50 protein-coding genes and 1 other RNA gene (2 of these 51 cut by a window edge) are annotated in these 57,519 nt (G+C 63.9%); 19 read left to right on the top strand and 32 right to left on the bottom strand.

Annotated features, from left to right (window positions below):
* The 3 genes from ACQY4G_RS08730 to ACQY4G_RS08720 all read right to left on the bottom strand — a co-directional run.
* Window positions 1-263: the 5' portion of a MarR family winged helix-turn-helix transcriptional regulator gene (locus ACQY4G_RS08730; RefSeq protein WP_067691540.1), read on the bottom strand. Its footprint begins 208 nt before the window's first position; the window shows 263 of its 471 coding nt (coding positions 1-263); the start codon lies at window positions 261-263; the stop codon falls past the left edge of the window.
* A 67-nt stretch (window positions 264-330) separates the two neighbouring features.
* Window positions 331-1,200, bottom strand: coding sequence for a crotonase/enoyl-CoA hydratase family protein (locus ACQY4G_RS08725; protein WP_421990299.1), 870 nt, complete (start codon window positions 1,198-1,200; stop codon window positions 331-333).
* A 196-nt stretch (window positions 1,201-1,396) separates the two neighbouring features.
* Window positions 1,397-1,669 carry a metal-sensitive transcriptional regulator gene (locus ACQY4G_RS08720; protein WP_067691547.1) on the bottom strand — a complete coding sequence of 91 codons (273 nt, stop codon included), beginning with the start codon at window positions 1,667-1,669 and terminating at the stop codon, window positions 1,397-1,399.
* A 74-nt stretch (window positions 1,670-1,743) separates the two neighbouring features.
* Between ACQY4G_RS08720 and ACQY4G_RS08715 the strand changes: the two genes are divergently transcribed.
* Both ACQY4G_RS08715 and ACQY4G_RS08710 read left to right on the top strand, forming a co-directional pair.
* Window positions 1,744-3,447, top strand: a complete 1,704-nt coding sequence (locus ACQY4G_RS08715) for a copper resistance system multicopper oxidase (protein WP_421990297.1) — start codon at window positions 1,744-1,746, stop codon at window positions 3,445-3,447.
* The gene (locus ACQY4G_RS08710) at window positions 3,447-4,436 is read left to right on the top strand and encodes a copper resistance protein B (RefSeq protein ID WP_421990295.1); all 990 of its coding nucleotides are present in this window, start codon (window positions 3,447-3,449) and stop codon (window positions 4,434-4,436) included. The genes ACQY4G_RS08715 and ACQY4G_RS08710 overlap by 1 nt, the downstream gene beginning before the upstream one ends.
* 4 nt (window positions 4,437-4,440) lie before the next feature.
* On the opposite strand, the gene ACQY4G_RS08705 is transcribed toward ACQY4G_RS08710, so the two are convergent.
* Window positions 4,441-5,226 carry an SDR family NAD(P)-dependent oxidoreductase gene (locus ACQY4G_RS08705; RefSeq protein ID WP_421990293.1) on the bottom strand — a complete coding sequence of 262 codons (786 nt, stop codon included), beginning with the start codon at window positions 5,224-5,226 and terminating at the stop codon, window positions 4,441-4,443.
* A 105-nt stretch (window positions 5,227-5,331) separates the two neighbouring features.
* Window positions 5,332-6,504: an acetyl-CoA C-acetyltransferase gene (locus tag ACQY4G_RS08700; RefSeq protein ID WP_421990291.1), complete on the bottom strand. Its 1,173-nt coding sequence runs from the start codon at window positions 6,502-6,504 to the stop codon at window positions 5,332-5,334.
* Between the two features lie 347 nt (window positions 6,505-6,851).
* Here ACQY4G_RS08700 and ACQY4G_RS08695 point away from each other — a divergent pair, with 347 nt between their 5' ends.
* Complete coding sequence (locus ACQY4G_RS08695; protein ID WP_421990289.1) at window positions 6,852-9,962, top strand: TonB-dependent receptor domain-containing protein; 3,111 nt, start codon at window positions 6,852-6,854, stop codon at window positions 9,960-9,962.
* A 175-nt stretch (window positions 9,963-10,137) separates the two neighbouring features.
* Here ACQY4G_RS08695 and ACQY4G_RS08690 read toward each other — a convergent pair whose 3' ends face one another.
* The 4 genes from ACQY4G_RS08690 to ACQY4G_RS08675 form a co-directional block, all read right to left on the bottom strand.
* Window positions 10,138-10,713, bottom strand: coding sequence for a hypothetical protein (locus ACQY4G_RS08690; RefSeq protein WP_421990287.1), 576 nt, complete (start codon window positions 10,711-10,713; stop codon window positions 10,138-10,140).
* Window positions 10,714-10,763: 50 nt separating this feature from the next.
* Window positions 10,764-13,340, bottom strand: a complete 2,577-nt coding sequence (gene clpB / locus ACQY4G_RS08685; RefSeq protein ID WP_421990285.1) for an ATP-dependent chaperone ClpB — start codon at window positions 13,338-13,340, stop codon at window positions 10,764-10,766.
* 169 nt (window positions 13,341-13,509) lie between these two features.
* Window positions 13,510-15,075, bottom strand: a complete 1,566-nt coding sequence (locus ACQY4G_RS08680; protein ID WP_421990283.1) for a leucyl aminopeptidase family protein — start codon at window positions 15,073-15,075, stop codon at window positions 13,510-13,512.
* A 116-nt stretch (window positions 15,076-15,191) separates the two neighbouring features.
* Window positions 15,192-16,640: an ATP-binding protein gene (locus ACQY4G_RS08675; RefSeq protein ID WP_421990281.1), complete on the bottom strand. Its 1,449-nt coding sequence runs from the start codon at window positions 16,638-16,640 to the stop codon at window positions 15,192-15,194.
* 120 nt (window positions 16,641-16,760) lie between these two features.
* On the opposite strand from ACQY4G_RS08675, the gene ACQY4G_RS08670 reads away from it, so the two are divergent.
* From ACQY4G_RS08670 to ACQY4G_RS08655, 4 genes are all read left to right on the top strand, one after another.
* A complete protein-coding gene (locus ACQY4G_RS08670) occupies window positions 16,761-18,977 on the top strand; it encodes a penicillin acylase family protein (protein ID WP_421990279.1) in 2,217 nt (738 codons plus the stop codon).
* Between the two features lie 13 nt (window positions 18,978-18,990).
* Window positions 18,991-21,858, top strand: coding sequence for a M16 family metallopeptidase (locus ACQY4G_RS08665; protein WP_421990277.1), 2,868 nt, complete (start codon window positions 18,991-18,993; stop codon window positions 21,856-21,858).
* A 39-nt stretch (window positions 21,859-21,897) separates the two neighbouring features.
* The gene (locus ACQY4G_RS08660; protein ID WP_067691598.1) at window positions 21,898-22,206 is read left to right on the top strand and encodes a hypothetical protein; all 309 of its coding nucleotides are present in this window, start codon (window positions 21,898-21,900) and stop codon (window positions 22,204-22,206) included.
* A 156-nt stretch (window positions 22,207-22,362) separates the two neighbouring features.
* On the top strand, window positions 22,363-23,688 hold the full coding sequence (locus ACQY4G_RS08655) for an ABC1 kinase family protein (protein ID WP_421990275.1): 1,326 nt from the start codon (window positions 22,363-22,365) through the stop codon (window positions 23,686-23,688).
* An 84-nt stretch (window positions 23,689-23,772) separates the two neighbouring features.
* Here ACQY4G_RS08655 and ACQY4G_RS08650 read toward each other — a convergent pair whose 3' ends face one another.
* The 8 genes from ACQY4G_RS08650 to rpsU form a co-directional block, all read right to left on the bottom strand.
* Complete coding sequence (locus tag ACQY4G_RS08650; protein ID WP_421990273.1) at window positions 23,773-25,935, bottom strand: S46 family peptidase; 2,163 nt, start codon at window positions 25,933-25,935, stop codon at window positions 23,773-23,775.
* A 150-nt stretch (window positions 25,936-26,085) separates the two neighbouring features.
* Window positions 26,086-27,582: an Asp-tRNA(Asn)/Glu-tRNA(Gln) amidotransferase subunit GatB gene (gene gatB / locus ACQY4G_RS08645; protein ID WP_421990271.1), complete on the bottom strand. Its 1,497-nt coding sequence runs from the start codon at window positions 27,580-27,582 to the stop codon at window positions 26,086-26,088.
* Window positions 27,579-27,767 (bottom strand): hypothetical protein, encoded by a 189-nt coding sequence (locus ACQY4G_RS08640; protein ID WP_421990269.1) that lies wholly within the window; start codon window positions 27,765-27,767, stop codon window positions 27,579-27,581. The genes gatB and ACQY4G_RS08640 overlap by 4 nt, the downstream gene beginning before the upstream one ends.
* Window positions 27,767-29,248, bottom strand: a complete 1,482-nt coding sequence (gene gatA / locus ACQY4G_RS08635; RefSeq protein WP_421990267.1) for an Asp-tRNA(Asn)/Glu-tRNA(Gln) amidotransferase subunit GatA — start codon at window positions 29,246-29,248, stop codon at window positions 27,767-27,769. Before gatA ends, ACQY4G_RS08640 begins: the two co-directional genes overlap by 1 nt.
* 105 nt (window positions 29,249-29,353) lie before the next feature.
* Window positions 29,354-29,656 carry an Asp-tRNA(Asn)/Glu-tRNA(Gln) amidotransferase subunit GatC gene (gene gatC, locus ACQY4G_RS08630; protein ID WP_291172952.1) on the bottom strand — a complete coding sequence of 101 codons (303 nt, stop codon included), beginning with the start codon at window positions 29,654-29,656 and terminating at the stop codon, window positions 29,354-29,356.
* Between the two features lie 57 nt (window positions 29,657-29,713).
* Complete coding sequence (locus tag ACQY4G_RS08625) at window positions 29,714-31,435, bottom strand: DUF4153 domain-containing protein (protein WP_421990265.1); 1,722 nt, start codon at window positions 31,433-31,435, stop codon at window positions 29,714-29,716.
* Between the two features lie 19 nt (window positions 31,436-31,454).
* Entirely contained in the window at window positions 31,455-32,012 is a 558-nt protein-coding gene (locus ACQY4G_RS08620; protein WP_421990263.1) for an FKBP-type peptidyl-prolyl cis-trans isomerase, read from the bottom strand.
* A gap of 168 nt (window positions 32,013-32,180) precedes the next feature.
* Entirely contained in the window at window positions 32,181-32,387 is a 207-nt protein-coding gene (rpsU, locus tag ACQY4G_RS08615; protein WP_066772550.1) for a 30S ribosomal protein S21, read from the bottom strand.
* A gap of 215 nt (window positions 32,388-32,602) precedes the next feature.
* On the opposite strand from rpsU, the gene crcB reads away from it, so the two are divergent.
* From crcB to ACQY4G_RS08590, 5 genes are read left to right on the top strand one after another with little or no spacing between them, the layout of a single operon-like run.
* A complete protein-coding gene (gene crcB / locus ACQY4G_RS08610) occupies window positions 32,603-33,013 on the top strand; it encodes a fluoride efflux transporter CrcB (protein WP_421990261.1) in 411 nt (136 codons plus the stop codon).
* A complete protein-coding gene (locus ACQY4G_RS08605; RefSeq protein ID WP_421990259.1) occupies window positions 33,010-34,134 on the top strand; it encodes an RluA family pseudouridine synthase in 1,125 nt (374 codons plus the stop codon). The genes crcB and ACQY4G_RS08605 overlap by 4 nt, the downstream gene beginning before the upstream one ends.
* On the top strand, window positions 34,131-34,790 hold the full coding sequence (locus tag ACQY4G_RS08600) for an HAD-IA family hydrolase (RefSeq protein ID WP_067696802.1): 660 nt from the start codon (window positions 34,131-34,133) through the stop codon (window positions 34,788-34,790). Before ACQY4G_RS08605 ends, ACQY4G_RS08600 begins: the two co-directional genes overlap by 4 nt.
* The gene (locus tag ACQY4G_RS08595) at window positions 34,777-35,016 is read left to right on the top strand and encodes a hypothetical protein (RefSeq protein ID WP_421990257.1); all 240 of its coding nucleotides are present in this window, start codon (window positions 34,777-34,779) and stop codon (window positions 35,014-35,016) included. Before ACQY4G_RS08600 ends, ACQY4G_RS08595 begins: the two co-directional genes overlap by 14 nt.
* Window positions 35,013-35,708 carry an ATP12 family chaperone protein gene (locus tag ACQY4G_RS08590; protein WP_421990255.1) on the top strand — a complete coding sequence of 232 codons (696 nt, stop codon included), beginning with the start codon at window positions 35,013-35,015 and terminating at the stop codon, window positions 35,706-35,708. Before ACQY4G_RS08595 ends, ACQY4G_RS08590 begins: the two co-directional genes overlap by 4 nt.
* Before the next feature lie 6 nt (window positions 35,709-35,714).
* Here ACQY4G_RS08590 and ACQY4G_RS08585 read toward each other — a convergent pair whose 3' ends face one another.
* From ACQY4G_RS08585 to ACQY4G_RS08570, 4 genes are read right to left on the bottom strand one after another with little or no spacing between them, the layout of a single operon-like run.
* Complete coding sequence (locus tag ACQY4G_RS08585) at window positions 35,715-36,299, bottom strand: ABC-type transport auxiliary lipoprotein family protein (RefSeq protein WP_421990253.1); 585 nt, start codon at window positions 36,297-36,299, stop codon at window positions 35,715-35,717.
* 11 nt (window positions 36,300-36,310) lie between these two features.
* The gene (locus tag ACQY4G_RS08580; RefSeq protein ID WP_421990251.1) at window positions 36,311-37,261 is read right to left on the bottom strand and encodes an MlaD family protein; all 951 of its coding nucleotides are present in this window, start codon (window positions 37,259-37,261) and stop codon (window positions 36,311-36,313) included.
* Window positions 37,262-37,271: 10 nt separating this feature from the next.
* The gene (locus ACQY4G_RS08575) at window positions 37,272-38,174 is read right to left on the bottom strand and encodes an ABC transporter ATP-binding protein (protein WP_421990249.1); all 903 of its coding nucleotides are present in this window, start codon (window positions 38,172-38,174) and stop codon (window positions 37,272-37,274) included.
* Complete coding sequence (locus tag ACQY4G_RS08570; protein ID WP_421990247.1) at window positions 38,174-39,286, bottom strand: ABC transporter permease; 1,113 nt, start codon at window positions 39,284-39,286, stop codon at window positions 38,174-38,176. Before ACQY4G_RS08570 ends, ACQY4G_RS08575 begins: the two co-directional genes overlap by 1 nt.
* Window positions 39,287-39,502: 216 nt before the next feature.
* On the opposite strand from ACQY4G_RS08570, the gene ACQY4G_RS08565 reads away from it, so the two are divergent.
* The 3 genes from ACQY4G_RS08565 to ACQY4G_RS08555 all read left to right on the top strand — a co-directional run bounded on the left by ACQY4G_RS08565 (window position 39,503) and on the right by ACQY4G_RS08555 (window position 44,170).
* Window positions 39,503-42,349 (top strand): valine--tRNA ligase, encoded by a 2,847-nt coding sequence (locus ACQY4G_RS08565; RefSeq protein ID WP_421990245.1) that lies wholly within the window; start codon window positions 39,503-39,505, stop codon window positions 42,347-42,349.
* 135 nt (window positions 42,350-42,484) lie between these two features.
* Window positions 42,485-43,207, top strand: a complete 723-nt coding sequence (locus ACQY4G_RS08560; protein ID WP_421990243.1) for a zinc-dependent peptidase — start codon at window positions 42,485-42,487, stop codon at window positions 43,205-43,207.
* Window positions 43,208-43,435: 228 nt separating this feature from the next.
* The gene (locus ACQY4G_RS08555; protein ID WP_421993592.1) at window positions 43,436-44,170 is read left to right on the top strand and encodes a 7-carboxy-7-deazaguanine synthase QueE; all 735 of its coding nucleotides are present in this window, start codon (window positions 43,436-43,438) and stop codon (window positions 44,168-44,170) included.
* 248 nt (window positions 44,171-44,418) lie between these two features.
* Here the strand turns inward: ACQY4G_RS08555 and ACQY4G_RS08550 are convergent, their stop codons facing one another.
* From ACQY4G_RS08550 to ACQY4G_RS08530, 5 genes are all read right to left on the bottom strand, one after another.
* On the bottom strand, window positions 44,419-46,008 hold the full coding sequence (locus tag ACQY4G_RS08550) for an ATP-binding protein (RefSeq protein WP_291172908.1): 1,590 nt from the start codon (window positions 46,006-46,008) through the stop codon (window positions 44,419-44,421).
* A 437-nt stretch (window positions 46,009-46,445) separates the two neighbouring features.
* Window positions 46,446-47,198 carry a TIGR02186 family protein gene (locus ACQY4G_RS08545; protein ID WP_421990241.1) on the bottom strand — a complete coding sequence of 251 codons (753 nt, stop codon included), beginning with the start codon at window positions 47,196-47,198 and terminating at the stop codon, window positions 46,446-46,448.
* Window positions 47,195-48,100, bottom strand: a complete 906-nt coding sequence (locus ACQY4G_RS08540) for a sulfite exporter TauE/SafE family protein (RefSeq protein WP_291172906.1) — start codon at window positions 48,098-48,100, stop codon at window positions 47,195-47,197. The genes ACQY4G_RS08545 and ACQY4G_RS08540 overlap by 4 nt, the downstream gene beginning before the upstream one ends.
* A 46-nt stretch (window positions 48,101-48,146) precedes the next feature.
* On the bottom strand, window positions 48,147-49,283 hold the full coding sequence (locus ACQY4G_RS08535; RefSeq protein WP_421990239.1) for a hypothetical protein: 1,137 nt from the start codon (window positions 49,281-49,283) through the stop codon (window positions 48,147-48,149).
* Window positions 49,280-50,683, bottom strand: coding sequence for a glycosyl transferase family protein (locus ACQY4G_RS08530; protein WP_421990237.1), 1,404 nt, complete (start codon window positions 50,681-50,683; stop codon window positions 49,280-49,282). Before ACQY4G_RS08530 ends, ACQY4G_RS08535 begins: the two co-directional genes overlap by 4 nt.
* Before the next feature lie 83 nt (window positions 50,684-50,766).
* Here ACQY4G_RS08530 and nhaA point away from each other — a divergent pair, with 83 nt between their 5' ends.
* Window positions 50,767-51,978, top strand: a complete 1,212-nt coding sequence (nhaA, locus tag ACQY4G_RS08525) for a Na+/H+ antiporter NhaA (protein WP_067696869.1) — start codon at window positions 50,767-50,769, stop codon at window positions 51,976-51,978.
* Window positions 51,979-51,984: 6 nt separating this feature from the next.
* On the opposite strand, the gene ACQY4G_RS08520 is transcribed toward nhaA, so the two are convergent.
* Complete coding sequence (locus tag ACQY4G_RS08520; protein ID WP_291175397.1) at window positions 51,985-52,422, bottom strand: VOC family protein; 438 nt, start codon at window positions 52,420-52,422, stop codon at window positions 51,985-51,987.
* Window positions 52,423-52,513: 91 nt separating this feature from the next.
* Between ACQY4G_RS08520 and ACQY4G_RS08515 the strand changes: the two genes are divergently transcribed.
* Entirely contained in the window at window positions 52,514-53,266 is a 753-nt protein-coding gene (locus tag ACQY4G_RS08515) for an SIMPL domain-containing protein (RefSeq protein ID WP_421990235.1), read from the top strand.
* A gap of 58 nt (window positions 53,267-53,324) precedes the next feature.
* Here the strand turns inward: ACQY4G_RS08515 and ACQY4G_RS08510 are convergent, their stop codons facing one another.
* Window positions 53,325-54,071 carry a TorF family putative porin gene (locus tag ACQY4G_RS08510; RefSeq protein WP_291175331.1) on the bottom strand — a complete coding sequence of 249 codons (747 nt, stop codon included), beginning with the start codon at window positions 54,069-54,071 and terminating at the stop codon, window positions 53,325-53,327.
* A 272-nt stretch (window positions 54,072-54,343) separates the two neighbouring features.
* Between ACQY4G_RS08510 and ACQY4G_RS08505 the strand changes: the two genes are divergently transcribed.
* On the top strand, window positions 54,344-55,144 hold the full coding sequence (locus ACQY4G_RS08505; protein ID WP_421990233.1) for a metallophosphoesterase family protein: 801 nt from the start codon (window positions 54,344-54,346) through the stop codon (window positions 55,142-55,144).
* Window positions 55,145-55,169: 25 nt separating this feature from the next.
* On the opposite strand, the gene rnpB is transcribed toward ACQY4G_RS08505, so the two are convergent.
* An RNA gene (gene rnpB / locus ACQY4G_RS08500) (RNase P RNA component class A) lies at window positions 55,170-55,564 on the bottom strand.
* Window positions 55,565-55,716: 152 nt separating this feature from the next.
* Between rnpB and ACQY4G_RS08495 the strand changes: the two genes are divergently transcribed.
* Entirely contained in the window at window positions 55,717-56,151 is a 435-nt protein-coding gene (locus ACQY4G_RS08495) for a hypothetical protein (RefSeq protein ID WP_291175326.1), read from the top strand.
* A gap of 18 nt (window positions 56,152-56,169) precedes the next feature.
* Here the strand turns inward: ACQY4G_RS08495 and ACQY4G_RS08490 are convergent, their stop codons facing one another.
* The 3 genes in view from ACQY4G_RS08490 to ACQY4G_RS08480 are tightly spaced (at most 5 nt apart) and all read right to left on the bottom strand, a layout consistent with a single transcriptional unit that may run on beyond the window.
* Window positions 56,170-56,733, bottom strand: coding sequence for a hypothetical protein (locus tag ACQY4G_RS08490; RefSeq protein ID WP_421990231.1), 564 nt, complete (start codon window positions 56,731-56,733; stop codon window positions 56,170-56,172).
* Window positions 56,730-57,302: a JAB domain-containing protein gene (locus ACQY4G_RS08485; RefSeq protein WP_421990229.1), complete on the bottom strand. Its 573-nt coding sequence runs from the start codon at window positions 57,300-57,302 to the stop codon at window positions 56,730-56,732. Before ACQY4G_RS08485 ends, ACQY4G_RS08490 begins: the two co-directional genes overlap by 4 nt.
* A gap of 5 nt (window positions 57,303-57,307) precedes the next feature.
* Window positions 57,308-57,519, bottom strand: partial view of a hypothetical protein gene (locus tag ACQY4G_RS08480; RefSeq protein WP_067696764.1) — the 3' portion only. Its footprint extends 226 nt past the window's final position; 212 of the gene's 438 nt are visible here — the last part of the coding sequence; the start codon falls outside the window, past its right edge; it ends in the stop codon at window positions 57,308-57,310.

Below are 57,519 nucleotides of genomic sequence, written 5' to 3'. Positions count from 1 at the left end.
GAGCGTAGCACCAGCCCGCGATCCTCCAGCCGCTTGCACGCGCGATTGACCGGGACCTTGTCCATCAGGGTCTGCTGGGTCAGTTCGCGCTGGGTCAGCGCGCCGTGATCGCCCAGCACAGCCATGATCCGCCACTCCGTGGTCTTGAGCGCAAAGCGCTTGCGATATTGCTCGGCGATCCGTGTCGAGACCGCATTCGAGGCGATCGAGAGCTGGTAGGGCAGGAACTCGGCAAGGCGCTGGGCAGGCTGGCGTTTCGACATGCACTTACATTTAGATGACGCATGCAGCTTGGCAAGGCCGTTGCGAATGTAACCTTATTGCGCCGGCTCAGCCATACTCTGGTTCGTCCCACCAGGGATAGAAATCGGGCATGTTCGCACTGACGTTATCTGGATAGGCGGGCGGCCGCTTTTCCAGGAAGCTGGCGATTCCCTCTTTCGCATCCTCGCTGCGGCTGAGACGATAAATCGCGCGGGAATCGATACGGTGCGCATCCATCGGATGGCCCCCTGCGCCCAGCCGCCACAGCATCGCTCGGGTCATCGCGACCGAGACGGCGGAGGTGTTGTCCGCAATCTCGCGCGCGACGCCGATTGCCGCTTCCATCAGCTCGCCCTGCGGATGAACCGAACGGACGAGGCCGCGGTCGAGCGCTTCGCCGGCGCCGAAGATCCGCCCGGTCATGCACCATTCGAGCGCCGTCTGCATGCCGACGAGGCGGGGGAGGAACCAGCTCGAGGCGGCCTCGGGCGTGATCCCGCGCCGCGCAAAGACGAAGCCGAAGCGCGCATTGTCGCTCGCAAGGCGAATGTCGAAGGGTAGCTGCATCGTCGCGCCGACGCCCACCGCCACTCCGTTGCAAGCCCCGATGAGCGGCTTCTTCGAGTTGAACAGGCGCAAGGTCAATCGCCCACCCCCGTCGCGCACTCGCTCGTCGGACAGGTCGTCGACCGGCGTAGGGTCGGAGAAGACATGCCCGCCGCCTTCGGGCGTGAGGTCGGCACCGGCGCAGAACGCCCTGTCGCCATGCCCCGTGACGATCACCGCGCGCACCCCGTCGTCGGCATCGGTCGTATCGAGCGCATCGATGAGTTCGTCCATCATCGTGCGGGTAAAGGCGTTCATTTTTTCCGGACGGTGCAGCGTGATGGTGGCAATACCGTCGGCGATGTCGAGCTCGATCTGCGTGTAGGACATGTGTTGGATATCTCCCCTCTCGTTTCATCGGGATGGAACACATGCAACACGGTCCTGGCAAGAATTCTCCGGCCCATCTCAGGAAAATCGATCTGCGCGGGATCGAGGTTTCCACCCTTGCGCTCACATCGCGATCACTACCGCATGCGTCCGTCGCCGGGAAAACGTCGCGCAAGCTGCGAGTGAGGCGAACGCCCTAGCGTCGGTTGCGCTCGAACAAGTCCACGAGTTCGCCGAACTTCTGCCGCTGATCCTCGGGGTCGCCACTCGCGATCGCCTCGGCAACGCAGCAGGCCGCATGGTCCTTCAACACCTGGCTCTCGACCTTGGTAAGCGCCGACTTGATCGCCTGGATCTGCGTAAGAATGTCGATGCAATAGCGATCGTCCTCGATCATCTGCGCGACGCCGCGCACCTGACCGGCTATCCGGTTGAGTCGATTGAGTTTCGCAGATTTTCCGTCCGCCACTGAGTGCTTTCCTTTGAAATACCCCCAAGGGGTATATATAGGGCCGACCCGGACAGCAACACAAACCCACGGATATGTCGTTCATGCTGGATCGTCGCCGCTTCATCACCAGTACCGCCGGCCTTGCCGCTGCGACAAGCCTGCCGATGCCTTTATGGGCAAAAGGCGGTGCCCTTACCCACGCGACAAACGGCTTCGGCGAACTGTCTGGTCACGACATCCGCCTGTCCATCGACAATCATCATTTCACCACCGGCTCGCGCGGCGGCCATGCGATCGCGGTCAACGGGACGGTACCAGGCCCGCTCATCCGCTTGCGCGAGGGCCAGGATGTGCGCCTGCATGTCACCAACAATCTTGCAGAGGACAGCTCGATCCACTGGCACGGGCTGCTGGTTCCGTTCCAGTTCGACGGCGTTCCGGGCGTCAGCTTTCCCGGCATCAAGCCGGGCGAGACATTCACCTACGAATTCCCGATCCGTCAGGCGGGCACCTATTGGTGGCATTCGCATTCCGGGCTGCAGGAACAGGCCGGACACTATGGCCCGATCATCATCGAAAGCGCCGAGCCCGATCCGCGCTATGACCGCGATTACGTGGTCTTGCTGAGCGAGTTCACGCCGCTCCATCCGCATGAGATCATGCGTAAGCTCAAAGTCGGCGAGCATTACTTCAATCGCCAGATGCTGACCGCAACCAAGGGCGACATGTCGGGGGAAATGCGCCGGACCTGGGGCAAGATGCGGATGAATCCGCGCGATATCTCCGACGTAACCGGGGCGACCTACACCTTCCTGATCAATGGTCACGGGCCGGCAGACGATCTCCGGCTGGCCTTCCAGCCGGGTGAGCGCGTGCGCCTGCGGGTCATCAACGGCTCGGCGATGACATTCTTCAACGTCCGCATTCCCGGCGTCCCGATGACGGTTATCCAAGCCGACGGGATGGATGTTGCCGAGGTCGAGGTCGACGAGTTCCAGATCGGTGTCGCCGAGACTTACGACGTCATCGTTGCCCCCCCTGCGGGCAGCCATGCCATCGTGGCGGAAGCGATGGATCGCAGCGGCATGGGCGTCGCCAGCCTGACCAGCCATGCGGGCCATATCGCGACGCCCCCGCCATTGCGCGAGCCGGTAACGCTTTCGATGACCGACATGGGGATGATGGATCACGCTGCCATGGGCCACGATATGGGCGATATGGAGATGGATCACTCGATGCGGGACACCTCGCTCCTGCCCGCCGACGTGAAGGTCGGCCCCGGTCTCGACATGGTCGCGCCCAGCCCATCCGACCGGATGGATTTCCCCGGCCTCGGGCTCGACAAGGTGTCGCATCGCGTCCTGCATTATACCGACCTCAAGGCAAAGCGGATGAACCCGCATCGCACGGTCGAGCGCGAGCTGGAAATCCATCTGACCGGGAACATGGAACGCTACATGTGGGGCTTCGACGGCAAGAAATTCACTGCCGTGACCGACGACCCGATCCGCTTCGGTTATGACGAACGCGTGCGGGTGAAACTCGTCAACCAGACGATGATGGCGCACCCGATTCACCTGCACGGACATTTCTTCGAACTGGTCAACGGCGCCGATCACATGCACCAGCCGCTCAAGCATACGCTGGTCGTGCAATCCGGCGGAACGGCGACCTTCGACCTGACCGCCAACGAACCGGGCGACTGGGCCTTCCACTGCCACCTGCTCTACCACATGCATGCGGGCATGATGCAGGTGGTCACCGTGCGGCCCTTCCCCGCCGGGGAGAATGCGTGATGCGCGTTGCAGCCTTCCTGATGGCCGCTCTCGCCACCCCGCTGTCCGCGCAGCAGCACTCCCACCAATCCGCCCATCCCACGCCTGATCCCGCTCCGGTCGATTACTGCGCGATGGACCATGCGGCCAAGGACCATTCGCAGATGGGTCACGAGGCTCCGGCAAATTCTTCCCAGGAATCCATGGACCATTCCGCTCATGGCGCGGCCGACGACAAGTCGGCCCCCGGTGCGGCGCCCGAATCGGCGCTACCCCCCCGGGCGCTCGAAGGGCCTCGCCATGCCGCCGATCTCGTCTGGGGCGAAGACGCGATGGCGCCCGCGCGCCGCCAGCTCGCCGAAGAAAACGGTGGCATGCGGACCGGCATGGTACTGGTCGAGCGGCTCGAGGCGCGACTCGGCACCGAGAGCGGCAGCGAAGACGCTTATCTGTGGGACGCGCAGGCCTGGTATGGCGGCGACCTCGACCGGCTGGTGATCAAGACCGAGGGCGAAGGCGAATTCGGCGGCTCAGTTGAAGATGCTGAAGTTCAAGCGCTTTACAGCCGGGCGATCGGCCCCTTCTTCGACCTGCAGGCGGGTATGCGGCTGGACGTGGAACCCGATACGCGGAGCCACGCTGTCATCGGCGTGCAGGGCCTCGCGCCCTACATGTTTCATGTCGACGGTGCGCTGTTCCTCTCCGACCGCGGCGATCTCACCGCGCGTATCGAGGGCGAATACGACCAGAAGATCACCCAGCGTCTGATCCTCCAACCGCGAATCGAGGCCGAGTTTTCCGCTCAGGATATTGCCGAGCGGGAAATCGGCGCCGGTATCACCAAGATCGAGCCCGGGATTCGACTGCGCTATGAGATCGTGCGTGAATTCGCGCCTTACGTGGGGCTCGAATACGAAGCCAAGCTTGGCGAGACGGCGGACATAGCAAAGGCCGCCGGGAAGGATCCCGACGGCCTCAAGGTTCTCTTCGGCCTGAGGGCCTGGTTCTGACCGCTTAGCGCGGCGCCATACGGATGGCGCCGTCGAGGCGCACATCCTCACCGTTGAAATAGCCGCACTCGATCATGGTCATGGCGAGCTTGGCGTATTCCTCCGGATTGCCGAGGCGCTTGGGGAACGGAACCGACGCGGCGAGCGCTTCCTTCACCTGCGGCGGAGCAGCGTTCATAAGCGGCGTTTCGAAGATACCCGGTAGGATGGTGTTCACGCGGATGCCCTCGTTCATGAGGTCGCGCGCGATGGGCAAGGTCATGCCGATCACGCCGCCCTTCGATGCGGAATAGGCCGCCTGGCCGATCTGACCGTCTTCGCCGGCAACCGATGCGGTGTTGACGATCGCGCCGCGATCGCCGTCGTCGCTCAACGGGTCGAGCGTCATCATTCCGGCAGCCGATTTGGCGATGCAGCGGAACGTGCCGACGAGGTTGACCTGGATCACGAAATCGAAGGCCGACAGCGGGAAGTGGCTGATCTCGCCGCTCTGCTTGTCGCGCTTGGCGGTCTTGATTGCATTGCCGATACCGGCGCAGTTGATGAGGATGCGCTCCTGCCCGTGCGCTTCGCGGGCCTTGGCGAAACCGGCATCGACGTCGTCGTCGCTGGTCACATTGACCTTGCAGAAGATGCCGCCGATGTCCTTGGCGACCGCTTCGCCCTTCTCCTCGTTCATGTCGAAAATGGCGACCTTGGCACCCTTGGCCGCAAGCGCGCGGGCAGTGGCTTCGCCGAGGCCCGAGGCGCCGCCGGTGACGACTGCGGGGGTATTGCTGCTGACTTCCATGAATAATCCTCTCATTTCGTCATCCCAGCAAAAGCCGGGATCTGGTTCGGATAGGTTCGACTTCGCTGCACGAGATCCCAGCTTTTGCCGGGATGACGCAAAGCGTCAAAGCGCCTCGACGATGGTGACGTTGGCGACGCCGCCGCCTTCGCACATCGTCTGGAGGCCGTATTTCTTGCCGCGCGCCTTGAGCGCGTGAACGAGCGTTGCCATGAGCTTGGTGCCCGATGCACCGAGCGGGTGGCCCAGGGCAATCGCGCCGCCATTGACGTTGAGCTTCGACGCATCCGCGCCCGTGTGCTTGAGCCACGCAAGCGGTACCGGCGCGAAGGCCTCGTTCACTTCGAACAGGTCGATATCGTCGATCTTCATGCCGGCCCGTTCGAGCGCGCGATCGGTGGCGAACAGCGGTTCCTCGAGCATGATGACCGGGTCGCCGGCCGTGACGGTGAGGTTGTGAATGCGCGCCATCGGCGTCAGGCCGTATTCCTTGAGCGCTTTCTCGCTGACGACCAGCACCGCGCTCGACCCGTCGCAGATCTGGCTGCTGGTGGCGGCGGTGATGGTACCTTCGGGGCTGAGCAGCTTAACGCCCGCAATGCTTTCGAGCGTCGCATCGAAGCGGACGCCTTCGTCCACCGTATGCATCTCGGTGCCTTCGGGCGTCTCGATTTCGACCGGTACGATCTCGGCTTCGAACGCGCCCGACTTGGTTGCCTCGATCGCCTTCTCGTGGCTCGAAAGAGCGAAACGGTCGAGATCGTCCTTGGTGAAGCCGTGCTTCTTGACGATCATCTCGGCGCCCATGAACTGGCTCCACTGGATGCCGGGATACTTCTCCTCGAGCCCGGGCGATTTGTAGTTCCCCAGCCCCTCTTTCATATGGAACATCGCGGTCGAGCCCATCGGAACGCGGCTCATGCTTTCGACCCCGCTGGCGATGACGACGTCCTGCGTCCCGCTCATCACCGCCTGCGCGGCGAACTGGATCGCCTGCTGGCTCGAGCCGCACTGCCGGTCGATGGTGACCGCGGGCACGCCCTCGCCGAGATGTTTCGACGCAAGCACCGCATTGCGGCCGACCTGCATCGCCTGCTCGCCGCCCTGGCTGACGCAGCCCATCACCACATCGTCGATGGCCTTCGCCTCGAGACCCGAGCGCTCCATGATCGCATCGAGCGATTTGGCGGCGAGATCGACCGGGTGAACCCCGGCCAGGCGGCCACCGCGGCGTCCTCCGGCGGTCCGAACGGCTTCGACGATATAGGCTGTCGTCATTCTTACATCTTCCCAAAGACAGTTTCGATTTGCGACCGGACTATGAGAGGAACGGGATCGAATCAAGCGCACAATTAACCGAAGGCACTGCCTGGGAGGCAGTTCCGACGCGCCGATTTTCAAACGAACAAACGCGTCCTCCTTCCAGCTCAATCTTCCATGTTGGAAGAGCTCAAACGCACCGGTATTCCCAGCGCCAGGGGCAGATTGTTGCATTTGCGCTACGCTCGGGGGCACAATTCACACAAAATTGCCTCTGCCCCTGCTTCAATGCTTGCGTCTTGCCGTGCCGCTTGCTTTCTGGGAGCCAGCTAAATTGGTTTAGCAACACCCAGGGGACTACTTAAATGACCTATGTGAAATCAGCCGCCATGGCCGGTCGCGCCCGCCTGTTCGCAGGCGCCGGGATTGCAGCCTTGGCAATGTCAGCAGTGGGCGCTCCGCTCGCTGCGCAAGAGCAGGACGAAGACGTCGCCGTCGATACCGAGGCGACCGCCACTCAAGACACCGGCAACGTCATCATGGTTACCGGGTCGCGAATTCAGCGTCCGGAACTCGAAGGTGCCGCTCCACTGATCGCCGCTGTCGGCGAAGACGAACTCGAAGAACGTGCGTTCACCAACATTTCCGATGCACTGAACGAGGTGCCCGGTTTCGGTACACCGGTATCTAGCGCTGGCGCCCAGTCCGGATTTTCGGTCGGTCAGAACTTCGTCAACCTCTTCGGCATCGGCTCCCAGCGTACGCTGACTCTTGTCAATGGCCGCCGCTTCGTGTCGTCGAACACCGCCTCGAACTTCAGCGGTGCGAACGCCGGTCTGCAGGTCGACCTTAACGTTCTTCCTATCAGCCTCGTCGAGCGCATTGACGTTCTCGCAGTTGAAGGCGCTGCAACCTATGGTTCGGACGCTGTCGCCGGTACGGTCAACGTCATCCTCAAAGACGACTTTGAAGGTCTGGAAGTTACCGGCCAGTACGGCATCTTCGAAGAAGGCGACGGCGAATCGTTGAATGGTAGCGTTACGGTCGGCGGCAACATTGGCGACGGTCGCGGCAACATCGCGGTCAACTTCGAGTATGATCGCCAGAATGGTGTCCGTACGCTCGACCGTGCGCTTGGTCGTGAACGTCTGTTCCGCGACAACGAGAACCTCCTCATCGAAGATGACACGATCTTTGTGATTTCGCCCAACGGTCTTCCGACCCGCGGTCCGGGCCTGTTCAATGGTGGTTATGTAACCTCGCTGTTCGGTCTTCCGCCGGGCGGCTTTACGAATGCGGCTGGCGATTTCGTCGCTTTCGACCGAAGCGGTAACCTCGTTCCCTACGATCTCGGCGACCTTTCGGGTGGCAACCTAGTTCGCGGTTCGGGCGGTGACGGCCTCGACCTTGCCCGTGCGGGTCAGATCCTGTCGGACGTCGAGCGGTACACGCTGTTCGCGCTCGGTCACTACGACATTACCGATAACATCCGCTTCTTCTTCGAAGCGAATTATGCTCACACCGAAGCGGTCGAACTGACCAACCAGCCGGTTTACCAGTCCGCGCTGTTCAGCGGCGACAGCCTGGGTCTCGGCTTCCTGCTTTCGAATCCGTTCCTGTCTGATCAGAACCGGGCGATCCTTTCGCGTCCCGGCAATCTGGACAGTGACGGCGACGGCGTAGCCGACCTCAACTTCGACACGGACGGTGACGGCGTCGACGACGATACGCAGTTCTTCTTGCAGCGCGCCGGTTTCGACCTGCTCGGCGGCTCGAACCCGAACTTCCAGCAGCTTGAACTGTTCCGCATCGTCGGTGGTTTGCAGGGCGACTTCCAGGTCTTGGAAGATCGTGACTGGTTCTGGAACGTGTCGTACGCGTTCGGTCGTTCGCAGGCTGTGTCGAGCTCGACCGCTCTGGTTCAGCGCAACTTCCTGAACGCTGTTGACGCGGTTCGCGATCCGACCACCGGCGAAATCGTCTGCCGTGTGACCATCGATCCGCCGCCGCCGCTTGGCACCGGCTTCGGCACGCCGGAAGCGACAAAGTCTGTCACGGACTGTGTGCCGCTCAACCTCTTTGGTGAAGGCGTTGCCTCGCCCGAAGCGATCGACTTCGTAACTGCGGAAACGCTGGCCGAATCGCGTAACACCCAGAACATCTTCAACGCCAACCTCGGTGGCGGTCTGTTCGACATCTGGGGCGGCAACGAGATCGCCTTCAACATCGGTTACGAATACCGTAAGGAAGAGCAGACCTTCAATCCGGACGGCTTCCTCCAGGAAGGTCTGGGGCGTTCGGTGGCAATTTCGCCGGTAGCCGGTTCGTTCAACACGAACGAGTTCTTCGGCGAGCTTCTGGTCCCGCTGATCACTCCGGCGAATGACTTCTTCATCCATAGCTTCGAGATCGACGGTTCGTTCCGTTACATCGACAACAGCCAGGCTGGCAGTGCGGAAGTCTTCTCAATCGGTGGTCAGCTTGCTCCGATCCCGTCGGTGACCTTCCGCGGCAGCTACACCGAATCGGTGCGCGCCCCGGCGATTACCGAGCTGTTTCTGCCGGCAGTCGATATCTTCTCGTTCGCGGACGACCCCTGCGATCCGGACTTCATCGATGCTGGTGCACAGCCGGCCACCCGCCGTGCGAACTGTGATGCCGACGGTCGGCCTGCCGGTTTCGACAGCCAGATCGACGACGCGTCGCAGCTTATTCAGGAATCGGGCAACCCGAACCTCCTGAACGAGGAATCGAAGGCGTGGACCGCGGGTGTCGTTCTCGAGCCTGCTTTCGTCCCGGGTCTCGCGATCACGGTCGACTGGGTGGACATCGAGCTGACCAACGCAATCGTGACGCTCGACCTCACCGACGTTCTTCGTTCGTGCTACGATAACCCGAACTTCCCGAACGTTCCGACTTGTAACCAATTCCAGCGTGATCCCACGACCTTCCAGATCACCGGCGCGCAGGTTGGCCAGTCGAACGCGGGTCTGTTCGAGTTCGCAGGCCTTTCGGCCTCAGCTCGCTACGGGTTCGATCTGATGGACGTGTTCGGCGGTGACAGCGACATCGGTCGCCTCGACCTGCTGGCTCGTTACTTCTACCTCGACAAGTCGCAGTTCACCGTTGTCGGTGTTCTTGACGACGACAAGGGCGAAATCGGTGACTTTGAACACGAGTTCAACGGAACCGTCCGTTATTCGAATGGGTCGTTCGGCATTTCGCTGACGGGCAACTATCTGTCGGGTGCGTCTTTCGACCTCGAGGAAGATCAAACCGCTCCGTTCGCGACGGTCGGAGACTACATCGTGTTTGACTCCACGATTTCGTACGACATCGACGACAACTTCCGCCTGGCTCTGACGGTAAACAACCTCTTCGAAGAAGAGCCGCCGTTCCCGAGCCGCAGCACGACCCAGTACACCGATGGTATGCTTGGCCGGGAATTCCTGCTGCGAGTAACCACCCGTTACTGATCGGACAGTTGGTACCGAAACTGGAAAGGGGGGCCTTCGGGCCCCCCTTTTTTCTTTCACAAGTCCGAATGTATCCGTTCGGCCGGTAAGCTAAATCATTCGGAACGCGCGGCAGCGGAAAACCGGCCGACCAATGCGGGAAATTTCAGTCCGGAGTAGGGATTCGCCAAGCGCCCTAGCGGATGCGAGTGACGCCTAGGAAACCGCGGCGATTGCCGAATTTCAGACGGTAGCCACCGGACCAGTGCTTGCGCACCGTCGCCTCCCATCCAGAGCGGATCGTGCCGCGCCAGGAACTGTTCGAGGTTTCGCGCCACAGCTGTCCGTTTGCTAACAAGACCACCTGCCGCCGTGCGCCGTCCTCGAAAACTTCGACCACAGTCGAGGTTATCGATTCGTCGTCATCGACGTCTGCCGGGCGCACAGGGGCGCTCACAACTTCCGTAGAAACTGATCCGGCATCTGGCGAAGGCGGATTCTCAGCAGCTAGTTCGGCATCGCGCTCGCGAATCTGGATATCAGAAAGGCCGAAGTCCTCAACCGTCCGTACCCGCTCTTGTTCCTCGCGCTTTGCGATAACGACCTTCTGCCGCGCATAGGTCTCATCGAAACAGGATAGCCGCGCGGGATCGTCGGTCAGCGCTGCACAGGTGGCATAGGGATCGTTGTCGGCAGTATCCTGGGCGACGACGTGTGAGGCAGGGAAAACAGCGACGACGGCTGTGCATCCGAGAATGGCGAGTTTTTTCATGTTTGCAAAGATGCCCCCGCCGCCCCGGTTTCGCAACAGTATGGATAAATCTACTTCACCACCATCGCCAATTCCCCGTCGCCCTCGTCGATCTTCACGGTCGATCCGTCTGGAACGTCGCCTGACAGTATCATGTCGGCGAGCGGGTCCTGCACGTAGCGCTGGACCGCGCGTTTCAGCGGCCGTGCGCCGTAGACGGGATCGTAGCCGACACGGCCGAGCCACTTCTTGGCGCCCTCGGTGAGGTCGAGCACGATCTTGCGGTCCTTGAGCAGCTTCTGCACCCGCGCGACCTGGATTTCGACGATCGGCGCCATGTGCTCCTGCGCCAGGCGGTGGAACAGGATGATCTCGTCCAGCCGGTTGAGAAATTCGGGGCGGAAATGCCCGCGCACCACATCCATCACCTGCGGCTCGACATCCTCGACCTTCTGGCCGTCCTCCATATTGGCAAGGTACTGACTGCCGAGATTTGACGTGAGGATGATCAGCGTATTGCTGAAATCCACCACCCGTCCCTGCCCATCGGTCAGACGGCCGTCGTCGAGCACCTGCAAGAGCACGTTGAACACATCGCTGTGCGCCTTCTCGACCTCGTCGAACAACACGACCTGATAGGGCCGCCGGCGTACCGCCTCGGTCAGCACACCACCTTCCTCGTAACCGACATAGCCCGGAGGCGCGCCGATCAGGCGGGCGACCGCATGCTTTTCCATGAACTCGCTCATGTCGATGCGGACCATTGCGCTGTCGTCGTCGAACAGGAACGCCGCCAGCGCCTTGGTCAGCTCGGTCTTGCCGACGCCGGTGGGTCCGAGGAACAGGAAGGACCCAAGCGGACGGTTCGGGTCCTGCAGCCCAGCACGCGCACGGCGCACGGCCTTGGAAACCGCATCGATCGCCTGCGATTGGCCGATCACCCGCTTGGACAAGATAGTCTCCATCTCGAGCAGCTTCTCGCGCTCGCCTTCCATCATCTTGTCGACCGGAATACCCGTCCAGCGACTGACGACCCCGGCGATATCGTCCTCGGTCACCTCCTCTTTCAGCAGCGCATTGTCGGTGTGGCCGCTGGCTTCTTCGAGCTTGGTTTCGAGTTCCGGGATCTTGCCATATTGCAGCTCACCCGCCTTGGCGAGGTCGCCAGCGCGCTGGGCCTGCTCGAGTTCAATCCGGGCCTGGTCGAGTTCTTCCTTGATCCGCCCCTCGGCATGGATCTTGTCGCGCTCGTTCTGCCAACGCGTGGTGAGCTCCGAAGACTGCTGCTCGAGTTCCGACAATTCCCTGCGCAGGTTCTCGAGCCGGTCCTTCGACGCGTCGTCGCTTTCCTTCTGCAACGCTTGCTCCTCGATCCGCAACTGGATGATGCGGCGGTCGAGCGCTTCGATCTCCTCCGGCTTCGATTCCACTTCCATGCGAATGCGCGAGGCAGCCTCGTCCATCAGGTCGATGGCCTTGTCGGGCAGGAAGCGGTTCTGAATGTAGCGGTTACTGAGCTGCGCGGCGGCGACGATCGCACCGTCGGTAATGCGCACGCCATGGTGCAGCTCGTACTTGTCCTTGATCCCGCGCAGGATGCTGACCGTATCCTCGACGCTCGGCTCGTCGATGTAAACGGGCTGGAAGCGCCGCTGGAGCGCCGGGTCCTTCTCGACATACTTCTGGTATTCGTCGAGCGTGGTCGCGCCGATGCAGTGCAGTTCGCCGCGCGACAGGGCAGGCTTGAGTAAATTGCCCGCATCCATGCTGCCCTCGCTCGCCCCCGCACCGATCAGCGTGTGCATCTCGTCGATGAAGAGGATGATCTGCCCGTCGGCGCCCTTCACCTCGTCAAGCACAGCTTTCAGGCGTTCTTCGAATTCGCCGCGATATTTCGCACCCGCGATCAGCGCGCCCATATCGAGCGCCATCAGCGTGCGGCCCTTGAGGCTGTCCGGTACGTCGCCATTGGCAATGCGCAGCGCGAGGCCTTCGGCGATCGCGGTCTTGCCGGTGCCGGGTTCGCCGATGAGGGCGGGATTGTTCTTTGTACGGCGGGCGAGAATTTGCACCGTGCGGCGGATTTCCTCATCGCGCCCAATCACCGGATCGAGCTTGCCGTCGCGCGCTGCCTGCGTGAGGTCGCGCGCATATCTCTTCATCGCGTCGTAGCTCTCTTCCGCGCCGGCGCTATCGGCCGGGCGACCGCCCGTCACTTCCTGGATCGCGGCCTCGAGCGATTTCGCATCGATGCCCGCAGCCTTCAGAGCCTTGCCTGCATCGTTATCGGCCAATGCGAGCGCCTGCAGCAGGCGCTGAACAGGAACGAAGCTGTCGCCGGCCTTTTCGGCCAGCTGCTCCGCCTGGTCGAGCGCGCGTACGGCGTCATTGTCGAGGCCGGGCGTCTGCTGCGCGCCGCCGCCAGAAACGACCGGCACCTTGGCCAGCGCATTGTCGACCTCGGTGATCGCCACGCCAGGATTGCCGCCCGCGCGCTGGATCAGCTGTGCGGCCATGCCCTCCTCGTCGTCGAGCAACGCCTTCAGCAGATGCGCCGGCGAAATCCTCTGGTGATTCATGCGGATGGCAACGGTCTGCGCCGCCTGCAGGAAACCCTTGGCGCGATCGGTGAACTTTTCGAGATTCATGCAAACACCCCAGTCAAGAATTGCCGCACGGATATAGTGTGGCCATTATGCAACACAAGTCCTCCCCGCAGAAACTCCGGCGGGTGTATTACCAACATAGGTAGGTCGCGCGGCACGGACCGCAAGGGTCATGCACCACGCCTGTCGTGATTACCGAGTTTTGCGCCGTTTATAGGGGACGCCAGCTGCGCGCCAGTTCGTCGAGCAGCATCACGCCGTATCCGCTCGACCCGGCGGGCACCAATGGCGAGCTGGTCGAAGCCTCGTCGACTGAAGCCATGTCGATATGAATCCAGGGCAGGTCTTCGGGCACGAAGTATTCGATGAAATGCGCCCCGGAACTGGCCCCCGGCGTCACGCCGCCATTGACCACATCGGCAATGTCCGATCCGCGAACGGCCTTGCGATAGCTTTCGTGCAGCGGCAGCTGCCACAGGGGTTCATCGACCCGCTCGCCCGCGGCTATGGCTGCTTCGGCAAAGGCTTTGTCCCGGGCGAAGACGCCCGCATATTCCGGACCCAGCGCTCTGCCGACCGAACCCGTCAGCGTTGCGATGTTGACCAAAGCATAGGGATCGGCCTCGCTCACCACATATTCGATGGCATCGGACAGGACGAGCCGACCTTCGGCATCGGTGCTGACGATCTCGATGGTCTTGCCCGACATGGTCCGAACCACGTCTCCGGGGCGCTGGGCATTGTCGCTCGGCATGTTCTCGGCTAGCGCCGCCACGGCAACCGCATGGACAGGCGCACGCGACTTGGCGAGGCTGTAGATCGCGCCGGTCACGGCCGCCGCGCCCGACATGTCGCGTTTCATCGCACCCATACCGCTGCTCGGCTTGATCGAAATGCCGCCCGTGTCGAAGGTGATGCCCTTGCCAGCGAGAGCTATCGGAGCGCCGGAAGCGCCACGATAGGTGATCATCATGAGGCGCGGCGGGCGGCGGCTGCCCTGCCCCACCCCGGCGATAGCCCCCATGTTCATCCGTCGCATGTCCGCTTGATCGAGCACTCGAATCGAGACATTCGGCACGCCGTCGAACAATGCCTGCGCCCGGGCAACGAAGCTTTCCGGATAGATGACGCTGGCCGGTTCGTTGATCACGTCACGGGCAAATCGCACGCCTTCCGCCAGGGCGGACTGGCGACCGGTCCACGAGGCGTCCGCTTCGGGAGCCTGCGGCCCGACGAAAGTGATGGCCTGCGAAGGCCTAGCCGTCCGGTCGCTCTTGTAGCGATCGAAGCGATACTGCCCGAGGGTGGCGCCGAGTCCGGCCATCGCCATGGCCTCGCCGCCCGGCAGACCCACAACCGCGATCGGCGCATCCTCTTCGGCCAGCTCCTGCACGATCCGACCACCGACGACACGCCAATCGATCGGCTCACCATCCTCGTCCGCAGCCCCAAACAGCACTATGCGCGGCGACCCGGCTGCGGAGGGCAGGTCGAGCAGTTCGCCCGCCTTTCCTTCGAATTCGGACGCGGCAATCCTCGCGGCCGCATCGACGGGTGGTGTCTCCAGGCCATCGGGAAGGCTGGTATCGGTCATCACCACTGCCAGCGCGGCGTCGGCCGGAACCGTGCGGGCAAACGCAATCGGGCGTTCGGCACTGTTCCCGATGGCTGACGGGACGACGCCCGACCCGGGAACGTCCTGCGCCGCAAGCATCGCAGGGCTGGAAACAGCGGCGGCGAGCGCCAGGGCCAGGGCGGTGAAGGTTTCTCGTCTCATGGGCAGTCCCCCGAACAATACGGTTGGCAGAAAATTTGCGAGGATCGCTCTGACCTAAAGCGCCGCCGCGGGGAAGTTCGACCTCGGCCACCGACGCACTGGTATCGACGAGCGGATTATCCAGCCTGCACGCCTTCGAGCCCCGGCACCATCACCGTGCGATCGCCGCCGAAATCCTCGCGCACGACAACGAGGCCCTGTCGTTCCAGATGGTCGAGTAGGCGGCGGATGCGCCCGGGCGAACTGGTGCCGTAGGCCCGCGCCAGTTCGGCCTCGTCGACCTGCGTTTCACCTGCATGGGCGGCCTTGGCGATGACGAGAAAAGGACCGAGCAGGTCTTCTTCGACCGCTTTGGCCAATTCCATGATCCGCGCCTGCAGCGCCTCGTCGAGTTCGCCCAGCCCCGCCCCGGCGATCGCGAAACGGCGCCGGAAAGCGCGCATGTCGGGCATCGGCCCGATCAGTCGTTCGCGACGACAGCGGGTGAGGAAGGTCTGGTATTGCGCGCTGGCCGACTGGAAGGCGATGCCTTCCTCGCCGGCCAGTTCGCCGATGATTTCCCCGATCCGCGTGGCGACGGCGGAGGTGTCGACCGGCTCTGCGGGCGGGCTCACCTGCCGTTCCTCCGCCCCGGCAATGCTGTCCGCCATTTCCTCGACCCGAGGCGCGGGCGGGGGTGCTGGCGGCGGCGGTGCCTTGGCGACCTCGCTGGCGAGATCGGCAGTGAGCAGCGCGGCCATGTCCTTGGGCGCGGTATCGGGCAGCGCCATCAGCCCCTCGCTCCGGCCCGTGTGGCCGGTCTTCACCGAGCCGATCTTGACCGCCATCGGCACGCGCGTGATCGCCGGACCGAGCGCGAGAAAATGACCCCGTTCGAGCTCGCGGATGCGCTCGGCCTGGCGCCGCTCCATCCCGAGCAGGTCGGCGGCGCGGACCATGTCGATATCGAGGAAAGTCCGCCCCATGAGGAAGTTCGAGGCCTCGGCCGCCACGTTCTTGGCGAGTTTCGCCAGCCGCTGCGTGGCGACGATCCCCGCCAGCCCGCGCTTGCGCCCGCGGCACATGAGGTTGGTCATCGCCGACAGGGTCATGCGCCGCGTGTCTTCGGCCATCTCGCCGGCGGCGGCGGGCGCGAACATCTGCGCCTCGTCGACCACCACCAGCGCAGGATACCAGTGTTCGCGCGGGGCATCGAACAGCGCGGTGAGGAACTGCGCGGCGCAGCGGATCTGCTGTTCAACCTCGAGCCCGTCGAGATCGAGCACGACCGAAGCGCGATGTTCGCGGATGCGGCGAGCGAGCGCCTCGATCTCACCCGGCGAATAGGCCGCCCCATCGATCACCACGTGGCCGAATTCCTCGGCCAGCGAGGGGAAATCGCCTTCGGGATCGATCACCACCTGCTGGACCATGTCGGCGCTCTCTTCGAGCAAGCGGCGGATCAGGTGCGACTTGCCGCTCCCCGAATTACCCTGGACGAGCAGACGGGTGGCGAGGAGTTCCTCGATGTCGAACTCGACCGGCTTGCCGGAGGATTCGTGGCCGATGGTGATCTGCGCTGTCACTGACCGGCAGTTAGCGAGCCGAATCCGCACGGGGGAACATGCGCGGGCATGGTTTTGCCCAATCGCGTTGCGTCGGACCGCCAGCCTCGCTAGGCCGGTTGCAAGAGAGGACGGATTTTAATGACAAAATGGCTGGGGCGCATCGGTTTTGCGCTGCTCGTAATCGTATTGGTTATACTAGTCGGGCTGGCCACTTGGGAGCCCTTCTTCGCCAAGCGCGACGACGTCGCGCAGTCGAGCGACAGCTACACTGCCGAGATCATTCGCGACGAGTTCGGCGTGCCCCATATCTATGGCGAGCGCGACCGCGATGTCGCTTACGGTGTCGCCATCGCGCATGCCGAAGACGATTTCAGCACGCTGCAGGATGTCATCGCCATGGCGCGCGGGCGCTACGGCGCGATCGCCGGTCAGGACGGTGCGGCGATCGACTACGTTTACCACCTGCTTGATGCGCGCGGCACTGCGGATCGCCACTATCCCGACCTGCCCGACGACACGCGCGCGCTGTTCGAAGCCTATGCGACAGGGCTCAACGATTATGCGGCGCGGCATCCAGGCGAGCTCAAGCTCGCCAATCTGTTCCCGGTCGACGGCGAGGATGTCGCCGCAGGTTTCGCGCTGCGGCAGCCGTTCTTTTTCGGGCTCAACGGCGTCATCGAGCCATTGGTGAGCGGTGCCGAGCTGCGGCGCGAGTTCGGTCGGGACATTCCCGGCTACCCGCGCGAAGGCACGGCGGACACTGCCTTGCGCCCCGTCGGCGAGGACAAGGAAGACAGCCTTTCCCTGTCCCCCTTCGGCCCCGATGGCGCGCACAACGGCTCCAACGCCTTCGCCGTGACGCCCGAACGCTCCGGCGGTCCGACCACGCTGATCTCAAACAGCCATCAGCCGCTACGCGGGGGCGTCGCCTGGTACGAATTCAGTGTGGAGAGCGAGGAAGGCTGGCACTTCACCGGAGCGAATTTCCCCGGGTCGCCTTTCCCCTTCCTCGGCCACAACCGGACGCTCGGCTGGACCAACACCGTCAACACGCCCGACATGGTCGACATCTACCGGCTCGAACTGGACGAGAGCGGCCAGCGCTACCGCTTCGACGGCGAATGGCGCGATCTCGAAACCCGCACGGTCACCCTGCCCGTCCGTATCGGTCCGGTGGTCCTGCCGATCCGCCGCGACATCCACCGCAGCGTCCATGGACCGGTCATCAAGAACGGCAAGGGCACCTTCGCCTTCCGCTATGGGGGGATCGACAATCTCGGCCAGCTCGATGCCTATTACCGGCTCAACAAGGCGAGCGATCTCGCCGAGTGGGAAGCGATCCTGGCACGTATGGACATTCCCTCGACCAATTTCATCTATGCCGATGCCGAAGGGAATATCGCCTATGTCTACAACGCCGCGATCCCCGACCGGCCGGAAGGACCGAACTGGCGCGGTGTGCTCGACGGGTCGGATCCGTCGCTGCTGTGGGACGGCCCGGTCGAGTACGAGGAACTGCCGCGCTATGTGAACCCGGCCAGCGGCTGGCTCTACAATGCCAACAACACGCCGTTCACCGCTGCCGGTGATGGCAGCGATCTGGCGCCCGAGGATTTCGCGCCCGAGCTGGGCGTGGAGCTCAAGCAGACCAACCGTTCGCGCATGGCATGGAAGCTTCTCAGCGAAGCCGGACAGCTCGATCGCGCGGCGCTCAAGAAGATCAAATATGACACGACCTACACGCGGGCAGGATATATTGCCGATTTGTGGGACGAGTTCGCCGGTCTCGATCTTTCGGGCAGGCCCGATCTCGCCCCTGCCCGCGACCTGCTGCTCGACTGGGATTTCACTGCCGACAGCGTCGGCCCTGCGGACAGCCTCGCCCTGCTGACCATCCGCGAATTCATGTCCTGCCGCTACCAGAACAAGGCCTGTCCCGAAGTGCTGGACGAGCTGGAAAGCGCCGTCGAGCATCTGAATACGCATTTCGGCCGAATCGATCCGCCTATGAGCGAACTGCTACGCCTGCGCCAGGGCGACATCGATCTCCCGCTGGACGGCGGTTCGGACACGCTGCGCGCTTCGACCCTGTGGAACGTCGACGAGGACGGCCGCCTGTCGCTCAAGCATGGCGACAGCTTCATCCAGTGGGTCGAATGGATGCCGGGCGAGCGGGTGTCCTCGCGCTCGATCCAGCCCTTCGGATCGGCCACCACCCGGCCCGATTCCCCGCATTACGCCGATCAGGCTGCGCTGTTCGTCCAGCACCGCTTGAAGCCGGTGTATTTCTGGCGCGAGGACGTGCTTGCCAATGCAAAGCGCCGCTATACGGTCACCAACCGGCCCGCGCGCTAACACGGAGTTTTCGATGCGTCGCATTTTGATGAGCGGCATTGCCGCGGTTGCCCTGGCGGGATTCGCCTCCGCAAACCCTGCAATCCTTGCCGCGCAGGAGGTGGCCGAACCCGCGCCGCTCGCCGAATTGGTCGAGAAGGTCGATATTCCCTACGAGCAGTTCACGCTCGACAACGGGCTTACAGTCCTCGTCCATACCGATCGCAAGGCGCCGATCGTCGGGGTGACCACATATTACCGCGTCGGCTCGAAGCACGAACCGCGCGGACGTACGGGTTTCGCGCACCTGTTCGAACATCTGATGTTCGGCGGCAGCGAGAACGTCGAAAACTTTGATATCCCGCTCGAAGCGGCCGGTTCGACGACCACGAATGGTTCGACCAGCTTCGACCGCACCAACTATGTCCAGACCGTCCCCACCGGCGCGCTCGATCTCGCACTGATGATGGAAAGCGACCGCATGGGCTATCTGCTAGGCGCAATCAGCCAGGAGAAGCTCGATAAGCAGCGCGGCGTGGTGCAAAATGAAAAGCGCCAGGGCGACAACCAGCCCTACGGCCTGACCTTCTACGCCATTCTCGAGGGGCTTTTTCCCGTCGGCCACCCCTATCGGCATTCGACCATCGGTTCGATGGCCGATCTCGATGCCGCCAGCCTGACCGATGTGCGCAACTGGTTTATCGACAATTACGCGCCCAACAACGTCATCCTGTCGCTGACCGGTGACATCGACGCCGAAACCGCCCGCCCCATGGTCGAGCGCTGGTTCGGTGCGATCCCCTCCGGTCCCGAAGTGCCTGAGGTCGAGGCCGAGCCGACCACGCTCGCGGCCGAGAAGTCGCGCGTTATGGTCGATCAGGTGCCGCAGGCGCGGATCTATCGCGTGTGGACCGGCCCGGCGCTGACGCATCCGGACGCCGAGCCGCTGCGGCTGGGCATGAGCGTGCTCGGCGGGCTTGCCAGTTCGCGGCTCGACAATGTCCTCGTCCGCGACGAACAACTGGCAACCGGCGTCGCCGCCTACAGCTACCAGTCCGAACAGGTCGCGATCCTCGCCGCGCAGATGGATGTGAAGCCCGGTGTCGACCAGGCGGTTGCCGAAGCGCGGCTCGACGAAGTGATCGCCGAGATGATCGCCAACGGCCCCGATGCCGACGAGCTGGCACGCGCCGCGACCAGCCTGGTCTCGAGCGAGATCGATGCGCTCGAGCGCGTGGGCGGTTTCGGCGGCAAGGGTTCGACGCTCGCCGAGGGGCTGCTCTACACGGGCGATCCGGCAGTCTACAAAACCCAGCTCGCGGCCATCGCCGCCACCACGCCAGCACGCGTGACCGAAGCCATGCAGCGCTGGATGACGCGCCCGGTCTATCGCCTGGCTATCGTGCCCGGCGAGCGCACGGAGAGCGGCGCGACCATGGGCGGCTGGGGCGACGAGGCGACCACGCCCGTCCCCGAGCCAGATGCCAAGGAACCGGTCGAAATCACCCGCACCGGCCCGCCGCGCGAACTGCCCACGCCCGAGCCGGTCGGCCCGCTGACCTTCCCCGCAATCGAGCGCGCCGAGCTGGACAATGGCATCGAAGTCGTGCTCGCCCGGCGCACGGCCGTGCCCAAGGCGGTCATCAGCATGCAGTTCGACGCCGGCTATGCCGCCGATGGCGCGGCGCGGGCCGGCACCCAGTCGCTGATGATGGACCTGCTCGAAGAAGGCACCGAGACGCGCAGTGCGGTCGCAATCGCCGAAGAACAGGAACGCCTCGGAGCATCGATTTCGACCGGCAGCTCGCTCGACACCAGCTCGGTCACGATGAATGCGCTCACCGCCAACCTTGCGCCTTCGCTGGCACTGATGGCCGATATCGTGCGCAATCCGGCCTTTGCCGACAGCGAAGTCCAGCGCGTGCGCGACCAGCGGCTTGCGGCGATCGCCCAGCAGCTTTCCTCGCCCGGCGGGCTTGCCAGCCGGACGCTGCGCCCGCTCGTCTTCGGCGATAACCATCCTTACGGCTCGGTCGGCGGGCTGGGCACGGTGCCGGTGGTCGAGGCGATCGGCCCCGACACGCTCGCGCGCGAACACGATCGCTGGATCAGGCCCGAAAACGCCGCGATCTACGTGGTCGGCGATGTCACCATGGACGAGCTCAAGCCGCTGCTCGAAGCCAGCTTCGGCGACTGGCAGGGCACCGGCGAGCCCGCACCCGCCAAGACGCTCGACACGGCCACACCACCCGCCGAAACGCGGCTGGTGGTGATTGATCGCCCCAATTCGCCGCAATCGGTGATCTACGCCGGGCGCATCCTGCCGCTGACCGGCCCGACTCCGGGTCTCGAAGCGCTCGACCTTGCCAACGAGGTGCTCGGCAACGGCTTCCTCAGCCGGCTGAACATGATCATCCGCGAGGAAAAGGGCTGGAGCTATGGCGCGCGCAGCGGGATCGATGCCCCCGACGGCCCGCGCCTGTTCACCGTGAGCACCGCGGTCCAGTCCGACCGCACGGCGGATTCGGTCGAGCTGATCCTGCAGACCGCACGCGACTTCGCCGATGGCACGCGCAGCGTCGATGCCACCGAGTTCAACCGCGTGACCGACGGCAATATCCGCGGCCTGCCCAACCGGTTCGAAACCAACCGCCAGGTGCTGGGCGCGATTGCCGAGAATGACGACCTCGGTCGGCCCGACGATTACTACGTCACCCTGCCCGAAACCTATCGCGCGATCGATGCGGCCGCGATCGATGTGGCGGCGCGCGATTACCTCGGCCCCGAGAACCTCACGATCGTCGTGGTGGGCGACCGCAGGGAAATCGACGCACAACTCGAACGGCTCGACTTGCCGACCACCTACCTCGATGTTGACACCGGTGTCAGTAACGCCGATTGAAACACCAACTCAAACCCTCAAGCGAAGAGAGGAATTCCCATGTCCGTAGCAGGTACTTATGACACCGTCGTCAAGAGCCCGATGGGCGACCAGAAGGGCACGCTGACCGTCGTGCCGAGCGACGATGGCAACAGCTTCACGGGCTCGATGGCCGGCGGCATGGGCTCGATGGACATCACCGACGGCACCATCGAAGGCGGCGACACGCTCAAGTGGAAGATGGACATGACCGTGCCCATGCCGATGACGCTCAACTGCACCGCCACCGTCAATGGCGACCAGATGACCGGCACCGTCAACGCCGGCGCTTTCGGCGACATGCCGCTGACCGGCGAGCGCCAGGGCTGATCGGCCAACCCGATTTCGCGAAGGGCGTCGGAGCTATTACGGCTCCGGCGCCCTTCGTTTATCCGCGCCATACGGCGGCAAGCCATTTCCCATGGTGGCCGGAATGGCGCTCCGGACGGAACCGAGACGCCGTTCCGGGCTTGTCCAGGTAACTCCATGGACGAAACCGATCCCCCCAAAGCCCGTCACCGCCCGGTGCCCAGCACGCGTACGGCACGGCTGGGTGCGTTCGGGCGGCTGGCAGGCGGCGTCGCAGGAGGTATCCTCGGCGAGGGCGCACGGCGGCTGGTTCGCGGCGAGCGACCGCGGATGCGCGACCTGCTGCTGACCCCCGGAAACGTGGGCCGTGTGACCGAACGTCTCTCGCACCTGCGCGGCGCGGCGATGAAGATGGGCCAGATGATCTCGATGGATGCGGGCGAGCTGCTGCCGCCCGAGCTCTCGGCCATCCTCGCGCAACTGCGCTCGCAGGCGCATCGCATGCCGCCGCAGCAATTGCGCAAGGTGCTCGACGCCGAATGGGGCCCCGACTGGCGGACGCGCTTCCAGCGCTTCAACGCCACGCCGATCGCTGCCGCATCGATCGGGCAGGTCCACCGCGCCACCCTGCCCGACGGGCGCGAACTGGCGATCAAGGTGCAATATCCGGGCGTGCGCGAAAGCATCGATTCCGATGTCGACAATGTCGCCACGCTGCTGCGCGTATCGGGCGCGCTGCCGCGCGAGCTCGACCTCGCGCCGCTGCTCGAGGAAGCCAAGCGGCAGTTGCACGAAGAGGCCGATTACGAGCGCGAGGCGGCGCAGATGACGCGCTATGCCGACCTGCTTGAGGGCGAGGCCGATTACCTGGTGCCGCGCCCGCATGCCGACCTGACCACAGCGCGCGTGCTGGCGATGGATTTCGTCGAGGGCCCCCCGATCGAGGCACTGGCCGACGCACCGCAGGACCAGCGCGATACGGCCATGCGCGACCTGATGGTGCTGGTGCTGCGCGAGATGTTCGAATTCGGCGTGATGCAGACCGATCCCAACTTCGCCAATTACCGCTTCCAGCCTGAGGAGCGCAGGCTGGTGCTGCTCGATTTCGGCGCCACGCGCGATGTCGATCCGGCCACGGCCGAAGGCTATCGCAGCCTGCTGGCGACCGGGCTTGCCGAGGATCACGACGCGGTGCGCGAGGCGGCGGTGGAATCGGGTTTCCTCGGCGCTGCGGCGGTCGAGCGGCATCGCGCACTGGTCGAGAGGATGATCGATATCGTCGTGACCGAGATGAACCGCCCCGGCCCGTTCGATTTCGGCGATCGCGGCTTCGTCGAGATTCTGCGCCAACAGGGCCTGGAAATGGCCGCCGACCGGACCACCTGGCATATCCCGCCGATCGATACCCTGTTCGTCCAGCGCAAGATCAGCGGCACCGCTTTGCTTGCCGCGCGGTTGAAAGCCCGCGTCGACGTGCGCGCGCTGATCCGGCCCTATCTCTGACGCGAAATCGGTCCGAGCCGATGCCGAACGAAAGAGGCCGCCGGATCGCTCCGGCGGCCCCTCGTCATTCGTGCGGAGCAGGGCTTAACGCACAACGTCCATTTCTTCGATCAGGCCATGCGCGCCATCGACCTTGTCCATCACCCACAGCATGTAGCGCGTGTCGACATGGATCGTGCGCGTGGTGCGCGGATCGAAATCCCAGTCCGAATTGACGCTTTCGAAGGTTCCATCGAACAGGAGGCCGACCAGTTCGGCGCGGCCGTTCAACGTGGCCGAGCCGCTGTTGCCGCCGGTGCTGTCGAGATCCGACAGGAAGTTGACCGGCACAGAACCGATGCTGTCGAGCGCGTAGCCCCCATAATCCTTCTCGCGGATTTCTTTGAGCTGCGCCTCGGGCGCGTTGAACGGGTCCTCGCCAGTATCCTTTTCGAGGATGCCCTCCAGCGTGGTGAAAGGCAGATAGGCCATACCGTCCTTGGGCGAGCCGCCGAGGACCGTGCCGTAGGTCACGCGCAGCGTGCTGTTGGCGTCGGGATAGGTCGCCAGGCCCTGCTCGCGCTGCCACCGGGTGATCGCGTCCATATATGCGGGGCGCAGCGCCAGCGCGCGGCCTTCGCGTTCCTCGCTCTCCTTCTCCAGCTTGCGCTCGTAATCGTAGAGCGCGATGGCGAGCTGCATGAACGGATCGTCGCTCGCCTCGAGTTCGGCAGCGCTCGCGTCCATCAGCGCCAGCCGCGTTTCGCTCTCGTCGAGCGTGGTGCCGGTATAATAAGCATCGACGATGGCATCGATCTGCTTGGCATCGTCGACGCCGGTCAGGCCCAGCGCCTGGTCGAACGCCGCCACGCGCTCCGCCTCGGGCTGTGCGAGATAGCCGTTCAGGAACAGCAGCCATTCGGCCTTGTCTACCGATGCATCATAGCGGCGGTCGAGCGCCTGCAGGCCCTGACGGAAAAACGCCATGTCGCGTTCCTGATACCCGCTCTCGCGCTGCGCGTTGGGCTTCTCCTTCTCCTTGGCGAGACGGTAGAGGCGCTGCGCGGCACCCAGCAGCTGGGGGCGGGTAGCGTTGTTGTACCAGAAGTTGGTCCGCGCCGCGGTGGCGCTTTCCTCCGACAGCGCGTCGAGCGCGGCGATTGCTTCGGCATAGCCGGCGCGCGAGGCATCGGCGGCGATCCAGGCGTTGAGCGCGGCTTCGCGGTCACGGCGACGATCGACCAGGCCGACACGGCGCGCGCCATCGATCTGGCCGCGCAAGTTCTTCTCGAAATTGTTGAGCCCGGCGAGGCGCGATTCGTACTTCACGCGCGCGTCCGAGCCTTCGGGCGCGGTCGCCTCGATCGTGTCGATCCAGTCGTTGATCAGCGTGACGAAGGTCGGGTAGCTCCACTCGAAGGTGTTCCTGACCTCGCCCAGGCGGGTGTAGCGATTGGTCGAGCCGGGATAGCCCGCCGCCATGACGAAGTCGCCGTCGTCGAGCCCTGCCGCGCTCACCTTGAGGTGATGCTCGGGCCGATAGGGGACGTTGTCCTCCGAATATTCGGCCGAGGAGCCGTCGGGTGCGACATAGGCGCGGTAGAAGGCGAAATCGCCCGTGTGGCGCGGCCACATCCAGTTATCGATATCGCCGCCGTATTTCCCGATGGCGTCGGCGGGCGCATAGACGAGCCGCACGTCCTTGACCTCAAGGCGCTTGATGAGCGTGTATTCCTTGCCGTCGTAGAAGCTCGCGACGAGGCAACGGAAACCGGCATCCTGTTCGCATTCGGCGGTGATGTCCTTCACCCGCTGGTCGACCGTGTCGTAGCGTTCGGTGGGCGAGAGCGCATCGATCCCGTCGCGCACACGCGCAGTCACGTCGGTGATCTCGGTCGTCACATAGACGCGCGATCCGGGTGCGGCGGGCAGTTCGTCGCCCTTCGTTTCGGCGAGGAAACCGTTGACGAGGTAGTTGTTCTCGGCGGTCGAATTGAACTGCACCGAACCGCGTGCGCAGTGGTGGTTGGTGACCACCAGGCCTTCATCCGACACGAAACTGCCCGAGCAACCCTGGAGTTGCACGATCGCCCCCATCGGGAAGCCGGTGAGGTCCGACAGCGCTTCGGGCGAGACTTCCAGCCCGGTCTTGCGCAGGTCCTCGGCGATTTCGGAAAGCTGGCCGGGGGTGAACATCCCCTCCTTGGCGGCGAGCGGTGCGGATGCGGCGCAGGCCATGAGCGCTGCGACAACGGCGGTTTTCTTCATTGGAATTCAGACCCCTTCCATCTGCGCAAAACGCGCAAGAATGGCCGCGAAGCTACCCCGCGCACACGCACGCGGCAAGCATCTGCTCGGCCAGCGACATGACGGGTCGACTAGGGAAGCTGAGGTGGTCCCTATCGGGCGGCAATGGCGTCAGCCCAGCTTGTCCTTCAGGATCTGGTTGACCACCGCCGGATTGGCCTTGCCCTGCATCGCCTTCATCGTTTGACCGACGAAGAAGCCGAACAGCTTGTCCTTGCCGCCCTTATACTGCTCGACCTTGTCCTCGTTATTGGCGAGGATTTCGTCGATCGCAGCCTCGATCGCGCCGGTGTCGCTGACCTGCTTCAATCCTTCGCTATCGGCAATCTCCTCGGGGTCGCGACCGGTCTTGAGCACGATCTCGAAAATTTCCTTGGCCTGCCCGCCGGAAATTTCGCCCTTGGCCTGCATGTCGAGGATGCTGGCCTGCGCTTCTGCCGTGGCGTGGGCGGGATTGGCTTCCTCGCCCAGCGACTTGATCACGCCCGGCGCAACCGACAGCGCCCAGTTGGCGACCTGCGTCGCGACAGCCTTTTCGGGCTTGCCGATGCCGTTGGCGGTGGCCGCCAGCAGCGTTTCGAAACGAGCGAAGGTCTCGACCTCGGCGGTCAGCTCGCGGGCATTGTAGGGCGTGAGGCCCAGCTCTTCCTCGTACCGCTTGCGCTTGGCGTCGGGCAGTTCGGGCAGCGAGGCTCGGCATTCCTCGAGGAAGTCGTCCTCCAGCTCCAGCGGCAGCAAGTCGGGATCGGGGAAATAGCGGTAGTCGTGCGCGTCTTCCTTCGATCGCATGGTGCGCGTGGTTCCGGTGTTCGGGTCGAACAGGCGCGTTTCCTGATCGACCGTGCCGCCATTCTCCAGCACATCGACTTGCCGGTTGGCTTCATATTCGATGACCTGCATCACGAAGCGCACCGAATTGACGTTCTTGGTCTCGGTCCGCGTGCCGAATTCCTCGCCCGGCTTGCGCACACTGACATTGACGTCGGCGCGCATCGAGCCTTCTTCCATGTTCCCGTCGCACGAGCCGACATAGCGCAGGATCGAGCGCAGCTTGCGAACATAGGCCCCGGCTTCTGCGGGCGAGCGCATGTCCGGCTTCGACACGATTTCCATCAGCGCCACGCCGCTGCGATTGAGGTCGACATAAGACATGGTCGGATGCTGGTCGTGCATCAGCTTGCCCGCGTCCTGCTCGACATGGATCCGCTCGATGCCGATCACCTTGTCTTGCGGGATCCCGGCTTTCTCGTCGGCCTCGATATGCAACGATCCCTCTCCCACCAGCGGGTGGTAGAGCTGCGAAATCTGGTAGCCCTGCGGCAAATCGGCATAGAAGTAGTTCTTGCGGTCGAACCGGCTCCACGCGTTGATCTCGGCCTCGATCGCCATGCCGGTGCGCACCGCCTGGCGGATGCATTCGCGATTGGGCACGGGCAGCATGCCGGGCATCGCCGCATCGACGAGGCTCACCTGCGTGTTCGGCTCCGCGCCGAATGCGGTCGAGGCGCCCGAGAACAGCTTGGCGTTGGAAGTGACCTGCGCGTGCACTTCGAGGCCGATCACGACCTCCCATTCGCCCGTTGCGCCCTGGATGCGGTAGGTACTCATTCGCTTGTGTCGTCCTGCTTGATGGTCACTTCCCGGTTCGCCTTGTCCTTGGCCTCCGGGTCATATGGTGGCAGCTGACCATCGGGCCCGAAGCGGGCCTCGCCATGATCGACATTGCGCGCCACGAACAGGGCGAAGAGCCCGGTCAGCAGCATCGCGCCGACGATGATCAGCATCATAGCCATTACCACCACTTCTCCGGCTGTGCTTCGAACCCGGCGCGTTGCTGAATCGCGAGGCCTGCATTGAGCACGCCCTGCTCGTCGAAGGGCTTGCCGACGATCTGGAGGCCCAGCGGCAGGCCGTCGCCGTTGAGCATGGCGGGCACGCTCATGGCAGGCAGGCCGGCGAGCGATGCGGGAACGGCGAAAACGTCGTTCAGATACATCGTCAGCGGGTCCTTATCGAGACTGCCCAGCGGGAAGCTTGCCGTCGGCGTCGTCGGCGCGAGGATCGCGTCGCACTGGCCGAAGGCGGTCTCGAAATCCTGGCTCACGAGCGTGCGGATCTTCTGCGCCTGCGTGTAGTAGGCGTCGTAGAAACCGGCGCTCAGCACATATGTGCCGATCAGGATGCGGCGCTTGACCTCGTCGCCGAAACCGGCGGCGCGGGTGGCGGCATACATGTCCTGCAGGCCCGCCCCGTCGGGCAGGTCGCGCAGGCCGTAACGCACGCCGTCATAGCGCGCGAGATTGCTCGATGCTTCGGCGGGCGCGACGATGTAATAGGCGGGCAACGCGTATTTGGTGTGCGGCAGCGAGATATCGACGATCTCGGCGCCCGCATCGCGCAGCCATTCCTTGCCCTGCTCCCAGCTCTTGAGGATTTCCTCGTCGGTGCCGTCCATCCGGTATTCCTTCGGGATACCGATTGTCTTGCCCTTGAGGTCTGCCGAAAGGCCCGCTTCCCATGCGGGAACCTCCATCTTCAGGCTGGTCGCGTCCTTGGGATCGAACCCGGCCATGGCCTCGAGCATGATCGCACAATCCTCGACGCTGCGCGCCATCGGACCGGCCTGGTCGAGGCTGGAGGCGAAGGCGACAACGCCCCAGCGGCTGCAGCGGCCGTAGGTCGGCTTGATCCCGCAGATGCCGGTGAAGGCGGCGGGCTGGCGGATCGAACCGCCCGTGTCGGTGCCGGTGGCGGCAGGCGCGATCCGCGCGGCCACGGCGCTGGACGAACCGCCCGAGGAACCGCCCGGGCTCATCGCGGCATTGGTGCCCTGCTTCTTCCACGGCGAGGCGACATTGCCGAAATAGCTGGTCTCGTTCGAGGACCCCATGGCGAACTGGTCGAGATTGAGCTTGCCCAGCATCCCCGCGCCCGCATCCCACAGGTTCCGCGAAACGGTGCTCTCGTATTCGGGTTTGAAGCCTTCGAGGATATGGCTCGCGGCGGTGGTCTGCACGCCCCTGGTGGCGAACAGGTCCTTCATGCCGATGGGCACGCCGCCCATGGTGCCGAGGTCCTCGCCCTTCGCGCGCTTGGCATCGGTGGCGTCGGCCGCGGCGAGCGCGTGGTCGGGGGTGGTGACGATGAAGGCGTTGAGGCCGGCTGCCTCGGCAACGGCCGCGTTGAAGGCTTCGGCCACTTCGCGCGCGGTGAAATCGCCGCCGGCCACGCCGTCACGGATGGCCTTGACGCCCAGGTTGGTGAGTTCGGTCATATCACTGATCCCCTGCGAAGGCAGGGGCCTCGAGCCGCCCGCACTCCGCCGGATTAATGGAGATCCCCGCCTGCGCGGGGATGATCGAATGCTTTTCCGCGAAAATCATTCGATCACCTTGGGCACGCCGAAGAAGCCGTGTTCGGCGGCGGGAGCATTGGCGAGCACATCCTCGCGCCGACCGCCACCCGTTTCGGGGATGGCATCGACCACGTCTTCGCGCAGGCGCAGCGTATTGGGAATGACCGCGGTCATCGGTTCGACGCCGCTGCAATCGACCTCGCCGAGCTGCTCGACCCATTCGAGGATATTGTTGAGTTCGGGGACCATCGTGTCGAGCTCGGCATCGCCCATCTTGATGCGGGCGAGCGAGGCGATCTTGGCCACTTCTTCGCGTGTGACTGACATGGGGAGCGCACTAGCCGCGAGGGGGCTGCGCTTCAAGCGGGATAGCGGGCCGAATTGCTATTCGAAGGGCTGGCCTACCGGCTTGCCATCGACAAAAATCTGATAGCCGGTGAAAGGGCGTAGTTCGACCTCGCCAGCCTTGTTCATCGGCTCACCTAACCCCTCATACTCGTGGATCAGTCTTCCGTTTACTACACGCTGAGAAATCGCCTTTGCTGTACCGGCTTCGACAAGTAACAGATGGGGGTTCTGACCATAGTCGGAGTTGGTCATGAGTCCGATAAGCTTCCCCCTTCCTGTTTCGCGAAGAAGTTGAACTCGGCACCCTTCCCTGCACAGGATAATTTCGTCGCGCAGATAAGCGCGCACCGCCTGTGCGGTTGCGTCATCTAACCGAGAAAGGTCGGCTTTCTCGGAAATTTCTCGACGGCCCGCCACGGACGTTGCGCCATAAGGGCGTACCTCCAATGCAAAGGTGTCGGCGGCGAGTTGAGCAATGCGCGGATTTTCACTGTCCTTCAAACGCGCCAGCGCCTCCCTCCCCGCATCGCCGAAATCCCAGCGCAGCGCGGCGAAGTCGAACTCGTCGACTGCGACCTTGCCGCTTTCCAGCCGCGCAATCTGGTTGCGCGCCGAAATCGCGCCGAAATCGAACAGCGGCAGCGCGAGGATGAAGGCGAGCACGCAGACTCCGGCGGCGAAGTGCATGTTGGCGCGGCGCACGCGCTCCATCCAGCCGGTCAAACGCCCGCGGATCGGCGCGAGAAAATAGGCGAGGCCATAGGCAACTGCCACCGCCACCGCGATCACGCCCCAGATGCGCTCCGGACTGAGGCCGTATTCGGCAATCCGCGTGCCGGTCGAGACCGCGGCGAGGAGCGCCAGCGGGAAGATTGCCAGCGCCAGGGCGAGCGCCGCCCAGCGCAGCACGCGGTTGCCGCTCGCCTCCTCGTCGTCGTTGCGCACCACCGCATTGACCAGCACGAAACTGGCGACCGCGACCGAGAGCAACAGCGGCGTCGGGCTTTCGGTGGCGTTCCACAGCACCGAAATGCCGCTCGCCAGTACGGCCAGCAGGAAAATCGCCAGCGCCACCGCCAGCGGCACCGCGATGATCGAAAACACCAGCATCACCACCGATTGCAGCGTGCCGATAATCTTGAGCTGGTTGCGCAGTACGCCCAGCGCTGCGCCGAAGGCAGCGCCCGAGAAGCTCCAGCCGAACCAGCCCCGCTCGATCAGATCCTCCAGCAGGGCGATGTCGATGGCCGAGAACAGCGCCGCGAGCAGGAATAGCAGCAGCCAGGAGACGCCGACGAAAGCCAGCGCCCCGGCCACGGTGATCGAATCGGTCCAGACGTGGAAATGCGTCTCCTCGTACGGGGTTCGCCAGCGACGCTTGTGGAAGCCCGCCTGGAACAAAGGCAGGGCGAGGGCGATCGAAACGACGCCCGCCGCAAACCAGAACGGTGCGTCCGCATAGCTTTCGCCCGCATTGGCCACCCGCCAGGCGATGCCCGCCATGACCAGCGCGACGATCGCGGCGAAGGCCAGCGGCGCTTGCCAGCGGTCGCGATCGAGCGTGAACGCGAAGGCCAGTGGCCCGAACGCCAGCGCGGCGGTCAGCGCCGCGCGCCACGGTGCCCACTCGTCCGAATTCCACTCGGCGGCGAAATGCACCCCGAGGCCGGCAAGGCCCAGCAGGACCGCAAGCAGCCAGGGCCGCAGCGGCCATTCGCTATGGGGGTCGGGCGCGTGTGTCGTCGAAACTTCGCTCATGCGCCCTCCCCCGTGGCGTTTATTCGGCGGGTGGTGCCCCTGCGTCGCCTTCGCCCTGCGGCCCCATCATCTGCTGGAGCGCGGCGGCGCGCGCCTGGAAATCGTCGCGGCTCATGAAGTCGACCACGTCGACCTCGAACACCAGATCGGCATTGGGCGGGATCGGCGAGCCCGGCGGCGGTTCGGCGCCATAGGCCTGTTCGGCGGGGATGGTCAGGACGTAGCTGCCGCCCTTCTGCATCTGCGTGAGACCTTCGATAAAGCCATCGATGATCGCGCCTTCTTCGAGCAGCAGCGGATTGCCTTCGGGGAACAGGCCCGGCGGGACCGGCAGCGGCTGCGAGCGGTCGAATTCGGTCCCATCGGTCAGCTTGCCGACATATTGGACGAAGACCACGTCGCCGAGCTTGGGCGAATCGCCCGTGCCCGCGGTTACCGTCTCGACATCGAGGCCCTTGGGCACGGCTGCCCAGGCAAGGCCCGCGCCGAGCAACACGGCCACGACGACACCGAGCCACAGCTTGGTGAGCGAGCCTTTCTTGATCGGCTGGAGTGGAACGCGGGTAATCTCGGTCATGTGAATGTCTTCCCGAAAGGCATGGGCCGATACGCTAAGGGCGCGGATTTCTCCGCGCCCTCATGGCTTAGCTCAATTTGCGAGGCAAGGTGATTTGCTGCACCAGATCCCCGCCTGCGCGGGGATGACGGAGAGCCTAGGGCGCGGCGAGCCGCGCCGAGGGCTCCGTCACTTGACGCCGTCGCGCTCCATGCGCTTGCGCTCGAGCTTGCGGGCGCGGCGAACGGCGGCGGCCTTCTCGCGAGCGCGCTTTTCGCTCGGCTTCTCGTAGTGGCGGCGCAGCTTCATTTCGCGATACACGCCTTCACGCTGCAGCTTCTTCTTGAGCGCGCGCAGGGCCTGGTCGACATTGTTATCGCGAACGATGATCTGCATAAATTCAAACACCTCACTAAGCGGGCCAGAGCCCGCTGCGCGGGTTTGCCTCCTTGAAAACAGTTTCGCCAAGAGAACGAAAAACGCGCCGAATCCGTTCCGGACCGGCTCGAACGGGGGCGCACATACGGATTCTCCCGCCCAATGGCAAGCCCCTGCGGCAATCTCCAGCATCATGATGACGAACGGACATTTGACGGCTAAGGGCAGCGGCGATGTCCTCCTCTTTTCCTTTGATTGCCGCGCTGCACGTCTTCATCGGCGGCGGTGCCGGCGCGGTGCTGCGCTGGCAGCTGGGCCGGGCGATGACCGGCTGGCTCGGCGCGCCCATGGTCACCGCCTTTCCCTTCGCCACGCTCGCCGCCAATGCCATCGGCAGCATCGCAATGGGGTTCCTCGCCGGATGGTTCGCGCGCAGCGGCAGCGGCGACACCGAGCAATTGCGGCTGCTGCTGGGGGTCGGCCTGCTTGGCGGTTTCACCACTTTCAGCGCCTTCAGCCTCGAGATGGTGATGCTGCTCCAGCGCGGGCAGTACCTCTTTGCCCTGCTCTATGCGATCCTGTCGATCGCGCTGGGCATCAGCGGGTTGATGGTCGGGATCAGCGTGATGAGGATGGTGGGATGAAGACTTCCGACGAAGTCCGCAGCTTTACCGTGGCGTCCGACGACGACGGGATTCGCGTCGATCGCTGGTTCAAGCGTCACCTGCCGCAGGTCGGCTTCGGCACGGTGAGCAAATGGACGCGCACCGGGCAGGTTCGGGTCGACGGCAAGCGGGTGAAGCCCGAGGACCGGCTCGAGCAAGGCCAGCAGATCCGCGTTCCGCCGGGCGGCGATGCGCCGCACAGGAAAGCCAAGCCCAAGCGCGATCTTAGCAAGGCCGAAATCGAACAGGCCGAGGCGATGGTCATCAAGCAGACCAAGGGCGCGCTGGTGCTGAACAAGCCGCCAGGTCTCGCGACGCAGGGCGGCACCAACACTTTCAACCACGTCGACGGATTGCTCGACGCCTTTGCGCCGGGCGAGGAGGATGTGCGTCCACGCCTCGTCCACCGGCTCGACAAGGATACGTCGGGCGTTTTGCTTGTCGCCCGCACACCGGGCAGCGCCGCCTTTTTCTCCAAGCGCTTTTCCGGCCGCAGCGCCAAGAAGATCTACTGGGCGATGGTGATCGGCGTGCCCGACATCAAGGAGGGGGTGATCGAGGCCCCGCTCGCCAAGCAGCCGGGCTCTGGCGGCGAGAAGATGCATGTCGATCATGAGGGCGGCCAGCCTGCCAAGACCAAGTACCGCGTCGTCGATAGCGCGGGCAAGAAAGCCGCCTGGCTCGAACTCCAGCCGCTCACCGGGCGCACGCACCAGTTACGCGTCCATTGCGCGGCCATGGGTCATCCGATCGTCGGCGATGGCAAGTATGGCGGCAAGGATGCCTTCCTGACCGGCACGATCAGCCGCAAGATGCACCTTCACGCACGGCGCCTGATCATCGACAGTCCGGATGGCGGCAAGCTCGATGTGACGGCCGACCTGCCCGAACATTTCGCCGGTTCGATGGAGCAGCTCGGCTTCGAAGAGACCCTCTCCGACGCGACACCCATGCGCGACGATCCCCCGCCAAAGACGCGCGAGGAAAAGAAGCAGCAGGCACGCCAGCACGCCAAGAATTTCCGTAAGTCGCAGCGTTCTCCGCGCCGCGCCCGGGGCGGTGCGGGCGGCAAGAGCAAGCCCAAGGGGCGCCGCAAGTGAGCCGCCTAGTCGTATTCGATTGCGACGGCACTCTGGTCGACGGGCAGGCAGCGATCTGCGAAACCATGGAGCAGGCCTTCGCCAGCGTCGGAATGGTCGCGCCCGACCGGCACCTCGTACGGCGGATGGTCGGACTGAGCCTGCCCTACGCCATGCGCGAGTTAGCCCCCGATGCCAGCGACGACGAGCGCCATGCGGTGGTCGAGGCCTATAAGATCGGCTTTCGCGACCTGCGCCTGTCGGGCGGCTTGCGCGAACCGCTGTTCGAGGGGATCGGTGCGCTGATCGACGAGCTCGACAAGGAAGGCTGGCTGCTGGCGGTCGCCACCGGCAAGAGCGATCGCGGGCTCCATGCCTGTCTCGACACGCACGGGATCAAGCACCGCTTCGTGTCGCTGCAAACCGCGGACCGCCATCCGTCGAAGCCGCATCCCGCCATGCTCGAAGCGGCGCTGATCGATGCCGGCGTCGCTCCCGCCGAGGCAGTGATGATCGGCGACACCAGCTTCGACATAGAGATGGCGAAATCCGCAGGAGTTCGCGCGATCGGCGTGTCATGGGGCTATCACGAGCCGCAGGAACTGTTCGACGCCGGAGCCAGCGCGGTCGCCGATACTGCAGGACAATTGGGAGACATGATCCGTGGACCAGCGTGATCCCGCCCCTCACGATCCGGCCCCTCACGATCCGGCAAAGGCGCGGTTCTTCATGCTGCAGGCGGTCCGTCTGTCGGGCGTGGCGCTGGGCGTGCTGGGTGCGCTGATCCTGGGCGGCATTCTGCCCCTGCCCGAGCTCATCGGCTATCTTCTGCTGGCGTTCGGCGCATTCGATGTCTTCATCCTGCCGACCATCCTGGCCAAGCGCTGGAGCAGCAGCGAGTGAAGCGCTTCTACAAGGATGTGACCATCGAGAAGACCGAATTGGGGTATCACGTCGCGCTCGATGGCCGGCCGCTCAAGACGCAGGGCGGCCAGCCACAAGTCGTTGAGTCGAAGAGCCTCGCCGAGGCGCTCGCTGCCGAATGGGCCGAACAGGGGGAGACACTCGACGCAGCGCGCTTCGCCTTGCGCGATATGGCGGATTACGCGCTCGACGTCGTCCCTGCCACGCGCGCCGAAATCATCGCCAAGTTGCTGCGTTACGTCGAAACCGATACGCTGTGTTATCGCGCCGGTCCCGACGAACCGTTCTGGCACCGCCAACGCGATGTCTGGGACCCGCTGGTCGAAGCGATGGAATCGCGCGAAGGCATCAAGCTGGAACGTGTGAGCGGCATCGTTGCCCGGCCGCATTCGCCCAAAACCATGAAGCGGCTCCGGGCGCGCCTCGAAGACCTGGATGATTTCGCGCTCGCCGCACTGGAACAGCTCGCCTCGCTCGCGGCATCGCTGTGCGTGGGGCTCGCCGCGCTCGAAGATGATGCCGATGGCGAAACGCTGTGGGCAGCCGCCAATCTGGAAGAAGACTGGCAGGTCGAGCAGTGGGGGCAGGACGAGGAAGCCAGCGCGCGCCGCGCAAGGCGGCTCGGCGAATTCCTCAAGGCAATGGAATTCGCGCGTCTGGCGCGGGGCTGACCCCGGTCAGCCTATCCAGTCGGCGATTTGCCCGGCGACATTGTTCGCGGCTTCGTTGAGCGCCGGACCGACGAAGGCGGTCTCCGCCGCGGCCACCGGCACGCGCGCTTCGAACCGGCGAGTGGTCACCTCCGAAGCGCTGCCATTGCGTACGGCATCGAAAGTTACCACCGCCTCGCGCGTGCGGGCATCGTAACCGAAGGCGCGCAGCGAGCCATGCAGACGGTCGCTTGCCCCCACGCCCGGATCGTCGCCGTCGATGACCACGCGGTTCGACCGCGTGCGGATCGTTTCCGCCACCAGCCGCCGGAACAGGCGCGCGGGGCGTTCCACCCAGAAGGCGTCCTGCAAATAGGCGATCTGCGTATCGCTCATTTGCACCGGCACGCGCGTGACGTCGAGCGCCTTGGGCACCTCGAACTCGGCAATCGCCAGCGCGGTTTCCTGCGCGCCGCTGCCACCGGTTCCCGCCGGGGCCGAGGTGGTCGGCGTCAGCGTCAGCAGGCTGTCGGGGGCTTCGCCGCCGAAGCTCAGGCAGCCGCCCAGCAGCAGGACCGGGGCCAGTGCGGCAATCTTGATGGTGCTTCTCATGGCTATGCCCCTCACGGCTTGTAGTCGGGCAGCGGCTGACTGGAGAGCAGCGCGCCCGCGCCCTGCTCGTCGATCTTCTCGGTCACCGAGCGCAGCGCCTGGCTGGTTGCGCGCAGGTCCTTCAGCGTCGCTTCGGCGGCGGGCAGCGTGCTTTCGGTCAGCTGCCTGGTCGCGGGCCGCGCCTCGTTGAGCGTGTCCTCCAGCGCCTTGGCCGCACCGCTGGCCGAGGTCAGCGTCTGGCGCAATTGCACCGCCAGTTCCGCACCCTCGTCATTGATCAGCCTATCGGTCGACTGGGTGACCTTTTCGAAGGCGTCGAGCGCCTCGCTCGATTCGCGCAGCGTCACCTGAAGCTCGGCGAGCACTCGTTCGACCTGCGGTGTGGCCGCGGCAAGGTCGGCCGTCATCTTCTCGCTATTGGCAAGGATGCCCTCGAGCGATTCCTGGTTCTTGTCCGACAGCAGCATGGTCAGCCGCTCGGTCAGCGTTGCCAGCCGTTCGAGCAGCAGCGGGGCGTTGGCGAGCACCGCCCCAAAACCGCCCCCGGTCGTGGGCGGAATGATCGGCACGCCTTCGGTACACGCGGTCGTCTCGCAGGAAATCGGCGGGGCGCCGCTGCGCGCCCCGTCGAGCGTGATGGTCGATACGCCGGTGAAGCTGCCCTGGATCGTGGCGGTCGTGCCGACGAGGATCGGCACCTCTTCCTTCACCCGGATCCGCACGCGGACGAATTCGGGATCCTTGTCCCACAGCACGATCTGAGTCACCTGCCCCACGGGCACGCCCGCGAAATCGACCGAGCTGCCATTGGCGAGGCCGGCGACCGACTGCTTGAAGAAGATGTCGTATTCGTTCTGCGCCCCGCCGCCGAGCCGCGCGAGCCAGACGATGAACAGCGCGAGCGCGCCGAGAATCAGCAGCGTGATCGCCCCCACCCAAACGTGATTTGCCCGCGTTTCCATTGGTTTCGCCCTATGCCTTGCCCGCAGGCGGTTTGTCCAACGCTTTGACCGCATGCGCGGCGACCGGCTCGTCCATGTGCTTGCGCAGCTCGTCGAGCGCCTGCGCGGTCAGCGCGGCGCGCCCGCGCGGGCCGTTGAAATATTCCTGGATCCAGGGGTGATCGAGTTCCATCAGGTTCGGCACGGTATCGACCGCGATCACCTTCTTGTCGGCGATCACCGCCACCCGGTCGCAGATCTCGTGCAGCGTATCGAGATCGTGGGTGATCAGGAACACGGTCAGCCCCAGCGTTTCCTTGAGTTCAAGCGTCAGGTGGTCGAATGCCGCCGCGCCGATCGGGTCGAGACCGGCGGTGGGCTCGTCGAGGAACAGCAGTTCGGGATCGAGCGCTAGTGCGCGGGCGAGGCCGGCGCGTTTCTTCATCCCGCCCGACAATTCGGAGGGGTATTTGCTCACCGCCTCTTCGGGCAGGCCCGACAGCACCACCTTGTAGCGCGCGATCTCGTGCCGCAGCTCGGGTTCGATATCGGGATAGAACTGCTTGAGCGGGACCTCGACATTCTCGCCCACGGTCAGCGTCGAAAACAGCGCGCCGCCCTGGAACAGCACGCCCCAGCGGTTGCGGATGCCGATGTCCTGCTGCGGGTCGCTCCCGGCGATCGAGCGCCCGAAAACGCACACGTCGCCTTCGGCAGGCGTCTGCAGGCCGATGATCGCACGCATCAATACCGATTTGCCGGTTCCCGAACCGCCGACCACGCCGAGGATTTCGCCGCGTCTGACCTTGAGGTCGAGATCCTGGTGGACGACCTGCGGACCGAAAGCCGTCTTCAGCCCCTCGACCACGATCGGGTATTCGCCGCGATAGCGTTCGTGGCGCCCCAGTTCGCGCCCGGTTTCGTCCTGTGCCATCAGCCCCACCCGATCTCGGTGAAGAACACGGCGAAGAAGGCGTCGATCACGATCACGGCGAAGATGCCGGTGACCACCGCCATGGTGGTGCGCAGGCCGACCTCTTCCGAATTCCCCTTGACCTTCATCCCATGATAGCACCCCGCCAGCGCCACGATCAGGCCGAAGACGGGTGCCTTTATCAATCCGACCCACAGATCGTAGAGCGGAACGACGTCCTGGATGCGGGTGAGGAAGGTCCAGAACGGTATGCCGAGCATGAACTGGCCGACCACCGCGCCGCCGATGATGGCGACCCCGGCGGAATAGAAGCCCAGCAGCGGCATCATCAGCACCGCGGCGAGAATGCGCGGCACGACCAGCGCTTCCATCGGCGAAATGCCGATGGTCTGCATCGCATCGACCTCTTCGGTCAGCCGCATCGTGCCGATCTGCGCGGCAAAGGCGCTGCCCGATCGGCCCGCGACCATGATTGCGGTCATCAGCACGCCCAGCTCGCGCAAGGTTATCCGCCCGACGAGGTTCACGGTCAGTGTTTCCGCGCCGAATTGCGCCAGCTGCACCGCGCCCTGCTGCGCGATGACGATCCCGATCAGGAAGCTCATCAGCCCGATGATGGGCAGGGCCGACACCCCGACCAGTTCGAGCTGGCGGACGAGTGCGAGCCAGCGGAAGCGCCGGGGATGGCGGATCAGGCTGGCACAGGCGATCAGCAGAGCGCCGAGGAATCCGACCACGCCATAGACGCCGTGCCGCGCACCGAGCACCTTGTCGCCCATGGCCTGCGGCACGCGCTTCCACACGGGCAGGCGCGGAGCGGTTATCTCCTCCTCCGCGCGCGTCCCCTCGAGCGCGTCGATCAGCCGCTCGGCTCGATCGCTCGCCCCGGTTATCTCGGCCCGATGTTCATTCGACAGGCTGGTCGCGATCCATGCACCGACCGTGTCGATCTCGCTGACAGCGGAAAGGTCGATGCGGCTTATCGGACCTTCGAGCGCGCGCAGATCCTGGTCGATCGCGCCGATTGTGGACACGAGATAAGGGCCCGACAGGGTGAGCACATTGCCCCCGTCGTCCCCCTCGACCAGCTCGAATTCGGCGAAACCACCCATTGCGGCGCGGTATGCGGACAAATCAGGCGCTTGCCAAGCGGCTATCGCCCGCCGTCACCTGCGGCGTTGCATCGCAGCATGGGCGCTGGCATGGGATTGCTATCAGATTACCGGCACCGGCCCGCTCCCCCGCCCGGCCACCCATGGCAATATCCTGTTGGGTGGCCGGGCGGGGGAGCGGGCCGGTGCCGCCAGTGAGCGTGAGCGAACACGAAAATGACCACCGAGCTACCGAAGACTTTCGACCCCGCCGACATCGAGGCGCGCTGGTACAGGCATTGGGAAGAGAACGGCCTGTTCCGGCCCGAACGCCCGGACGCCGAACCCTATACGATCGTCAACCCGCCGCCCAACGTCACTGGCAGCCTCCATATCGGCCATGCGCTCGACAACACGCTGCAGGACGTCGTGATCCGTTACGAGCGGCTGCGCGGCAAGGATGCGCTGTGGGTGGTCGGCACCGACCATGCGGGCATCGCGACGCAGATGGTGGTCGAGCGCCAGTTGGAGGCGAAACAGGACAAGCGCACCAATTACTCGCGCGAGGAATTCGTCGACAAGGTGTGGGAATGGAAAGAGGAAAGCGGCGGCACGATCACGCGCCAGCTGCGCCGCCTCGGCTGTTCGATGGACTGGTCCAGAGAACAGTTCACCATGGACGAGCATTTCTCGAGCGCCGTGCTCAAGACCTTCGTCGATCTCTACAATGACGGGCTGATCTACCGCGACAAGCGGCTGGTCAACTGGGACCCCAAGCTCAAGACCGCGATTTCCGACCTCGAAGTCGAGACGACCGATGTGAAGGGCGGATTCTGGCACTTCAAATACCCGCTCGAAGACGGTGTCACGCTCGACGACGGGCGCGACTATATCGAGGTTGCGACGACGCGCCCCGAAACCATGCTCGCCGATATGGCGGTGGCGGTGCATCCCGATGACGAACGGTACACATCGGTGATCGGCAAGCATGTCGTGTTGCCGATCACCGGTCGCCGCGTGCCGATCGTCGCCGACGAGCACGCCGATCCCGAACTGGGCAGCGGCGCGGTGAAGATCACGCCCGGCCACGATTTCAACGATTTCGACGTGGGCAAGCGCGCGGGTTTCCAGCCTGCCGATATGCTCAACATGCTCGATACCGAGGCGAATGTCTGCCAGACCGCCGACGGGCTGGTGCCGGAAGAATTCCTCGGCCTGCACCGCTTCAAACGCGACGGCGTCGACGGTGCGCGCGAACTGGTGGTGCAGCGGCTCAAGGAATGCGGTTACCTTATCCCGCATATCGCCAAGACCAAGAAGGGCGAGGAACAGGAGCTCGAGGCCGAGCCGCGCACCATCGCGACGCCTTTCGGCGATCGCGGCGGCGTGGTGATCGAACCCTGGCTGACCGACCAGTGGTATGTCGACGCGGAAAAGCTCGCGGTAAAACCGATCGAAGCGGTCAAGAGCGGCGCGATCGAGATCGTCCCCAAGAGCTGGGAAAAGACCTTCTTCAACTGGATGGAGAACATCCAGCCCTGGTGTGTATCGCGCCAATTGTGGTGGGGGCACCGGATTCCGGCGTGGTATGGGCCATCAACAGATAACGTGGGGCTCCTGTACAGCTTTGGAGACGGAACTGAACAACAGGGGGACTTGAGGAAAGACTACAATGTATTCGTTGCGGCGACGGAAGAGGAGGCGTTTGAGCAGGCTCGCAAGGTTTATGGCGAGGAGGCTGAATTTGCAGTATTCGATACTCCGCTTCACGCAGGAACGCGATCCGGTCAAAAAATAGGTCTTTGGCGCGACAGTGACGTCCTCGACACCTGGTTCTCTTCCGCCCTGTGGCCTTTCGCGACGCTGGGCTGGCCGGAAAAGACCGACCTGCTCGAAAAGCACTACCCCAACGACCTGCTGATCAGCGGCTTCGACATCCTCTTTTTCTGGGATGCGCGGATGATGATGATGGGGCAGTACAACACGGGTAACAACCCCTGGCCGCGGCTCTATCTTCACGGTCTGGTGCGCGCGGCGGACGGGCAGAAGATGTCCAAGTCCAAGGGCAATGTCGTCGATCCGCTGGGCCTGATCGACCAGTACGGCGCCGATGCGCTGCGCTTTTTCATGGCCGCGATGGAAAGCCAGGGCCGCGACATCAAGATGGATGACAAGCGGATCGAGGGCTATCGCAACTTTGCGACCAAGCTCTGGAATGCGACGCGTTTCTGCCAGGCGAACGGCATCGGCGCGAGCACGTCCATCGCCGCGCCCAAAGCGAGCCATGCGGTCAATCGCTGGATCATCGGCGAGGTGGTCGAGACCAAGCAGGCGCTCGACGCCGCACTGGCGGACCTGCGCTTCGATGCCGCCGCAAACACGATCTACCACTTCGTATGGGACCGCTTCTGCGACTGGTATATCGAACTGGTCAAAGGCAATTTCGACGAGGAAACCAAGGCCGTCGCCGGCTGGGCGCTCGACCAGATCCTCGTCATGCTGCACCCCTTCATGCCCTTCATCACCGAAGAGCTGTGGTCGAAGCAGGGGGATCGCGCGGACTATCCGCTGATCACCGCCCAATGGCCCGAGCCGCAGGCGGACGTGGACGCGGAGGCCAAGGCGGAGATCGATTGGCTGATCGCGCTCACCAGCGCCACGCGCACGGCGAAGAACGAGCTCGGCATCGCGCCGGGCGCGAAGCTGCAGGCCTATTGCGCATCGCCCAGCCCGCTGGCGAAATCGGTGGTCGAGGCGAATGCCGGGGCGATCGAACGGCTGGCGCGCCTGACCCCGGTGACGTTTGGCGAAGCGCCCTCGGGTGCGGCGATGCAGATCGCGGCGGGCGAGGACGAGTTCGTCATCCCACTGGAGGGCGTGATCGATATCGAAGCCGAAAAGGCCCGCCTCGAAAAAGCGCTCGCGGCCAGTGCGAAGGAAGCCAAATCGCTCGAAGGGCGCCTGTCGAATGCGAACTTCGTCGAACGCGCCAAGCCCGAAGCGGTCGAGAAGGCCCGTGCGGACCATGCACATCACGTGGCCGAAGTCACCCGGCTCGAAGCCGCGCTGGCGCGGCTTGGATAGGGTCCCCTTCTAATCCGACCGGCGAGATCCTACTTCTCAACGATGTCGCCCTGGCTTGTTTTTGGTGGTGTGCTGCTGGTCGCAGCGGTCCTGTGGTACCGTTGGCAGAGCCGGCGCCAGAGGCGAAAAACGCTTTTGGCAAAACCCCTTAGCGCCGAGCAGCGCGAAGTGATGGAAAAGCTGGTGCCGCTCGTCAAGCGGTTGCCCCAGCCCTTGCGCCAAGCGCTCGAAGGGAAAATGAACCTGTTCTTCGATCAGGTCACTTTGAGGGGCATCAACGGCCTCGAAGTCACTGAAGCGATGAGGCTTTCCATCGGCGCGCAGGCCTGCCTGCTGGTCGTGAACAGCCCGGCCTGGTACGACACGCTCAGAAATGTGCTGGTCTACCCCTCGGCCTTTCTCACCGGGCGCGGCTCGCATGATGGCCAATTCGTCCACGAGGGCAATCACGCCACGCTTGGCGAAAGCTGGGCGCGTGGTCCGGTGGTTCTCTCGTGGGATGACGCCCTGCATGGCGGCCTCGACGCGGGAGACGGACACAATGTCGTGATCCACGAATTCGCCCATCAGCTCGATGCCCTGAGCGGTCACGTCAACGGCATACCGCTGCTGCGCAAGGGCCAAGCCTATGCAGGGTGGGAGAAGGCGATGCTGGACGCCTACAACGATCACGGCGAACGGCTCGAACGGGGGGAGCAGACCCTGATCGATCCTTATGGTGCAACAAGCCACCAGGAATTTTTCGCCGAAGCGATCGTCGCTTTCTTCGAGAAACCGAAGGCGCTGCGCAGCGAAGAGCCCGCGCTCTATGCCCAATTAGCAGAGCTTCTGGCGCTCGATCCCGCGCAATGGGAGTAGGCGCACCTGCGTTTGGGAAACGGCGGCCGGGTGCTTCGGGAAGAAATTTCCTACAAGGACGTTTCGTGGCATATGGCCGCACAACATGACCGCCCTTAATCGCCGCCCCTTCCACGATCGCTTCTATCGATTGCAGCGCATGTCTTTGATCGAACGGATTTTGCCGCCTGGACGGTGGTCCATCCGGTCCATCTGTGCTTCAACGGCGACGAACCGAGTACTTGTGCGATGCCGCTAGTCCTTGCCACCGACGATGACGGCGGGCCCGAGATCTTCGCCTCGGTACAGGGCGAAGGGCCGAGTGCGGGGATGCCCTGCACCTTCGTGCGCCTGTCGCGCTGCAACCTCGCCTGTGTGTGGTGCGACACGGCCTACACCTGGCATTTCGAGGGCGACGACCGCCCGCATCGCGACGGGATCGAATTCGAGCGCAAGGCCAACCAGGTAACGCTCGACGAGGCCGAGGTCGCCGCGCGGATCACCGCGCTGGGCCAGAAACGCCTGGTCATAACCGGGGGCGAGCCGCTGCTGCAGGCGCCCGCGCTGGCCAAACTGCTCGACCTGCTGCCCGACGTCACGGTCGAGATCGAGACCAATGGCACCACCAGGGCTTCGGCCCCGCTCGACATCCGGATCGACCAGTTCAATGTCAGCCCCAAGCTGGCGCATAGCGGCAATCCGGCCGAACTTGCGCTGCTGCCCGAACGGCTCGACGCCTATGCCACCGATCCGCGCGCCTGGTTCAAGTTCGTCATCGCCGAGCCGTCCGACATCGACGAGGTGCTCGCCCTGCGCGATCGCTATCGCATCAGGCGGGACCATGTCTTCCTGATGCCCGAAGGCACCGACAGCGAAACGCTGCGGGGGCGCGAGAAATGGCTCGCACCGCTATGCGTCGAACACGGCTTTAGGATGAGCGACCGGCTGCATATCCATCTATTCGGGGATACCAGAGGAACGTAGTCTGCTTTTCGCAGCCACCTCCGTGGCTGCGTCCTCGGCGCTGTTTCCACGCTGCGCGTCGAGCGCCTGCGGGCGGGCGGTCGCCCTTGCCGGGCCTGGTCGGCCCGGAGCTCTTGCGGTTGCCAGCGCTTGGCGAAAGTCTCCGAGCCGCTCGGCGAGGCAAGGCCGACTGGCCGCCCGCAGCGGGTGCAGCGTGCTGCACGTCTAGCGAGGACGAACCCGCGGAGGCAGGTTCGAAAAGGAGGAAATCAACCCTGGCTGCGCCAGCGCTGGACGGTGCGTGAGACGATGTCCTCTTCGCCGCCGGTCTTGTTCCAAAGCTCGATGAAGCTCGGGTCCTCGGATGCGGGCCGCTTGGCTTCCTCCAGGGTGTCGAAGCTGACGCGGATCGGGATCGCCACGCCCTCGCCGCAGATGATGCACTCGCGGTTGCGCAGCGCGGGGATCGCGTCGAGGAAACCGCGCGCGCCTTCGGGCATCGCCGCGCGGACGAATTCCTGGTCGCGGTCGTTGTTGAGGCGCATCGAGATGATCGTGCCGCATTGCGACAGCACGCCCTCGGCGAGGTCGGAGGGGCGCTGGGTGATGAGGCCGAGGCTGATGCCGTACTTGCGGCCTTCCTTGGCGATCCGGCTGAGGATCGTGCCGACCGAATTGCCATCGGCATGCTTCTCGCTCGGGACATAGCGATGCGCTTCCTCGCACACCAACAGGATCGGAGAAGTGCGTTCCTCGCGGCCCCAGATGGCGAAATCGAACACCAGCCTGCTGAGAACGGCGACAACGGTCGCGGTAATGTCGGACGGCACGCCCGATACATCGATGATCGAGATCGGCTTGCCGTTCGAGGGCATCCGGAAGATCTTCGAGATGAAGTCGCTCATCGTGTCGGCGACCAGCATTCCCGAAAACAGGAACTGATAGCGCGGATCGCTCTTCATCTCGTCGAGCTTGTTCTTCAGCCGCATGTAGGGCGCGGAATTCGTCGCCTTATCGAGCTTGCCCATCGCATCCTGAATCTCGTTCGAGAGATCGGACAACAAATAGGGGATCGGCGAATCGACCGTGATCTTGCCCATGGACTCGGCCAACCGGCTCTTCTGCCGCGCCTTGAGCAGGCACTTGGCAAGGATATCGGCATCGACCTGCCGTTCGTTGCCATTGCTGGTGAGCAGCACCTCGCAATGCTCCTCGAAGTTCATGATCCAGTACGGCATCTGCAGGTTCGAGACGTCGAGGATCACGCCAGTATTGCGGAAGGCGGCCGAATATTCGCCATGCGGGTCGATCATGACAATATGGCCTTCGGGCGCCGCTTCGCAGATCCGATGGAGGATCAGCGCGGCGCCGGTCGATTTGCCGGTACCGGTCGAACCGAGCAGCGCGAAATGCTTGCCCAGCATGGCATCGACATAGAGCCCGGCGCGGATGTCCCTGGTCGGGTAGACCTTGCCGATGGCGACCGAACTGCGGCCGTCGCTGGCATAGACCTGGCGCAGGTCCTGCGTGGTCGCGGGATAGACCATTGCGCCCGGGACCGGATAACGCGTCACGCCCCGGCGGAAGCCGTGGAGCTTGCCGGTGAGCTTTTCCTCCATCCCTTCGCCGAGAAAGTCGATATTGGCGAGGATCGAACCTGCCTTGCGATCCTGGCGCTGGTTGCGGACGCTGGCGAGCAGCCAACTGTTGCCGACCCGGATCTTGATCTGCGAGCCGACCTGGCCGGCCATGGCGATCGAAGGGTCGGCATCATCGGCGCATTCGCTCAGGCGCTGAAGGTCGATCGCGACCTGCGAACCGGAACCGGCGATTTCGAGAACCACGCCGATCGGCTGCATGGCGTTCTCGCACGTTTCCGCGGATTGGATGTCGTCGGAGGGCCTTGCATGCGGCGGCGCATCCTCCGTTTGCGGCTCAGCTTGTGAGACTTGCGCCTTCGCGGAGGGCGGCTCGGAAGCCGGCGTTGCGGTCCGATCGCTTTCCGCTGAGGCTTTGATTTCCGCCGAAGGTTGCTGGGCTTTGTGGACATAGCCGGAGCGCGACGCAGCGGGCGGTTCCTGTTCCCCGCTGCGCCGAATCCGGTCCCGCAACGAGTTGCTGCGCGGCTGCGGCGGCTCGGCGCCGTCTTCCTTGGCCGGATCGAATGTGCGGGAAATCGGATTACCCATGTCGTTCATTGGATTGGCTGTGCCCCAGGTTGGCCGCGCTAAGAGCGCACCCGACCTGCCTGCCCGAAAGTGCTTAAGATGTGGTCAACGCGCGCGGCTGCAATCCGCTAGATGAGCGCAAAGAGGCGTCCGGCCGCCCAGCCCATCCCGACCGACAGGAACACGGCCAGCAATCCGTAGAGCAGGGCCAGATCCTGCGAATATTCCTCGACCTTGCGCTCGAAACCGACTTTCTGCACTTCGACTTCGGTCATGGCGGAGGCAATGACCCGCCCTCCCCGCACTGCGAACGTCTCGGCGGTATAGGTTCCGGTGGTCACGTTGGAAGGCAGCGTTATGCGTGCCTGGTACAGAACCTGTTCGCTGATCTGCACGCCGCCGAAATCCTGTTTGTAGAGCTGCTGGCGCGTCTTCAGATCGACCAGCCCATTCTTGAACCTCGCCTGTTCATCTGGATCGATCGCGCCGCTGGGCGAAAGCTGGATGTAATCGGTCCCGAATTCGTAAATCGCAGCGGTTTTTTCGTCGACGATTTCCGAAATGGGGCGTGAGGAGGCGACGGCGAAATAGGAGGGAACCGACCGGAAATCGCTGCTTGCGGCATTGATCCAGACGCCGGCGAACCGCTCTTTCTCGCGCAGGCGAACCGGTTGCGAAGGGCCCTTGAGTACCACCACGATATTGTAGTCACTGCCCGCCGCCCGGCCCTGCGGATCGAGCACCGCGCCGAACAGCAGGAGTTCCGTGCCCGTGAAGCCCTGGCGCACCTGCACCTCGTGCTGGCTGACCTCGGGCACGAGGATGGGATCACGCTGGCCCATCAGCGCGAAGGCGAAGAGGAGGAGCAGGAGCACCCTCACAGCGGATACAGCGTGTAGATTTCCTCGGGCTGGTAAAACAATCCGAGGAACATGCGAAAGGCCACCAGCAGAACGGTCACAGCCAGGATCAGGCGCAGCAGTTCCGGCTTCGCTTTGACTGCTATCTGCGAACCGAGCTGCGCGCCGGTGACCGAGCCCAACAACAGGAGGAAGACCAACACGATATCGACTGCCTTGGTGGTCAGCGAGTGCATGATCGTGGTGGCCATTGTGACGAACAGGATATTGTAGAGCGAGGTCCCGACCACGACATTCGCGCTCATGCCGAGGATGTAGAGCATGGCCGGCACGAGGATGAAGCCGCCGCCCACCCCCATCAGCATCGTCAGCACGCCCACCGCGATGCCGACGACAAGCGGGGCGAGCGGCGAAATGTAGAGACCCGAGCGATAGAAACGCCAGCGCATCGGCAGACTGGCGACCAGCGGATGGTGGCGCCGCCGCGCGGCTTGCGCGCTACCCGTCCCGCGGATCGTCTGTACCGCCTCGCGCGCCATCAGCGTGCCGATCGTCCCAAGCAGGACAACGTAAAGCGCGCTGATGACCACGTCGATCTGGCCGATCGCTCGAAAGAAACGGAACAATAGAGCGCCGAAGCCCGAGCCGATCACCCCGCCAGCGACCATGACCATACCCATGCGGTAGTCGACGCCGCCACGCCCGCCATGCGCGAGCACGCCGGTTACGCTGGCTCCGGTGACCTGCGTCGACGCCGACGCGGCAGCCACGGTTGGCGGGATACCGTAGAAGATCAGCAGCGGCGTGGTCAGGAACCCGCCGCCCACGCCGAACAAGCCCGAAAGCACGCCGGTCAGCGCCCCCAGCGCGACGATCCACAGCCCGTTCACGGACAGGTTCGCGATGGGGAGATAGACGTCCATGAAAGCGCCCTATCGCAGGGGCGTTACGGATAAAAGCTGAACAATGTCAGAAGCCGGTCGAAAGCGTCAAAACACCGCCATCACCCGGCTCGGCATCGCCCGCCACACGCCAGCGATAGTCGGCCTCGATACGTGCGGGCGTGGTCCCCAGCCGCAGGTCGACGGTCACGCTTGGGCCGAGATCGAGCCGTGCCGCGCCCTGCTGCGCGCCACCCCAGACGCCACCACCCAGCGACACCCGGCCGAGGTCGAAATTAGCGAGCTCTTTTTCTGCGACCATCGAGCCATCCGCGAAGGCAGTAGCGAAATCGCCGCCGACATAGCCGGCCTGGCCATAGCCGCGCGCTTCTAAGCCCGCTGGAAGGCGCAACCGGTCGAATCCTCCCGCTACGAATATCGAGTGCCGGATTTGCGCGGGGCTGCCAGGTCGTTCGGTTACCCGCGCTTCGCCATGAATGGCGAGCGGCACACTGGCCACCGGTCGCAACCGAAGGCCCAGGGCGCCCTCGGTTTCGCCACCCTCAATCAACGCATGGCTTGCGCGAGCATAGATCGAGGGTGCCGCCGTTGAGGTCGGCGCGAGCCGATAGGAGATCACAGCTCCGAGCTGGCTCGCGCCATAGCTGGCAGGACGAGCCCCTCCGTCAGAGAGACGATTGCCTCCCTGACGCAGAACCACCCAGGCGTCGAACCGCCATGGGGAGGTCGACCATGCGGGCGGGGAGGCCGCGCCCGTAGGCGTCTTGCGGCTCTGGCGATCCAACATTTCGGCTACGCTGCGCGGCATCGGCAGGCTGGCCATCCCTGCCATGAACAGCAGATTGTGCCCGACCGCGCGCTGGTGCGTATCGAAGTGTTCGGAATAGGCCTGCGGCGCCGGAACGGCCGATAGGGGCACATCCACCGGTTCGAACGACAGCGGCACCTTCTCCCATGCGGAAAGGGAGGGTACCGGCCTGCCCCCTTTCGCCGCCGGACCGGTCGTGGGCGATACTTCCTCAATCCTCGATCCGCTCTTCGTCTGGCGAAATTCGGCGGTCGCAAGGCGAAGGCTTTCGGACAAAGGCAGCGAGGAAGACCAAGGGTTTTGCCACGTCACGATCCGGACCAGACACCAGCCGACCAGCAGCAGCCCCAGAAACAGGACGGGCTGCCCCTGGCGCCGAACGACCGGATCGCTCATGCCCCGCCTTTGCTTGGCAAGAGAAGCGCCGGATGATCGCGATGCTCGGTCTTGTCCCAGATAACCGGTGCGCCGCGAAGCGTGCCGACATAGTTCAAGAGCGCGCGCCGCCCCGCCATGATCGCAATGACGTTCGAAACAATCGTGCGCGGGATGGCGAGCAGGCCCTGCCGCCAGCCATATTCCCGGGCCGTGAACGCCGCGCGCACCAGGAAGCGCAGCGACAGGCCTGCGAAATTGATCCACAGGAGTACCGTTAGAAGCGGTGTCGCCATTGGCAGCTCGACCAACCCCAATTGCTGGAGAACCAGCCCAGCGGCCCCGAATCCGAAAAGCAAATAGGCAATCACAAGCAGGATCGCGGCGAGCGGGCCGCGCCGGTCGCGCAATTGCATCCACAGCTCGACCGGCTCCGAACCCCAGCCGAGACGGTCCCAGCCCTGCAAGGCAATGCCGTGCATCCAGCGCGTTTTCTGCCGTACCGACTGGTTAAGTCGCGAAGGGAAGAAGGCCCGTGTCGCGATAAGCCTCCCATCGGCTGCGCGAACCCGCAGAAAACGTCCCCGACCGCCCGCCGCAGCGATCTTGAGGCCCAGCTCGTAGTCCTCCGTCAGGGATTCTGCGGCAAATGGCAGGCCGCCCTGCTTTTCGGCCAGCTGCTTCAGCGAACCTCGAGCGACTGCGCATCCGACTCCCGCCCCCGGGATCGCCGCTCCGAGGGCATCGCGCACAACCAGCCCTTTGCCATGGCTTTCCGCGAACTCGTCCGAGTAATGCGAGCCGATCCATGGCGAATGGCGTTGCGGTAGGGCGAGCACCGGCAGTTGAACGAAATGGGCATGCCACAACGCCCGGTCGAGTAGGTCCAGCGCCATCGGGTCGACCATGTCTTCGGCGTCGTGGAGTACGACCATACGCGTCTCGATACCCGAACGTCGCTCGTCCTCCGTCAGAGCGGCATGGAGACGGTTCAGGCAATCTGCCTTGGATGTCGGCCCATCCCTCTCGTGGACGATCAGTCGCACGCGGGGGTCGCCCCGTACGGCGGCTATGACCGAGGCCATGGTTGCAGCATCGTTGCGGTAACAGCCAACATAGACTGTCAATTCGTCCTGCGGCCATGCATCGAGCATATGCACCAGAGTCGGCCCGAGGACGTTGGCCTCCTGCCATGCAGGTATGAAAACCGCCGCCCGCCCCGCCAGACCATCTATGTCATCGAAAATCGCTTCGTCGACCCGCTCGGTCTGGATTCGCCTCGTGACCCGGCACCAAAGGTAGGTGCAATCGAGCGCGAATTCATCGATCATGCCGAGAGCGAAGAAAGCCGCTGCGAACAGCAGCAACTCGTGCTGAACGAGCACGAACCATTCCGCGATCGTGAACGACCCTAGTACCAAGCGGCACCCCCCTGCCTTTCTGGATAACCGCGAGTTTCAAGACTTGCAACGTAGGCCGCTTTGCGAAAGAGAGCGTCCCCAAGATGACCGAACGTCCTTCAGCCTTCCGCCTCGTCTTTGCCCCCGTACGCGCACTCTTCGTCAGCGACGCTTCGGCCGGCATCCTCCTCATCCTAGTCGCGGCAGCGGCAATGCTGGCGGCCAACTCGCCGCTCGCGACCGAATACGAGCAATTGTTCTATGGCGAATTGCCGTGGACCCCGATCCCCAAGCTCTACGATCTGCACCTGTGGATCAACGACGGCCTGATGGCGATATTCTTCTTCGTTGTGGGCCTCGAAGTGAAACGCGAGTGGATCGAGGGACAGCTTTCCACGGCGCAATCGCGCCGCTTGCCGATTCTCGCGGCGGTGGCGGGGATGGCGATTCCCGCCCTGGTCTATGTCGGCGTGGTCGGCGGCGATGCCGAATTGCTGCGCGGCTGGGCCATTCCCGCCGCAACCGACATTGCCTTCGCAATGGGCGTGCTGGGCTTGCTGGGCAATCGCTGTCCGGCCTCGCTGCGGCTGTTCCTGCTGACCGTGGCGATCGTCGACGATATCGGCGCGGTGATGGTGATTGCCCTGTTCTATACCGCGAACATCAAGCTGGGATGGCTGGCCGCAGCGGGCGGTGTCGTAGTGCTGATGATGGTGCTCAACCGGATGCGCGTCGCGTCCTACTGGCCGTTCGTCCTGCTGGCGCTGGTGCTGTGGTACTTCGTGCTCAACACCGGCATACATGCGACCATCGCCGGCGTCGTGGCCGCGCTGTGTATCCCGATGGTTGGACCCGACGACCAGACCATGGTCGAACGCATGGAGCACGGGCTCGCTCCCTGGAGCGCCTATCTCGTGGTCCCGGTCTTCGGTTTCGCGAATGCCGGCGTGCCGCTGGCCGGGATGGGTCTCGAACAGCTGCTTGCGCCGCTGCCGCTGGGGATTGCCGCGGGCCTGTTCCTCGGCAAGCAGGTCGGCATTTTCGCCGCCATTTACGCTGCCGACAAGCTCGGTTTCGCCCCCCGCCCGGACCAGGCGAGCTGGCCCGAGATCTGGGGAATTTCCATTCTGTGCGGAATCGGCTTCACCATGTCGCTGTTCATCAGTGGACTGGCATTCAGCGGCCAGCAGCTGCTGATCAACGAGGCGAAGATCGGAATCCTGCTCGGGTCGCTGATCTCGGCAGTCGCCGGCTATGCGATCCTGCGCATGTCGGCGCCGCACCCCGAGGATGCGAAGTCGCCCTATATCGACTGACCCGGCTTACCAGCTGCCGGTATTCTCCATGCTCGCCCAGGGCTCCTGCGGGTCGAGATAGCCTTCCTGCAGCAACTCGATCGAGATGCCGTCGGGCGTCTTGACGAAGGCCATGTGTCCATCGCGCGGGGGCCGGTTGATCGTGTGCCCCGCATCCATGATTGCCTGGCAGGTCTCGTAGATGTTCTCGACCCGATAAGCGAGATGGCCGAAGTTGCGCCCGCCGCCATAGTCCTCGGGCGCGCTGCCATCTTCGGGCGGCCAGTTGTAGGTCAGCTCGACCTCGGCCACGCCTTCCTGACCGGGTGCGGCAAGGAAGATGAGCGTGAAGCGGCCCTTCTCGTTGTCGAACCGGCGTGTCTCCTCGAGTCCGATTAGCTTGAAGAAAGCAACGGTCGCTTCGGGATCGGTGACCCGGATCATGCTGTGCAGGTATTTGGGCACGAGTAACTCCATTCATCGAGATTAAAGCACGGTTCATCGTCAAAATTGTATCGCGATCCTCGGGAGGCACAGACCAGAGAGGAACGAGACCATGAGCGACGAAACCGAAATAGACGACACTAGTGCCACGCCGCGGCAGGGCGATGCAACGCTCAAACGCTGGCTGGCGAGCGCGGGGATCGTGGCGATCGGACTGGTGCTCGGCGGATTTGTCCTTGGCGACGGCCTCGTGCGCATGAAGGCTGCCGAACGCAGCGTGACCGTGCGCGGCCTGGCCGAACGCGAAGTCACTGCCGACCTTGCGACCTGGACGTTATCTTTCGCTTCCACCGCCACCAGCCTCCAGACCGCGCAGGCCAGCACGGATCGCGACGCAACGGCGGTACGCGAATTTTTCGAAGGTCTGGGCTTTCCCGAGAACGAGCTGACGCCGGCGGGCGTGAACGTCTCCAATTATACCGACGACGGCATTGTGTTCTACACCGTACGCCAGCGGATCGTGCTGCGCACCAAGGACATCGAACGCGCCCAGCGCGCGGTCCGCAGCCAGGCCGAACTCGTGCGTAGGGGTGTAGTGCTCGAGGACGGATCAGGCATCAGCTATACCTTCACCGGACTCAATGCGATCAAGCCCGAAATGGTCGCCGAAGCCACGAGGGATGCGCGCGCCGCAGCGGAACAATTCGCCCAAGATAGCGGCGCGGATGTCGGCAGCATCCGCAAGGCGACGCAGGGCTATTTCTCGATCGGCGCGCGCGATGGCGAGGCCGGCGGCTGGGGCATCGGCGATACGCCGTTCAAGAAGGTGCGCGTGGTCACGACGGTCGATTTCGCTCTCGACTGACAAAAAGGACGCACGCTCGATCGGCGCGCGCCCCTTTGCATTGACTGCCAGCGAAGAGTCAGAAACTGGCAGCAATCGTACCGACGATTGCGTCGTCGGTGAACCCGTCGATCGACGGACCCTCGACCCCGATATAGGCGACGCCGACTTCGAAATTGCCTTGAGCCACGCTGGCGCCAATCGACCAGTCGAGGCCGGTATCGTCGGTCGTCCCGGCCAGCAGCGGCGGAGCGAGCGCGCCATCGGTATAGCCGAGGTGGCCGGTCAGGGTGAATGGCGTATCGGGAATGCCGACCCCGAGATCGGTATAGAGATACAGGTTGTCGTCGCCACCGAGCGAATCCTGCTCGGGTGCATAGGCCACCCCGAAGGTCGCTTCAGCCGGACCGAAGCTGGTGCTGATCGAGGCGTAGGGTTCGATATAATCGGTATCGAGACCAAGCTCTTCGGTTGGATAGATATAGTAGAGCACGCCGATATCGACGCTGACCGCGTCGGTCAGATTGCCGCTCCATCCGGCATAGATGTCGAACTCGAGTTCACCGAAGGAGGGGCCGCCATCGATCGAAGAGGCCCAGGTGCCGATGTAGAAGCCGCTGTCATGGGCAACATCGAAGCCACCCTGCACCGCCGGGTCGCCGCCCGAGAGCGAGACGCCGCGAAAGCGGTAATCGGTCGTCAGCGCCGCATTGGCCGAGACGGAAAAGCCGCTGTCGTCTTCGGATTGGGCCATGGCCGGGGTTGCGATGGAAAGGCCCGCAGCAGCGAGCGAAACGGCCATGAGGCCGCGAAAGGACGTGAGCATTACAAACTCCTGTACGAGTGTCGCTTCGTCCCACCTGCGAATCCGCCGGGGCCAGTTTGTTAGGCTCCTCGTCCGGATACGGTCATAAACCTGCACAATCTGGCGCCTACACGCAAGATAGCTGTGGCAAGTTTTCGCTTATGCAGCAAAAGATGTGCCTTTTTCGCAACTGCACAAACCGCATTCCACGCGCGTTTATTGCCCCCGCGGCGGCTTCCGCCTATCTGGTCCGCAATCCTACCGAACCACAAGCAGGGCCGCACTTTCGCTCGATGATCAAGCTCGCGAAACTCTTCAAGAAGGGCGCCTGGTCCACGCATCGGCCAAGAGTGCCGGATGGGGAACGGTTCTATGTGATCGGGGACATCCACGGTCGCTGCGACCTGTTCGACGAACTGATCCTCGCTATCGAGCAGGACGACGCGAAGTCTGGCAACGCGCAAAGTACGGTGGTGCTGCTCGGCGACCTCGTCGACCGCGGCCCCGAAAGCGCACGGGTGATCGAAACCGCGCGCCAATGGGGCAAGCGGCGCAAGGTCCGCTATATCGCCGGAAATCACGAGGAAATGTTCCTCGAGAGCTTCGAAGACAAGGAAATGCTGCGCCATTTTCTCAAGCATGGCGGCAAGGAAACCGTGCTCAGTTACGGGATCAAGAAGAAGCGCTACAACGAGCTCACCATGAAGGAACTGCAGGGTGAGCTGCACGATCTCGTGCCGAACAAGCACCGCAAGTTTATCGAGAAAATGGAAGATATCATCGTCGCGGGCGACTATGTTTTCGTCCACGCCGGGATCAATCCGAAGCGCACCCTGGAAGATCAGAAGGCATCCGATTTGCGCTGGATCCGCGACCGATTCCTCAAGCACCGCGAGCCGACGAGCCATGTCGTGGTGCATGGCCATACGATTTTCGAGGAGATCGAACACACGCCCTACCGCATCGGGATCGATACGGGCGCGTTCCGCACCGGCAATCTGACCGCGCTCGTGCTCGAGGGCGACCAGCGACGCTTGATCCAGGCGCAGGAAAAAGACGGTACGCTCAGCGTCGTTCACACCGATTTCGCCTGATCGCGAGCCACCGGCGACGGCGTGAATTGCCAGGGGGCCTGTAAGCCGGGTTCTGTCCTGCACGCGGTATGCTCGCACACCAGCCGCACAGGGGCAGTCATTCGTCTAGGCCGCGGATCGCTCCGCGGCTCCAGCAGCCAACCCGGACGGTCGATGCGAAACGCACCTACCCGCTCGCGCGGGCGCGCCGCCCCTATTCGGCCTTGCTCCGGGTGGGGTTTGCCATGCGGGCCGCGTTGCCGAAGCCCCGGTGCGCTCTTACCGCACCCTTTCACCCTTGCCTGAACCTGCATGCAGGCCATCGGCGGTATGCTCTCTGTGGCACTTTCCCTGAGCTTGCGCCCGGCGGGCGTTACCCGCCACCCTTGTTTCGTGGAGCCCGGACTTTCCTCGGTTTCCCGCGACTGCCCGGCCCCCTGGCCCGAACGCAGATAGCGATCAAGGCCCGGGTCGCCAAGTGGCCCGGCTACAACGGGTCAAAACAATTGCATTCCAAAAAGTCCCGACGGCAACGAAACGATCATGGCGTGGGTTGACTCGGTGTCGATGCACTGTCTCTACGGCGAAGGGAGATGGATTTTTTGGAAACGTTACCACCCATCCCGTGGCGCGATAGGCTGGACGAGTTCCTGACGCGTTGCGAAGACATGCCGGTCCCGGCCCGCGAGGATGCGCACGCCATGGCGCAAAGCTTGTGTACGCTGCTCCGCCAAGCCCCGGATACGGTGAAGAAGCGCTTCCCCCTACCTGAGGACGATACCCTTCGCGCCCTGGTGGAAAGCGGTTCGATCGAGCAAATACTTCTGATGATCACCAAACCAGTGGGTATCATGACCTCCCGCGCACCGTCGGGATACGCGATTGCGACAATCGCGGTCCCGGAGCTCGAAATAGAAAACAGCTTCTCCAGCAGCAACTCTTTGGCTCACGCCATGACCGGCGCCATCGCGGGAGCCGCCATCGGGATCATTGCGGCCGAAGGTGAGCGAGGATCGACCGAGGGCTGAACCACCTCCCCTATCAGGTTAGCTGCGCCTGCCCGCCATGTTGGCTCGGTGCAATTCGATCGAACGCAGGCTGATGCTCATTTCCTGGGCGATCCGATTGTTGGTGATCGCATGGGCGATCGACCGGCGAGCCGAGTCGAGACTTTCCTCCGATCTGGACCCGATGAAATTCTGCATCGCTTTCTCGACAAGCTGCCGCCCGCGCTCCGAAAGACACACGGGACGCGCACCGCCATCCTCTCGTTCTCCCTCCACAACAGTGATTCCCTCTTCGGCCAGAGCTTCGATGAAGCGTGAACCCGCGGCACGAGAGACCCCCCCGGCCCGGCATGAACTCGCGATGCTGGCAGTCCTGCCATTGGCTTGCATGACGAACAGGCTGATGAGCATGTCCCATCCCGCGCCGCAGGGAAAGTCGGCTAGCATCAAAGACTGGCTTTCCCCGCTCTGCCCCATCTCATATTGCGCATCGCGGCAGCAACGATCCGCCTCGCACGGGTCATCCCAGGAATTGCGCCAGTCCGCGAAGGAAATCAGCTTCTCCTCTATGCCGCGCAATATGGCTTCCTCGGTGGGTGTCACATCAGCCCCCTTTCGCGCATGCTGACCACCTCGCGTCGACCCACGACAAGATGATCGTCGACCAGCACGCCCAGTCGCTCTGCCTGCGACACGAGATCCCTGGTTTGGGAAATGTCGGAAGCGCTGGGCTCGGCACTGCCCGACGGATGGTTGTGCGCGATCAGCATGCGGTGTGCGTCGAGCGAGAGCGCCCGCCCGAACAGAGCTCGCGGCGAGACCTGGATTTCACCCTCGCCCCCCTCTGCGACGATCTCTTCGGAGATGACGAAGCCTGCCCGATCGGCCATGATCGCGATCATGCGCTCGCGCCGCAGGCAACCCATCGTTTCCAGCAGGTAGCGCTCCATCCCCTTGCGGTCCTTGCCAAGCGGCGTGCGCAAAACCTGTTCACGTATGCCGTCGCGAAGAAGCTGGCGAATCGCGAGGAAGACATCGACCCAACGCTCCCCAGGATGCGCGCATTGGCGCAACTCCGCTTCGCTGGCGTCGATCAGCGCGCCGATCGATCCGAAACGGTCGAGCAGCCGTTCGGCAAGGTCTAATGGTTCGGCCGAGAGCGGAGCAAGCAATCCGGTCAGGTGGTGGAGCCGGTTCCCGACCGCCGATAGTGCACCAGCGTGCCGAGCCCGGTAATGACCAGAGCCAGCCAGACCGGCCACCGTTCCATTACGGCATAGACTATTGGCTCGAGAGGCATGCTGGCCGCGCGCAACAGGTGCGACACGACTGCGATCAATTGCGCCGAGCCTACCCAAAGCACCCACCAGCGATCATAGGCGAGTGCAA

The sequence above is a fragment of the Qipengyuania sp. genome (assembly GCF_965277845.1).
Taxonomy (GTDB): Bacteria; Pseudomonadota; Alphaproteobacteria; order Sphingomonadales; family Sphingomonadaceae; genus Qipengyuania.
This window is presented reverse-complemented; position numbering and strand designations above follow the sequence as displayed.

Coding starts and splice junctions, on each gene's coding strand:
- gatA (WP_421990267.1), bottom strand. CDS start 29,248: ATGACCGAACTCACCAACCTGGGCGTCAAGGCCATCCGTGACGGCGTG.
- ACQY4G_RS08565 (WP_421990245.1), top strand. CDS start 39,503: ATGACCACCGAGCTACCGAAGACTTTCGACCCCGCCGACATCGAGGCG.
- ACQY4G_RS08585 (WP_421990253.1), bottom strand. CDS start 36,299: ATGAGAAGCACCATCAAGATTGCCGCACTGGCCCCGGTCCTGCTGCTG.
- ACQY4G_RS08715 (WP_421990297.1), top strand. CDS start 1,744: ATGTCGTTCATGCTGGATCGTCGCCGCTTCATCACCAGTACCGCCGGC.
- ACQY4G_RS08625 (WP_421990265.1), bottom strand. CDS start 31,435: ATGAGCGAAGTTTCGACGACACACGCGCCCGACCCCCATAGCGAATGG.
- ACQY4G_RS08705 (WP_421990293.1), bottom strand. CDS start 5,226: ATGGAAGTCAGCAGCAATACCCCCGCAGTCGTCACCGGCGGCGCCTCG.
- ACQY4G_RS08620 (WP_421990263.1), bottom strand. CDS start 32,012: ATGACCGAGATTACCCGCGTTCCACTCCAGCCGATCAAGAAAGGCTCG.
- ACQY4G_RS08550 (WP_291172908.1), bottom strand. CDS start 46,008: ATGCAGCCGATCGGCGTGGTTCTCGAAATCGCCGGTTCCGGTTCGCAG.
- clpB (WP_421990285.1), bottom strand. CDS start 13,340: ATGAATCTCGAAAAGTTCACCGATCGCGCCAAGGGTTTCCTGCAGGCG.
- ACQY4G_RS08655 (WP_421990275.1), top strand. CDS start 22,363: ATGGACGAAACCGATCCCCCCAAAGCCCGTCACCGCCCGGTGCCCAGC.
- ACQY4G_RS08605 (WP_421990259.1), top strand. CDS start 33,010: ATGAAGACTTCCGACGAAGTCCGCAGCTTTACCGTGGCGTCCGACGAC.
- gatB (WP_421990271.1), bottom strand. CDS start 27,582: ATGAGTACCTACCGCATCCAGGGCGCAACGGGCGAATGGGAGGTCGTG.
- ACQY4G_RS08680 (WP_421990283.1), bottom strand. CDS start 15,075: ATGAGACGAGAAACCTTCACCGCCCTGGCCCTGGCGCTCGCCGCCGCT.
- ACQY4G_RS08495 (WP_291175326.1), top strand. CDS start 55,717: ATGGATTTTTTGGAAACGTTACCACCCATCCCGTGGCGCGATAGGCTG.
- ACQY4G_RS08510 (WP_291175331.1), bottom strand. CDS start 54,071: ATGCTCACGTCCTTTCGCGGCCTCATGGCCGTTTCGCTCGCTGCTGCG.
- ACQY4G_RS08570 (WP_421990247.1), bottom strand. CDS start 39,286: ATGGGTGGTTTCGCCGAATTCGAGCTGGTCGAGGGGGACGACGGGGGC.
- ACQY4G_RS08670 (WP_421990279.1), top strand. CDS start 16,761: ATGACAAAATGGCTGGGGCGCATCGGTTTTGCGCTGCTCGTAATCGTA.
- crcB (WP_421990261.1), top strand. CDS start 32,603: ATGTCCTCCTCTTTTCCTTTGATTGCCGCGCTGCACGTCTTCATCGGC.
- ACQY4G_RS08640 (WP_421990269.1), bottom strand. CDS start 27,767: ATGGCTATGATGCTGATCATCGTCGGCGCGATGCTGCTGACCGGGCTC.
- ACQY4G_RS08515 (WP_421990235.1), top strand. CDS start 52,514: ATGAGCGACGAAACCGAAATAGACGACACTAGTGCCACGCCGCGGCAG.
- rpsU (WP_066772550.1), bottom strand. CDS start 32,387: ATGCAGATCATCGTTCGCGATAACAATGTCGACCAGGCCCTGCGCGCG.
- nhaA (WP_067696869.1), top strand. CDS start 50,767: ATGACCGAACGTCCTTCAGCCTTCCGCCTCGTCTTTGCCCCCGTACGC.
- ACQY4G_RS08540 (WP_291172906.1), bottom strand. CDS start 48,100: ATGGACGTCTATCTCCCCATCGCGAACCTGTCCGTGAACGGGCTGTGG.
- gatC (WP_291172952.1), bottom strand. CDS start 29,656: ATGTCAGTCACACGCGAAGAAGTGGCCAAGATCGCCTCGCTCGCCCGC.
- ACQY4G_RS08700 (WP_421990291.1), bottom strand. CDS start 6,504: ATGACGACAGCCTATATCGTCGAAGCCGTTCGGACCGCCGGAGGACGC.
- ACQY4G_RS08660 (WP_067691598.1), top strand. CDS start 21,898: ATGTCCGTAGCAGGTACTTATGACACCGTCGTCAAGAGCCCGATGGGC.
- ACQY4G_RS08555 (WP_421993592.1), top strand. CDS start 43,436: ATGCCGCTAGTCCTTGCCACCGACGATGACGGCGGGCCCGAGATCTTC.
- ACQY4G_RS08725 (WP_421990299.1), bottom strand. CDS start 1,200: ATGTCCTACACGCAGATCGAGCTCGACATCGCCGACGGTATTGCCACC.
- ACQY4G_RS08575 (WP_421990249.1), bottom strand. CDS start 38,174: ATGGCACAGGACGAAACCGGGCGCGAACTGGGGCGCCACGAACGCTAT.
- ACQY4G_RS08710 (WP_421990295.1), top strand. CDS start 3,447: ATGCGCGTTGCAGCCTTCCTGATGGCCGCTCTCGCCACCCCGCTGTCC.
- ACQY4G_RS08650 (WP_421990273.1), bottom strand. CDS start 25,935: ATGAAGAAAACCGCCGTTGTCGCAGCGCTCATGGCCTGCGCCGCATCC.
- ACQY4G_RS08535 (WP_421990239.1), bottom strand. CDS start 49,283: ATGAGCGATCCGGTCGTTCGGCGCCAGGGGCAGCCCGTCCTGTTTCTG.
- ACQY4G_RS08665 (WP_421990277.1), top strand. CDS start 18,991: ATGCGTCGCATTTTGATGAGCGGCATTGCCGCGGTTGCCCTGGCGGGA.
- ACQY4G_RS08695 (WP_421990289.1), top strand. CDS start 6,852: ATGACCTATGTGAAATCAGCCGCCATGGCCGGTCGCGCCCGCCTGTTC.
- ACQY4G_RS08580 (WP_421990251.1), bottom strand. CDS start 37,261: ATGGAAACGCGGGCAAATCACGTTTGGGTGGGGGCGATCACGCTGCTG.
- ACQY4G_RS08690 (WP_421990287.1), bottom strand. CDS start 10,713: ATGAAAAAACTCGCCATTCTCGGATGCACAGCCGTCGTCGCTGTTTTC.
- ACQY4G_RS08505 (WP_421990233.1), top strand. CDS start 54,344: ATGATCAAGCTCGCGAAACTCTTCAAGAAGGGCGCCTGGTCCACGCAT.